General features: G+C 41.3%; 59 protein-coding genes, 4 pseudogenes and 1 riboswitch (1 of these 64 running past the window's edge). Of the genes and pseudogenes, 14 read left to right on the top strand and 49 right to left on the bottom strand.

Annotation, left to right across the window (positions count from 1 at the left end; all coding sequences use genetic code 11):
• From rplC to K4Z77_RS00530, 19 genes and pseudogenes are all read right to left on the bottom strand, one after another.
• A protein-coding gene (gene rplC, locus K4Z77_RS00620) for a 50S ribosomal protein L3 (RefSeq protein WP_000160197.1) crosses the window boundary here: on the bottom strand, nt 1-374 show its 5' portion. Its footprint begins 253 nt before the window's first position; only the first 374 of its 627 coding nucleotides appear in the window; it begins with the start codon at nt 372-374; the stop codon falls past the left edge of the window.
• 81 nt (nt 375-455) lie between these two features.
• Nucleotides 456-764, bottom strand: coding sequence for a 30S ribosomal protein S10 (gene rpsJ / locus K4Z77_RS00615; RefSeq protein WP_001284513.1), 309 nt, complete (start codon nt 762-764; stop codon nt 456-458).
• Between the two features lie 255 nt (nt 765-1,019).
• Complete coding sequence (gene nrdG / locus K4Z77_RS00610; RefSeq protein WP_060805947.1) at nt 1,020-1,610, bottom strand: anaerobic ribonucleoside-triphosphate reductase activating protein; 591 nt, start codon at nt 1,608-1,610, stop codon at nt 1,020-1,022.
• Nucleotides 1,603-2,109: a GNAT family N-acetyltransferase gene (locus tag K4Z77_RS00605; RefSeq protein WP_224218144.1), complete on the bottom strand. Its 507-nt coding sequence runs from the start codon at nt 2,107-2,109 to the stop codon at nt 1,603-1,605. Before K4Z77_RS00605 ends, nrdG begins: the two co-directional genes overlap by 8 nt.
• Nucleotides 2,110-2,152: 43 nt before the next feature.
• Entirely contained in the window at nt 2,153-2,293 is a 141-nt protein-coding gene (locus K4Z77_RS00600) for a hypothetical protein (protein ID WP_000521618.1), read from the bottom strand.
• An 11-nt stretch (nt 2,294-2,304) separates the two neighbouring features.
• Complete coding sequence (nrdD, locus tag K4Z77_RS00595) at nt 2,305-4,512, bottom strand: anaerobic ribonucleoside-triphosphate reductase (RefSeq protein WP_224218143.1); 2,208 nt, start codon at nt 4,510-4,512, stop codon at nt 2,305-2,307.
• A 119-nt stretch (nt 4,513-4,631) separates the two neighbouring features.
• Nucleotides 4,632-6,171 (bottom strand): annotated as a pseudogene (locus K4Z77_RS00590) (damage-inducible protein CinA).
• Nucleotides 6,172-6,426: 255 nt separating this feature from the next.
• Nucleotides 6,427-7,959: a cardiolipin synthase gene (gene cls, locus K4Z77_RS00585; protein ID WP_224218142.1), complete on the bottom strand. Its 1,533-nt coding sequence runs from the start codon at nt 7,957-7,959 to the stop codon at nt 6,427-6,429.
• A gap of 139 nt (nt 7,960-8,098) precedes the next feature.
• Nucleotides 8,099-8,536, bottom strand: a complete 438-nt coding sequence (locus K4Z77_RS00580; RefSeq protein ID WP_224218141.1) for an SP_0198 family lipoprotein — start codon at nt 8,534-8,536, stop codon at nt 8,099-8,101.
• Nucleotides 8,533-9,783, bottom strand: coding sequence for a folylpolyglutamate synthase/dihydrofolate synthase family protein (locus K4Z77_RS00575; RefSeq protein WP_224218140.1), 1,251 nt, complete (start codon nt 9,781-9,783; stop codon nt 8,533-8,535). The genes K4Z77_RS00580 and K4Z77_RS00575 overlap by 4 nt, the downstream gene beginning before the upstream one ends.
• Nucleotides 9,784-10,189: 406 nt before the next feature.
• Complete coding sequence (locus K4Z77_RS00570; RefSeq protein ID WP_000017620.1) at nt 10,190-10,495, bottom strand: DUF1292 domain-containing protein; 306 nt, start codon at nt 10,493-10,495, stop codon at nt 10,190-10,192.
• 15 nt (nt 10,496-10,510) lie between these two features.
• Nucleotides 10,511-10,930, bottom strand: a complete 420-nt coding sequence (gene ruvX / locus K4Z77_RS00565; protein WP_004239076.1) for a Holliday junction resolvase RuvX — start codon at nt 10,928-10,930, stop codon at nt 10,511-10,513.
• A gap of 3 nt (nt 10,931-10,933) precedes the next feature.
• The gene (locus tag K4Z77_RS00560) at nt 10,934-11,200 is read right to left on the bottom strand and encodes an IreB family regulatory phosphoprotein (protein ID WP_000507059.1); all 267 of its coding nucleotides are present in this window, start codon (nt 11,198-11,200) and stop codon (nt 10,934-10,936) included.
• Between the two features lie 86 nt (nt 11,201-11,286).
• Nucleotides 11,287-11,856, bottom strand: coding sequence for an SP0191 family lipoprotein (locus tag K4Z77_RS00555; RefSeq protein ID WP_000725151.1), 570 nt, complete (start codon nt 11,854-11,856; stop codon nt 11,287-11,289).
• A 60-nt stretch (nt 11,857-11,916) separates the two neighbouring features.
• Nucleotides 11,917-12,315, bottom strand: a complete 399-nt coding sequence (spx, locus tag K4Z77_RS00550; protein ID WP_000591165.1) for a transcriptional regulator Spx — start codon at nt 12,313-12,315, stop codon at nt 11,917-11,919.
• Nucleotides 12,316-12,450: 135 nt separating this feature from the next.
• A complete protein-coding gene (gene mgtA / locus K4Z77_RS00545) occupies nt 12,451-15,111 on the bottom strand; it encodes a magnesium-translocating P-type ATPase (protein WP_224218139.1) in 2,661 nt (886 codons plus the stop codon).
• Nucleotides 15,112-15,305: 194 nt separating this feature from the next.
• Nucleotides 15,306-15,456: riboswitch (M-box (ykoK) riboswitch) on the bottom strand.
• A gap of 57 nt (nt 15,457-15,513) precedes the next feature.
• Entirely contained in the window at nt 15,514-16,575 is a 1,062-nt protein-coding gene (locus K4Z77_RS00540) for a M24 family metallopeptidase (protein WP_224218138.1), read from the bottom strand.
• A complete protein-coding gene (uvrA, locus tag K4Z77_RS00535; RefSeq protein WP_224218137.1) occupies nt 16,568-19,399 on the bottom strand; it encodes an excinuclease ABC subunit UvrA in 2,832 nt (943 codons plus the stop codon). The genes K4Z77_RS00540 and uvrA overlap by 8 nt, the downstream gene beginning before the upstream one ends.
• Nucleotides 19,400-19,798: 399 nt before the next feature.
• On the bottom strand, nt 19,799-19,984 hold the full coding sequence (locus K4Z77_RS00530; protein ID WP_142294085.1) for a hypothetical protein: 186 nt from the start codon (nt 19,982-19,984) through the stop codon (nt 19,799-19,801).
• Between the two features lie 434 nt (nt 19,985-20,418).
• Here K4Z77_RS00530 and K4Z77_RS00525 point away from each other — a divergent pair, with 434 nt between their 5' ends.
• The 4 genes from K4Z77_RS00525 (at nt 20,419) to K4Z77_RS00510 (ending at nt 23,598) form a co-directional block, all read left to right on the top strand.
• A complete protein-coding gene (locus K4Z77_RS00525; protein ID WP_000815623.1) occupies nt 20,419-21,363 on the top strand; it encodes a magnesium transporter CorA family protein in 945 nt (314 codons plus the stop codon).
• A gap of 11 nt (nt 21,364-21,374) precedes the next feature.
• Entirely contained in the window at nt 21,375-22,052 is a 678-nt protein-coding gene (locus K4Z77_RS00520) for a DUF1129 domain-containing protein (RefSeq protein ID WP_049539615.1), read from the top strand.
• Between the two features lie 142 nt (nt 22,053-22,194).
• A complete protein-coding gene (locus K4Z77_RS00515; protein ID WP_224218136.1) occupies nt 22,195-23,229 on the top strand; it encodes a S66 family peptidase in 1,035 nt (344 codons plus the stop codon).
• A gap of 105 nt (nt 23,230-23,334) precedes the next feature.
• Nucleotides 23,335-23,598, top strand: coding sequence for a SemiSWEET family transporter (locus K4Z77_RS00510; protein WP_000166114.1), 264 nt, complete (start codon nt 23,335-23,337; stop codon nt 23,596-23,598).
• Between the two features lie 84 nt (nt 23,599-23,682).
• Here K4Z77_RS00510 and K4Z77_RS00505 read toward each other — a convergent pair.
• A pseudogene (locus K4Z77_RS00505) lies at nt 23,683-24,120 on the bottom strand (DNA-3-methyladenine glycosylase I); the annotation flags it as partial.
• A 543-nt stretch (nt 24,121-24,663) separates the two neighbouring features.
• Between K4Z77_RS00505 and K4Z77_RS00500 the strand changes: the two are divergent.
• The 3 genes from K4Z77_RS00500 to msr(D) all read left to right on the top strand — a co-directional run bounded on the left by K4Z77_RS00500 (nt 24,664) and on the right by msr(D) (nt 27,921).
• Nucleotides 24,664-24,834 carry a hypothetical protein gene (locus K4Z77_RS00500; protein WP_000873143.1) on the top strand — a complete coding sequence of 57 codons (171 nt, stop codon included), beginning with the start codon at nt 24,664-24,666 and terminating at the stop codon, nt 24,832-24,834.
• 385 nt (nt 24,835-25,219) lie between these two features.
• Nucleotides 25,220-26,437, top strand: a complete 1,218-nt coding sequence (gene mef(A) / locus K4Z77_RS00495) for a macrolide efflux MFS transporter Mef(A) (protein WP_000417519.1) — start codon at nt 25,220-25,222, stop codon at nt 26,435-26,437.
• A 20-nt stretch (nt 26,438-26,457) separates the two neighbouring features.
• The gene (gene msr(D), locus K4Z77_RS00490; RefSeq protein ID WP_000420313.1) at nt 26,458-27,921 is read left to right on the top strand and encodes an ABC-F type ribosomal protection protein Msr(D); all 1,464 of its coding nucleotides are present in this window, start codon (nt 26,458-26,460) and stop codon (nt 27,919-27,921) included.
• A 117-nt stretch (nt 27,922-28,038) separates the two neighbouring features.
• Here the strand turns inward: msr(D) and K4Z77_RS00485 are convergent, their stop codons facing one another.
• From K4Z77_RS00485 to mutL, 7 genes and pseudogenes are all read right to left on the bottom strand, one after another.
• A complete protein-coding gene (locus K4Z77_RS00485) occupies nt 28,039-28,338 on the bottom strand; it encodes a DUF5960 family protein (RefSeq protein WP_001072467.1) in 300 nt (99 codons plus the stop codon).
• Nucleotides 28,325-28,693, bottom strand: a complete 369-nt coding sequence (locus tag K4Z77_RS00480) for a hypothetical protein (RefSeq protein WP_000567222.1) — start codon at nt 28,691-28,693, stop codon at nt 28,325-28,327. The genes K4Z77_RS00485 and K4Z77_RS00480 overlap by 14 nt, the downstream gene beginning before the upstream one ends.
• A gap of 12 nt (nt 28,694-28,705) precedes the next feature.
• Nucleotides 28,706-29,041: a DinB/UmuC family translesion DNA polymerase gene (locus tag K4Z77_RS00475; protein WP_000806926.1), complete on the bottom strand. Its 336-nt coding sequence runs from the start codon at nt 29,039-29,041 to the stop codon at nt 28,706-28,708.
• On the bottom strand, nt 29,038-29,283 hold the full coding sequence (locus K4Z77_RS00470) for a hypothetical protein (protein WP_001813542.1): 246 nt from the start codon (nt 29,281-29,283) through the stop codon (nt 29,038-29,040). The genes K4Z77_RS00475 and K4Z77_RS00470 overlap by 4 nt, the downstream gene beginning before the upstream one ends.
• A 187-nt stretch (nt 29,284-29,470) precedes the next feature.
• Nucleotides 29,471-29,656 (bottom strand): annotated as a pseudogene (locus K4Z77_RS00465) (DNA-3-methyladenine glycosylase I); the annotation flags it as partial.
• Nucleotides 29,657-29,665: 9 nt separating this feature from the next.
• Entirely contained in the window at nt 29,666-30,259 is a 594-nt protein-coding gene (ruvA, locus tag K4Z77_RS00460; RefSeq protein ID WP_000273402.1) for a Holliday junction branch migration protein RuvA, read from the bottom strand.
• A 15-nt stretch (nt 30,260-30,274) separates the two neighbouring features.
• On the bottom strand, nt 30,275-32,224 hold the full coding sequence (gene mutL, locus K4Z77_RS00455; protein ID WP_224218135.1) for a DNA mismatch repair endonuclease MutL: 1,950 nt from the start codon (nt 32,222-32,224) through the stop codon (nt 30,275-30,277).
• A gap of 205 nt (nt 32,225-32,429) precedes the next feature.
• Here mutL and K4Z77_RS00450 point away from each other — a divergent pair, with 205 nt between their 5' ends.
• Together K4Z77_RS00450 and K4Z77_RS00445 are read left to right on the top strand one after the other, a co-directional pair.
• Nucleotides 32,430-32,870, top strand: coding sequence for a LytTR family DNA-binding domain-containing protein (locus tag K4Z77_RS00450; protein ID WP_224218134.1), 441 nt, complete (start codon nt 32,430-32,432; stop codon nt 32,868-32,870).
• On the top strand, nt 32,867-33,325 hold the full coding sequence (locus K4Z77_RS00445) for a DUF3021 domain-containing protein (protein ID WP_224218133.1): 459 nt from the start codon (nt 32,867-32,869) through the stop codon (nt 33,323-33,325). The genes K4Z77_RS00450 and K4Z77_RS00445 overlap by 4 nt, the downstream gene beginning before the upstream one ends.
• A 36-nt stretch (nt 33,326-33,361) precedes the next feature.
• Here the strand turns inward: K4Z77_RS00445 and nrdI are convergent, their stop codons facing one another.
• The 5 genes from nrdI to K4Z77_RS00420 all read right to left on the bottom strand — a co-directional run bounded on the left by nrdI (nt 33,362) and on the right by K4Z77_RS00420 (nt 38,058).
• Nucleotides 33,362-33,826 carry a class Ib ribonucleoside-diphosphate reductase assembly flavoprotein NrdI gene (nrdI, locus tag K4Z77_RS00440; protein ID WP_061088500.1) on the bottom strand — a complete coding sequence of 155 codons (465 nt, stop codon included), beginning with the start codon at nt 33,824-33,826 and terminating at the stop codon, nt 33,362-33,364.
• A gap of 77 nt (nt 33,827-33,903) precedes the next feature.
• On the bottom strand, nt 33,904-34,437 hold the full coding sequence (locus tag K4Z77_RS00435; protein ID WP_224218132.1) for an ABC transporter permease: 534 nt from the start codon (nt 34,435-34,437) through the stop codon (nt 33,904-33,906).
• 60 nt (nt 34,438-34,497) lie between these two features.
• Nucleotides 34,498-35,784 carry a response regulator transcription factor gene (locus K4Z77_RS00430; RefSeq protein ID WP_224218131.1) on the bottom strand — a complete coding sequence of 429 codons (1,287 nt, stop codon included), beginning with the start codon at nt 35,782-35,784 and terminating at the stop codon, nt 34,498-34,500.
• 11 nt (nt 35,785-35,795) lie between these two features.
• Nucleotides 35,796-37,466 carry a sensor histidine kinase gene (locus K4Z77_RS00425; protein ID WP_343236524.1) on the bottom strand — a complete coding sequence of 557 codons (1,671 nt, stop codon included), beginning with the start codon at nt 37,464-37,466 and terminating at the stop codon, nt 35,796-35,798.
• Entirely contained in the window at nt 37,444-38,058 is a 615-nt protein-coding gene (locus tag K4Z77_RS00420; protein ID WP_224218130.1) for a YesL family protein, read from the bottom strand. The genes K4Z77_RS00425 and K4Z77_RS00420 overlap by 23 nt, the downstream gene beginning before the upstream one ends.
• Nucleotides 38,059-38,192: 134 nt before the next feature.
• Here K4Z77_RS00420 and K4Z77_RS00415 point away from each other — a divergent pair, with 134 nt between their 5' ends.
• Nucleotides 38,193-38,762: an MptD family putative ECF transporter S component gene (locus K4Z77_RS00415; protein WP_173304421.1), complete on the top strand. Its 570-nt coding sequence runs from the start codon at nt 38,193-38,195 to the stop codon at nt 38,760-38,762.
• Between the two features lie 29 nt (nt 38,763-38,791).
• Here the strand turns inward: K4Z77_RS00415 and K4Z77_RS00410 are convergent.
• The 13 genes and pseudogenes from K4Z77_RS00410 to tsaB all read right to left on the bottom strand — a co-directional run.
• Nucleotides 38,792-38,967: pseudogene (locus K4Z77_RS00410) on the bottom strand (ABC transporter permease); the annotation flags it as partial.
• A gap of 6 nt (nt 38,968-38,973) precedes the next feature.
• Complete coding sequence (locus tag K4Z77_RS00405) at nt 38,974-40,218, bottom strand: MFS transporter (protein ID WP_224218129.1); 1,245 nt, start codon at nt 40,216-40,218, stop codon at nt 38,974-38,976.
• Between the two features lie 185 nt (nt 40,219-40,403).
• Nucleotides 40,404-41,273: a helix-turn-helix domain-containing protein gene (locus K4Z77_RS00400; protein ID WP_173303325.1), complete on the bottom strand. Its 870-nt coding sequence runs from the start codon at nt 41,271-41,273 to the stop codon at nt 40,404-40,406.
• Nucleotides 41,274-41,401: 128 nt separating this feature from the next.
• On the bottom strand, nt 41,402-42,094 hold the full coding sequence (locus K4Z77_RS00395) for a methionine ABC transporter permease (RefSeq protein ID WP_000444647.1): 693 nt from the start codon (nt 42,092-42,094) through the stop codon (nt 41,402-41,404).
• 1 nt (nt 42,095) lies between these two features.
• A complete protein-coding gene (locus K4Z77_RS00390; RefSeq protein ID WP_033684438.1) occupies nt 42,096-43,157 on the bottom strand; it encodes a methionine ABC transporter ATP-binding protein in 1,062 nt (353 codons plus the stop codon).
• Entirely contained in the window at nt 43,150-44,523 is a 1,374-nt protein-coding gene (locus K4Z77_RS00385; protein ID WP_224218128.1) for a M20 family metallopeptidase, read from the bottom strand. The genes K4Z77_RS00390 and K4Z77_RS00385 overlap by 8 nt, the downstream gene beginning before the upstream one ends.
• A gap of 96 nt (nt 44,524-44,619) precedes the next feature.
• On the bottom strand, nt 44,620-45,474 hold the full coding sequence (locus tag K4Z77_RS00380; RefSeq protein ID WP_125410839.1) for a MetQ/NlpA family ABC transporter substrate-binding protein: 855 nt from the start codon (nt 45,472-45,474) through the stop codon (nt 44,620-44,622).
• 153 nt (nt 45,475-45,627) lie between these two features.
• Nucleotides 45,628-46,458 (bottom strand): amino acid ABC transporter substrate-binding protein, encoded by an 831-nt coding sequence (locus K4Z77_RS00375; protein ID WP_224218127.1) that lies wholly within the window; start codon nt 46,456-46,458, stop codon nt 45,628-45,630.
• 103 nt (nt 46,459-46,561) lie between these two features.
• Nucleotides 46,562-46,885 carry an AzlD domain-containing protein gene (locus K4Z77_RS00370; protein ID WP_173304424.1) on the bottom strand — a complete coding sequence of 108 codons (324 nt, stop codon included), beginning with the start codon at nt 46,883-46,885 and terminating at the stop codon, nt 46,562-46,564.
• Complete coding sequence (locus K4Z77_RS00365; RefSeq protein ID WP_078135725.1) at nt 46,875-47,570, bottom strand: AzlC family ABC transporter permease; 696 nt, start codon at nt 47,568-47,570, stop codon at nt 46,875-46,877. Before K4Z77_RS00365 ends, K4Z77_RS00370 begins: the two co-directional genes overlap by 11 nt.
• A 119-nt stretch (nt 47,571-47,689) precedes the next feature.
• On the bottom strand, nt 47,690-48,700 hold the full coding sequence (tsaD, locus tag K4Z77_RS00360; RefSeq protein ID WP_224218126.1) for a tRNA (adenosine(37)-N6)-threonylcarbamoyltransferase complex transferase subunit TsaD: 1,011 nt from the start codon (nt 48,698-48,700) through the stop codon (nt 47,690-47,692).
• Nucleotides 48,690-49,127 carry a ribosomal protein S18-alanine N-acetyltransferase gene (gene rimI, locus K4Z77_RS00355; protein ID WP_224218125.1) on the bottom strand — a complete coding sequence of 146 codons (438 nt, stop codon included), beginning with the start codon at nt 49,125-49,127 and terminating at the stop codon, nt 48,690-48,692. Before rimI ends, tsaD begins: the two co-directional genes overlap by 11 nt.
• Nucleotides 49,124-49,807 (bottom strand): tRNA (adenosine(37)-N6)-threonylcarbamoyltransferase complex dimerization subunit type 1 TsaB, encoded by a 684-nt coding sequence (tsaB, locus tag K4Z77_RS00350; RefSeq protein WP_224218124.1) that lies wholly within the window; start codon nt 49,805-49,807, stop codon nt 49,124-49,126. The genes rimI and tsaB overlap by 4 nt, the downstream gene beginning before the upstream one ends.
• 177 nt (nt 49,808-49,984) lie before the next feature.
• On the opposite strand from tsaB, the gene cibA reads away from it, so the two are divergent.
• A complete protein-coding gene (gene cibA / locus K4Z77_RS00345) occupies nt 49,985-50,170 on the top strand; it encodes a fratricide two-peptide bacteriocin subunit CibA (RefSeq protein ID WP_224218123.1) in 186 nt (61 codons plus the stop codon).
• A gap of 1 nt (nt 50,171) precedes the next feature.
• The gene (cibB, locus tag K4Z77_RS00340; RefSeq protein ID WP_224218122.1) at nt 50,172-50,324 is read left to right on the top strand and encodes a fratricide two-peptide bacteriocin subunit CibB; all 153 of its coding nucleotides are present in this window, start codon (nt 50,172-50,174) and stop codon (nt 50,322-50,324) included.
• Between the two features lie 312 nt (nt 50,325-50,636).
• Here cibB and K4Z77_RS00335 read toward each other — a convergent pair whose 3' ends face one another.
• A complete protein-coding gene (locus tag K4Z77_RS00335; protein ID WP_224218121.1) occupies nt 50,637-50,852 on the bottom strand; it encodes a hypothetical protein in 216 nt (71 codons plus the stop codon).
• Nucleotides 50,853-51,130: 278 nt separating this feature from the next.
• Between K4Z77_RS00335 and K4Z77_RS00330 the strand changes: the two genes are divergently transcribed.
• A complete protein-coding gene (locus K4Z77_RS00330; RefSeq protein ID WP_224218120.1) occupies nt 51,131-51,364 on the top strand; it encodes a DNA-dependent RNA polymerase subunit epsilon in 234 nt (77 codons plus the stop codon).
• 1 nt (nt 51,365) lies between these two features.
• Nucleotides 51,366-53,045, top strand: coding sequence for a ribonuclease J1 (rnjA, locus tag K4Z77_RS00325; RefSeq protein ID WP_045612411.1), 1,680 nt, complete (start codon nt 51,366-51,368; stop codon nt 53,043-53,045).
• Nucleotides 53,046-53,083: 38 nt separating this feature from the next.
• Here the strand turns inward: rnjA and mnmG are convergent, their stop codons facing one another.
• The 3 genes from mnmG to mnmA form a co-directional block, all read right to left on the bottom strand.
• Nucleotides 53,084-54,997 carry a tRNA uridine-5-carboxymethylaminomethyl(34) synthesis enzyme MnmG gene (mnmG, locus tag K4Z77_RS00320; protein ID WP_224218119.1) on the bottom strand — a complete coding sequence of 638 codons (1,914 nt, stop codon included), beginning with the start codon at nt 54,995-54,997 and terminating at the stop codon, nt 53,084-53,086.
• 9 nt (nt 54,998-55,006) lie between these two features.
• On the bottom strand, nt 55,007-55,462 hold the full coding sequence (locus K4Z77_RS00315; RefSeq protein ID WP_224218118.1) for an NUDIX hydrolase: 456 nt from the start codon (nt 55,460-55,462) through the stop codon (nt 55,007-55,009).
• 140 nt (nt 55,463-55,602) lie between these two features.
• Nucleotides 55,603-56,724 (bottom strand): tRNA 2-thiouridine(34) synthase MnmA, encoded by a 1,122-nt coding sequence (mnmA, locus tag K4Z77_RS00310; RefSeq protein ID WP_001282946.1) that lies wholly within the window; start codon nt 56,722-56,724, stop codon nt 55,603-55,605.
• Nucleotides 56,725-56,736 lie beyond the last annotated feature (12 nt).

The following is a 56,736-nucleotide window of genomic DNA, read 5'->3' as shown; positions in this document are numbered from 1 at the left end:
CCGTGGCGTTTGATAACACCTTGGAAACCTTTACCTTTAGAAGTACCAGTTACGTCAACAACGTCTCCAGCTGCGAATGTTTCAACTGTGATTTCAGCACCAACTTCCAAGCCTTCAACGTTTTTGAATTCACGAATGAAGCGCTTAGGAGCCGTGTTAGCTTTCGCTACATGTCCTTTAGCAGGTTTGTTGCTCAATACTTCGCGTTTGTCATCGAAACCAACTTGGATAGCGTTATATCCGTCTGTTTCAACAGTTTTAACTTGAAGAACAACGTTTGGAGTTGCTTCAATAACTGTTACAGGGATCAATTCGCCAGCTTCAGTGAAGATTTGAGTCATTCCCACTTTTTTCCCTAAGATTCCTTTTGTCATGAGAAAATAGTTCCTTTTCTATATTTTTATTCAAAAAGTTTTTAACGAGCGTTTTTTATGCTCAAGGTATCAAGCTTTAGATTAAAGTTTGATTTCTACGTTTACACCACTTGGAAGATCCAATTTCATCAACGCATCAACTGTTTTTTGAGTTGGGTTAACGATATCGATCAAACGTTTGTGTGTACGCATTTCAAATTGTTCGCGAGAGTCTTTGTATTTGTGAGTCGCACGAATGATTGTGTAGAGGCTACGTTCAGTTGGAAGTGGGATTGGACCCGCAACTTGTGCACCTGTACGAGTAGCTGACTCTACGATTTTTGCAGCCGCTGTGTCAAGCGTACGGTGTTCGTAAGCTTTCAAACGGATACGGATTTTTTTGTTTGCCATCTTTTTCTCCTTTTCGTCTATTTAAGATAATAGGCTAGCTCCACAAGAAAACCGACGCGGCGTTGCGTGGCAATGCAACCGAGCGTGTCGCAACCTCTTGCATCAAAGCTAAAGCTGTAATTTACAGCACCATAATAGAATAACACAAAGCCCCTGCGATTGCAAGGGATTTGTTGCTATTTTTTCGTTTTTTTACAATGAAACTGTTTTCTTTTTTTATAGGTCATTTATTTAACTATTCTCTATAGAAGAAAGTTATTCTCTCTTCACCTGTTCATAGCTTTCTTTTCCGTCATTGAGCTTGTCCCAAATCACTACTTGCCCACTTTTGAGGGATTTTTGCACATCGATGATGCGTTGATTGGACGAACCTCGAAACTGGAGCATGAGATTTCTCTTAGTTCGGTCATACCGTCCATCTACAAGGATGTCAATTAGCGATAAGAGTTCCAATTTGTCTGGAGTCTCCAGCATCATTTCTTCCCAAGTGTAGCCCGTCCAGGACCAGATGTCTTTTTCTGGCAATTCCTTTCGAATGCGTTTAACGAGAGGCAGGAGAATCCCCGTATTGAGGAAGGGCTCCCCTCCCAGCAAGGTCAAGCCTTGAACATAAGGTTGAGCGAGATCTGCCATGATCTGTTCTTCTAATTCTGCTGTATAGGGAATGCCAGCATTAAAAGACCAAGTCGCAACATTATAACATCCCTCGCAGTGAAACATGCAACCTGATACATAGAGAGAGTTACGCACACCTTCTCCATCTACAAAGTTAAAGGCCTTGTAGTCGATGATACGCCCTTGACTGAGTTCCTCGCTTTTCCATTCTTGTGGTTTTGGATTATTCATTCGCTACCTCTATCCAATAACGCTCGACTCCATTACGAACATCCTCAAGGAGCCCACCATTTGCTAAAATGACTGCTCTGCTAGCAGGATTATTCACGCTACAGGTCACAAGAGCTTTCTTGATGTTCTTTTCCTTAGCAACTTGCAAGCCCTGACGGAGAGTTTCTTTAGCATAACCTTTACCTCTTTCTGATGGACGAATGGAGTAACCAATGTGGCCAGCATAATTCTGCAACCCCTCATTCAGTCTCAATCGCAGATTCAAAAATCCTAGAGCACGACCTACATCATCAAATGATACAAATTGAATAGAAGGAACACGATTTTCAGGCAAGTTTATTCCCATCTCTTTTTGCATATTTGTTTCCAACCACTCTTCATACACAAAGTTCTCTGTATCCCAAAAGCCCCCATCGTGGGCTGATTGGGTCTGCTCAAACTCTGCCATCATATCTAAAACAGCCTTCTTATCTGCTAATCTTGGTCTGCGTAGTTCCATCCTTACCTCCCACTAAGAGAAAAGCGAGAGCTGACTCTCACTTTTATTTTTTCTTGTTCTTGTTTAAAAATTGTTCTCTGAGGTTGAGCAAACGTTCTTTCTTACCAGCTCCACCTTTAGAGTGTTTCTCGTGATAACGGGTCACTTGTGCGCGCCCTTTATCGTCTAATTGGTATTTTCCCATTTCATTTCTTTCTAATTTGTTACTTGGTGGCCAGCCATTTTAATCGTTGAGCCATTCATGTGTTTGACACGCGCTGCGATTTCCTTGTGACGCCCATTGACCATAGGTCTCGCTTGAGGATTACCTAAGTAGCCACAAGTCCGTTTAACAACGTCTACTGTTTTAGGGTCGCTATTGCCACAGTTTGGACAAGCAAATCCTCTCTCAGTTGGTTCAAAATCCCCTTCAAAGTCACACTTATAGCAACGGTCAATTGGAGTATTAGTGCCCAAATAACCCACACGGTCATAAGCATAGTCCCAGACAGCTTCCAAGGCCTTTGGATTTTGCTGGAGGACTGGATACTCACAATAATGGATGAAACCACCTGATGCACCTGCTTCTGGATAGACTTTTTCAAAATCCAATTTTTCAAACGGTGTTGGATTTTTACGAACATCGTAGTGGAAAGAATTGGTGTAGTATTCCTTGTCTGTAATATCAGGAATAGAACCAAACTTCTCTGTATCTAGTCGGCAAAAACGGTCTGTCAAACTTTCAGACGGTGTTGAGTAAATGGAGAAATGGTAGCCATATTGGTCAGACCACTCTTCTACACGGCGTTTCATATCACGAATGATATCCAGCGTGAATTCCTTGGCTTCTGGATTGTGTTCCCAGCTATTTCCAAAGAAGACGGTAGCCACTTCGTACAAACCGATGTAACCCAGCGAAACGGTTGCTCGACGATTCTTAAAGAGCTGGTCAACACTTTCTTCTTTACCTAGACGATGACCAAAAGCACCGTACTGATAAAGGATAGGAGCATTGGCCGGCGTTGCTTCTTTGGTACGTTCGACACGATAAACCAGAGCATCTTCTGCGATATTCATACGCTCGTTGAAGATTTCCCAGAACTTATTCATGTCTCCCTCAGACTCGAGGGCGATGCGAGGCAGGTTAACCGTCACAACACCCAGATTCATCCGACCTGAATTGACTTCTACGCCATTCTCATCCTTCCATCCTTGAAGAAACGAACGGCAGCCCATAGGAACTTTGAAAGAACCTGTCAAATTAACAATCTTATCATAGGACAAAACATCTGGGTACATCCGCTTGGTTGCGCACTCTAGAGCCAACTGCTTGATGTCGTAGTTGGGTGTCCCTTCCTCTAAGTTGAGTCCTCTTTTAAGCGTAAAGATGAGTTTAGGGAAGATAGCTGTGCGGTGTTCTGAACCGAGCCCATTGATACGAATGTTTAAAATTGCCTTTTGAATTTCTCGTTCAAAACGACTAGTTCCTAGACCAAAGCCTAGAGAAGTAAAAGGCGTTTGTCCATTTGAAGTAAAGAGAGTATTGATTTCATACTCGAGTGATTGCATGGCATCGTAGATGTCTTTTTGCGTTTTCTTCCAGGCATAATCTTCCCGCTTTTCAGGCAAGACCCACTCTTTTGCATCTTTGAGGTGTTTTTGGTAATTTTTCTCTGCATAAGGCGCCAAAACTTCATCAATACGGTCAGCTGAACAGCCACCGTACTGGCTAGAAGCAACGTTGGCGATAATTTGGGAAATCTGAGCTGTTGCAGTCTGAATAGACTTGGGACTTTCTACCTCTGCATTTCCAATCTTAAAACCATTTTCCAACATACCTTTAAAATCAATCAAACAGCAGTTGGTCATAGGTGTATAGGGACTGTAGTCCAAATCGTGATAGTGGATATCCCCTTTTTGGTGGGCATTGGCTACGTGCTTAGGAAGCATTTGCAGTCCGATTGACTTTCCAACAATCCCTGCTGTCAAATCGCGCTGGGTGTTAAAGACATCGCTATCTTTATTTGCATTTTCATTGACAACCGCCTGGTCTTTATTGAGAAGCTTATGGATACTAAAGTTGATATCCGTCGCTTTTGAGCGCTCAAAATCCCTCTGCGTCCGATAAGTAATATACTCCTCAGCCAGCGCATATTCTTTGGCTTCAAGCAATTCATGTTCTACGATATTTTGAATTTCGTAAATCTTAACCCCCTGTGGAAAGCGACTATGAATTTCTGTGACAATTCGCTCGGTCAGAGCATTGAGGCGCTTTTCAACCAAGGGTGTCACATCCATAACCTTGTCAGCCGCCTTGTGGAGAGCCTTGTCAATCTTGTCCACATCAAATACAACACGTCTCCCATCTCGTTTCTCGACGAAGAGAGTTGGCAAAATTGTAATTTTTTCTTCTAGTGCAATCATATGCATGCTCTTTTCTAAATTGTTCTTTCTAAAAAGTATTATACCACTCTAAGAAGAAAAATCAATATCTTGTGTTAAAAATCCTAAAATTTTTAAAAATACACAAGATATTGATTTAGTTATTTGATTTTATAGACTTTGAATTCTGAGTAATCTGTCTTTACTGGTTGGTAATTTTCTTTCAAAATTGTTTCCACTTCAGACCAGACTGCTACCTTATCATTCACCACAATCACCTTGGGTTGTTTTTCTTTCAAGTCATTGAGTAGCTTATTCCGATTTTCCTCAGTTGCTGTATAGTGCAACGGGGACAAAATAGCCGATGGCGACAAGCGCTCACTCTTACGATAAAGAGTTGCAGTATCATCCCATGCATAGATAGCATCTTCCGTACTTGTCTCCTCTTTCACCAAATCAGCAAGACGCTCACGTTCTTGATAAGGTACTGGATAAAGGACAAATCTCATCAAAAAAAGGAACAGCCAAAAGATATAACAAAGTTAAAATCGGTAGGTAAAGATTTCCTTTAGTATAGCGATGCCAGAGACTAACAGTCTCTTCTCTGCGTCTTCTTCTAACGCTACGACCACTCTGTTGCCCCTTGATATTGGACACTAAAAGTAGAAGAAAGACCGGAAAAATGAGCATCAAACGGGATGCATGTAGAGGATCCTGTGTAAAGAAAATCACTACCAAACCTAAAATTAGGAACAAACTCGCAGGCACTGAGATGACATATAGTTTAGAGGATTTAGATTGAAAGAGACCTAAAAAGACAAAAACCAAAACTCCTATGCCAAGAGCCAACAACCCATAAAACAAAACATTTTCTAACAATGCCGAAACAGAAGTCAAACGAATGGAATGAATTGGATACAAAATTCCACTAATCGCATCCTCAAAACTTCCTGTTGCAACACTATAGTAGGCAGTTGGATAAAAGACCAGTGAAAAACCTAAAGCCACTGCAAGAAACTGATAAAATCCATGTACAAAGCGTCTATGCCCAAGGTTAAAGACCAACAAGCCTAAACTCACTACAGCAATAAACAGGAGCGATGTCAAGGGAGCAAAGAAAAATCCTCCTGCCAAAGCCAGCCCAATCCGTACAAATCCCTTATCATGGCTTGGATTGCTTAGGTAAGCAGCAACTAAACTAAAGGCCGCGAATAAGAAGGGAAGCGCTAAAAGAGTCGCATATCCTCCACCAAAAGCAAGACCTGTAACTAGCATATAAAAAATAGTCACCAGTTGTCCAGCTTGGTCTCCTTGCTCTGTCAAGGTGTCCGCCGATCGAAAGAGGAAAAATCCTCCTGCTACCAAGGCTAACCACTCAAAGATGGCAAAGAGAAATCCGCCCTGAGTCACGTAAGTCAGCAAATAATAAAGCAAACCTTGACTTCCATAATAGTCGCTGTAAATCTTCCCTGTCTGATGAAGGGCCCAACCTGCATAAAAATCCTGCACTTCCTGCGCACTCATTAAATCGAGTAATAGCGGTACTCCTAGAGTTATCCCCGTTACAAGCGTACTCCATAGTAAAATTTTTACCAAAGGAAGACGACTTGATTCACGATGATGCGATTCTTGTTCGATTTGGTATTCTAGAGGTTCACGATTCTCCTGATGAACTTCTTCTACTCTACCATACACACTCATATCGTTTCTCCTATTCAATTTATCTGTCTTAGTATATCAAAAAGTCCTAGGATTGTCAGCTTACGATGGTTGTTTGAGTGATTTTTTGCATAGTTTCACAAAGGTTTCAATTTCTCGAAATCGGTGTAAATGTGTCTGTTTAAATGTCATGATATAATTCAATTCTTTCTGGGTCAGCATCGTCCCTCCCTATATCTTCTTATTCGTAAAAGACAAGAAAAATAGGACTGGTTTGTGTCCTCAGTCCTAGATTTCTTATAAGATAGGGGCAAATAACTGGGCAATTTCCTTAATCAATTTTTGGTACCAGCTATTTTTTATCGTATGAGCAAAAATTTCTTGCGATACTGAAAAAATCTCCTCAAAATCTTTTTGAATCTCAGTGATTGATTCTGTTTTATATAGCAAGACTGCATTTTCATAGTGGTGAAGCAAACTTCTATAATCTAAGTTAATGGTTCCAACTGCAGCAAAGTCCTTATCCACTAGGATTTGTTTACTGTGGATAAAGCCTGGACTATACTCAAAAATCCTTACTCCTGCTGACAACAAATCCGGATAGGCCCCTCTTGTGATGAGTTGGATTAATTTCTTATCTGGAATGAAAGGAGTCACGATGCGGACATCGACACCCCTCATGGCCGCATTTTTAATACTCTCTGTTAAGTCATAGTCAATAATCAAATAGGGCGTTGTGATATAGACTGAATCAGTGGCCTGATTAATCAAACTTTGATAGACTTTTTTCCCTACCTGGGTACGGAAGATGGGCTTGGGTCCACTACCGTAAGGAATGCAGAGACCTTGGCCAGAACAAGGCTGATTTTCCAAGTGATACTGATCAAAATCACTGATTTCCCCACGATTGATATACCAAGTCATCAAAAAGAGACGGGTGAGAGCCTTGACACCAGGGCCATCTAAGCGAATCCCACTGTCCTTCCAATAGCCAAAGCGTTCTACATGATTGATGTACTCATCGGCTAAGTTAATGCCTCCTGTATAGGCTACCTGACCATCTATGACAAGGATTTTACGATGGTCCCGATTGTTGTAAGCCACCGTCAAGCGAGGAATCACCTTGTTAAATTTATGGGCTTCAATTCCTCGACTACGAAGCTGAATAGTATAATCTCCAGGCAAAGTCGCCATACAGCCGATATCATCATAGAGCATCTTGACCTCTACACCTTGAGCTGCCTTTTGCTCTAGTATGTCTAGTATGCTATTCCACATTAGACCTTCTTCGACAATATAGTACTCTAGAAAGATAAACTTTTCAGCTTTCTTGAGGTCTTCCAACATATATTGCCACATGCTTTCACCCGAAGAAAAGAATTGTGAGTCTGTTCGATTATAGACGTCGGCATTGCTATCCATACTTAGCAAAGATTTGATAACTCCGTAAGCCGCCTTATCATCTTCCTTCAATTTCTGGCGGAGAGCTTTACTGTTATCCTCCCGAAAATGCATAGAACCAAGTTTGTCCAACTGCTTGATTTCTTTTTTGGATAATCGTCTTTCACCAAACATCAGATAGAGCAAAGGACCAATGACAGGAACAAAAGTCACCACTAACCACATCACTTTGCTTTCAGGCGCCATGGAACGATTGACAATCGCTACGATAGTCGCCATACTCATAAAAATTAAGACAATTACCCATAGAATAGGGGCCATCCGCCCTAAATAAAGAAAGAGACCAAAAACAAGACACAGTTCAAGCAGCATAATCGAAAGACTAAAGCCATACTTGGACATTAATAATTGAAATTTTCTATATTTCATATCCCCTCCTTGATATTTTGAATGCTAAAAACAGGTAATTAAAACTAGTATAACTCAGGTATTCGGTAGAAGGCAAGTATTTATAATCATTTTTCTGAGCAAAAGCAAAAGAGACCGAAAATTCCAGTCTCCTCCTAGTCTATTTTGATAAAATGATGCGATCAGACGCTTCTCTATCCATATCGTCGATAATCATCTGATTACCATTGATTGCATAAATCTTGACATCATCACCAATAATCATGCGTTGATTAGCAGCGTCAAAGCTAACCTGCTTGAGTTCTTGTTCCCCGTCAGTTTCTACCTGAGTCCAAGTACCAGTTGTTCCAGTTACCACTAAAGTGATACGGTCTCCTTCGTCCTGACCAGTATAAGTTCCATCAATATTAGCTGGTTGAGCCTCGGGCGCATTTTGTGAAGAACTTGTCGCTGCCTGATTTGTATTTTCTGTAAAAGATGAAGTAGCAGGTTGTAATTGCTGAGTTTGTTGTGTTTGCGGTTGAGCTGCTGGTTGTTGAACCTGTTGAGCTCTCTGTGAACAAGCTACTAAGAGACTAAGACTTGCTAGAGAGGTCAATTTATCTGCTCATGCCCCAGTATGTGGCTCCGTACTTCTGAGATAAAATAGAGAGACCCTGTAATGAATAACAAGTCCTTGGTATCGGCTCTTTCTTCAAAACTGCTGATAAATTCTCGGTAAGAGGGAATTACATGGTAACCTGTTACATCTGTCTCGTCCAGAGAACCTTGATAGTCAAAACCAGTCACCTTGAGTTCTACCTGAGGTAAATTTTCAGTCAGATAACTCAACATTCCTTGATAATCCTTCCGTTTCAAGGCTCCAAAGAGGATTTGAGGACGATAACCTTCCTGCTCTTTTTCTTTGATAAACTCCACCAGGCGAGTCAAGGCAGGAAGGTTATGAGCACCGTCCAAATAAATCTGAGGACGAATACGCTCCAAACGCCCAGCCCAATGGGTCTGCTCCAAAGCCTGTCTTACAGCTTGCTCATCAACAGATTCCCTTCCTTCTCTCATAAATAGAAGAAAAGTTTGCAACGCCAAGGCCGCATTTTCCTGCTGATAAGTTCCTTCTAAACCTATTTTCAACTGTGAAAGGTTAGCCAAAGAGCTTGAAAAATCCCCATTCAGCATTGAAAAATCCTGACCTGCCTGATAAAGGTCAACAGCTAAAGATTCGGCTTTTTTCTGACAGACAAGTCTAGCTTCTGGAGGCAATTTCGCAATCACTGCCTTTTTACCAGCCTTGAAAATACCAGCTTTCTGCTCTGCAATTGCTGCTATACTGTCACCCAGAGTCTCCTGATGGTCAAGCCCGATGGAGGTGATGACAGCAATCTCTCCAATTACCACATTGGTTGTGTCAAGTAAGCCACCAATTCCCACTTCTAGTAGAACCAAATCCACCTCTCGCTCTCTAAAATAAAGAAAAGCAATCAAGGTCAGCAATTCAAAAAAGGACAACTGGTCATGGGTTTGTAGAAGCGTCTTTTCCATCTCCCTGACCTGCTCAGCTAAACGGATAAAGTCTGCATCAGCTATTGGTTGCCCATTAATGCAGATTCGGTCATTGATAGAGACGATATGAGGGGAGGTAAAGGTCGCAACTTTTTTGCCATGCCCCATAAATAACTCCCTCATAAAAGCAATGGTAGATCCTTTCCCATTAGTCCCTGTCACGTGGATAATAGGGTAAGACTGCTCAGGATTTCCTAACAAATCCACCGCTTGCTGCATTCGGTCCAAACCTGATCGAAAATTCAAACCAATCCGACTATGGAGCCATTCTTCTACTTCAAACATACATATCTCCTTGATAAAAGTCTAATCAATTATCTAGCAAAATTCCGTAGATAACAAAAAATGAGGCCAGGATTTTCGTCCCGACCTCTTACCTGGTTAGCTAATCACTAGCAACTATGAATATTAACTTGGGCTAAAAACATCCACTGGATGTTCCAACTCTTCCAATTTCTAGGAGTTGGAGTGATACAGTCTCCCAGACTTACTTACGGTCTTTATTTTTAGCGTCAGGCTAAAAACGTCCACTGGACTTACCAGCTCTTTTTTATTTCAAAGAGCTGGGCTAAAAATATCCCCCGGACTTACCAGTTCTCTCTTATTTTAAGGAACTGGGGTAAAAATGTTCACTGGATATGCCTGCGTTTCTATTTTCTAGCGCAGGGCTAAACACGTCCACTGGACGTGTTTACTCCTCCATAAAACTATTGAAGACTTCTTCAATCATGTTCCATTCGTCTTCTGAGTCTTCTGGGATTGGTTGCAATTCGCCTTCTGTTCCATCTTCGTTTTCGATGAATGAGTAAGCTTGGATTTCAACTTGTCCGTCTTCGTCTTCTTCTGCGTTAACTGGTACTAGAAGAACATAGTTTTTACCAAATTCTTCTTTTCCATCAATCGTCAAAAGGATTTCAAACAAGGTTTCATTTCCTTGTTCATCTACTAGTGTAATTAATTCACGTTCTTCGTGGTCGTGGTTATGATCGTGTGACATAGCCTCTCCTTTATATTAAAATTTTCTATCTAAATAATTTTGTAAAATCAGCTGAGCCGCTAATTTATCAATGACTTTCTTGCGCTTATTGCGGCTAATATCTGCTTGTTCAATCAACATGCGCTCTGCGGCAACTGTTGTCAAGCGTTCATCTTGATAGTCTACTGGTAAACCAAAAAGCTCTTCTAGCTTTGCTCCGTATGCTTGACTAGCTTCCACGCGCGGTCCGCTTGTATTGTTCATATTTTTAGGCAAGCCCACTACAAATCGTTCCACCTTGTAAGTGTCAACCAACTCCTTAACGCGATCAAAACCAAATTGGCCTTGCTCCTCATTAATTTGGATGATTTCAAGTCCTTGAGCTGTAAAACCGAGTGGATCGCTAATCGCTACCCCTACCGTTTTTGAACCGACGTCCAATCCCATAATTCTCATAGGTTATAGATCGACTCCTTGTCCTTTAAGGTAGTAGCGGACCAATTCCTCAACGATTTCATCACGCTCATATTTACGGATTTGATTTCGTGCATTATTATAACGAGGAACGTAGGCAGGGTCTCCACTCAATACGTAACCTACGATTTGGTTAATCGGGTTGTATCCCTTATCGTTCAACGAAGCATAAACATCAGTCAGAGTTTCGCTAATTTCTTTTTTATTGGAATCGTCCAATTTAAAACGTACTGTTTCTTCAGTAAATCCCATTCTAACACCCTCTTTCCTTAGAATAGTACCATTATAGCATAATTCCTTACCTTCTACAATTCAGGCAGTCTATTTATTTGGATTTTCTATTGTTCTGTCGCACCATTTGCCAATCTGTCTGAAATATACTTGCTTGGTTCATTCTTCAAGAGATTTTCTAAACCAATGTTCTTCAAATATTCTAACTGAGAAGCCTTCTTGACATCCAAAACTTGAAAATCAAAACTAGTCGTTGTTTGAAGTTCGGTTGCACTCAATAGTTTAGTTTCAAGCTTAAATCCTGCTAATTTACGAGCTTCTATGATAGCCTCATCCTTCTCCTCTGCCTCCAGAAGAGCTTTTTGAGTTTCTTCCACTCCGTGTTGGTCAATATAGGTCTTCAACTCATCTGAGACTGGACGCTTTTGTTGAATGGTTAAGTTCAAAAAAGTCTTGTCTTTATAAGTAATGGTTTGAGTTTGCTGGCTACCATCATCTGACTTGGGCAAGACCAAAGTCTTGGTCACAACTGTATTCTTCTCGGCATTTTCAATAACTGGCAACGCCGACTGAAGCGTATCCTTTTCTGTTTTTGTAGCTGTTCCAGTTTCTTTTTTCTGTCCGCAACCAACCAGGACAAAAAGGAAAGCTAGGCTAACAAGAACTATTTTTTTCATTTCTTTCTTCTTTCTTTTTGAAATTAAAATAAGACTGGGAGTTGCTCCCAGCCTTGATGTTTATAGAGCTGCACGCAAACGTGCTTCTGCATTTTCTACATTACGGACAGAGCGTGGTAGGAAGGCACGAATATCGTCTTCCTTGTAGCCAACTTGCAGACGTTTTTCATCCACAAGAATTGGGCTCTTTAAAATTCTCGGTGTTTCCATAATCAGATTGAGGACTTCGTTGACACTCAAATCTTCAATATCCACTCCAAGGGCTTTGGCATAGCGATTTTTAGATGAAACGATGCTGGCTATTCCGTTATCTGTTTTGGTTAGAATATCCAGTAATTCTTCTCTCGTAATTCCTTCTTTACCAAGATTTTGTTCTTTATAACTTAACTGGTGGGCATTGAGCCAGGTTTTTGCTTTTTTACAGCTAGTACAACTTGAGACTGTATAAATTTTAATCATGTACCTACCCCTTTCGCTACATGTTACTATCAGTTTAGTCTATTATACCATAAAAAACATCCGACTTGCGACCTATTTTTAAATTTTTTTAACTTTTTTCGTCATTTTCGTACTTTTTTCTTGACAAAATGAAATTTACAGCCATTCTTGATATTTCTTGATATAGATTTTTTTCACAATTGTCACGCTAATCATATACAAAATAATGATGAAAAGCAAAAAGATGAAATAAATCGGTTTTAATGGAGTTAGATGAAGTAGGATTGCGAGTGGACTGTAGGGAAGGAAGGTCACAAAGGCTGCAGCCAATAAGGTTGTCACAAGGACTAGCCAAGCTGGACGACTTTGTAAAAAGGGAATTTTGGCTGAACGCAGCATATGGATAACCATGGTCTGTGACCACATGGACTCGATAAACCAACCTGTCTGAAACAAGACAATAAATCCTACGGCAGACTCCGCTCCATGAACATAGGCTTGACCTGTCGTCATGGGTACAATGATAAAATAGAGCAAAATAAAGGTCAAAATATCAAATGCAGAAGAGATAGGCCCCATCCAAACCATGAAACGTGTGATAGACTTGGCTTCCCAAGTATGCGGATTTCTCAAAAAATCTTTATCCACCTTGTCAAAAGGCAAGGCAATACAAGACAAATCATAGACTAGATTTAGGATAATCAAATGGACTGGTGCCATTGGTAAAAATGGCAAAAAGATTCCAGAGACCAATAGGGATAAGATATTTCCAAAATTAGAACTCACTGTCATTTTGATATATTTAGTCATATTGGCATAGACCTTACGACCTTCAACAAGTCCTTTTTCAAGCACCATGAGATCCTTATCAAGTAGGATAACATCAGCCGTTTCTTTGGCAATATCTACTGCTGTATCAACAGAAATTCCCACATCTGCAACTTTCATAGAAGGAGCATCATTGATCCCATCTCCCATATAGCCGACAGCATGACCATTAGCCTTAAATTGCAAAATAATCCTCGCTTTTTGGTCAGGTGAAAGTTTGGCGAAGACGGTTACCTCCTCTACGGCTTGGGCCAATTCTTGATCACTCATCTGATCAATTTCAGATCCTAACAGCATCTGATTGATATCCAAACCAACCTTTTCACAGACTGCTTGAGTAACTTTTTCGTTGTCTCCCGTCAAAATCTTTGTTTGAACCCCATGCTCTAACAGAGCCTTAATTGCTGGTGCTGCAGATGGTTTAGGAGGATCTAGGAAGGCTAAATAACCAGTTAGAATCATATCCCCTTCGTCATCAACTGTATAGGCATGACCTTCCCTCAAACCTGACTTATAGGCCACTCCCAAGACACGTAAACCTTGTTGATTTAGTTGTCGAACTTCTGCTAAAATTTCTTCTCTAATAGCATCTGTCAAGGGAGTAATCACTCCTTGATATTCCGCATAACTGGAAATCGTCAACATTTCCTCTAGGGCACCCTTGGTTACCAAACTAACAACTTCGTGTTCATCCTTAACGATAACACTCATACGTCTACGTTCAAAATCAAAGGGAAGCTCATCTATTTTTTGAAAAGTTTGAGCCAGATTTTGCAAGAGGGCGTGTTCTTTTGCTTCCTTTTCAGTCCGTTTGATGATGGCTCTGTCCATCAAATTTTTCAAGCCTGTTTGAAAATAAGAATTGAGATAAGCTCGTCTCAAGACGGTCAAATCCAAGCGTCCGTGGATGTCCAAGGGATATTCAAGGACAATTTCGTCTTGGGTTAGAGTTCCTGTCTTATCTGTACACAAAATATCAATCGCCCCTAAGTCCTGTATGGCATTGAGTTTCTTGATAACCACTTTTTCCTTGGCCATAATGATGGAGCCTTTTGCTAGACTGGCCGTGATAATCATAGGAAGCATCTCAGGTGTCAATCCAACACCAACACTCAAAGCAAATACGCCAGCTTCTAACCAATCTCCATCTGTTAAACCATTGGACAAGAAAACGATGGGCACCATGACCAGCATCAAACGAATTAAGAGCCACGAAATACTATTCATCTCCCGTTCAAACGAAGTAGGCTCATCATAGGTGTTCAAAGTCTGCTCAATGGCCCCCATCATGGTATCATCACCAACTGCTAAAACCACGGCCTTGGCACTACCAGACAAGACATTGGTTCCCATAAAGGCGAGCGCTTCTGCTTCTAGCAGACTATCAGATTGTTGAACTGTTGCCTTGGTCAAGGCCAATTTTTCAACCGATTCACTTTCACCTGTCAAGCCCGACTGTTGTACAAAGAAATCGCGCGACTCAAATAAAAGAAGATCTGCTGGAATCATGTCTCCTGCGCTTAATTTAACCACGTCACCCACTACCAAATCATCGATAGGTACTTCTTGAATTTCTCCTTGACGAATGACAGTCGCTGTGTTGACAATCATTTTTGATAGATTAGTCGCAGCCTTATCACTACGGAGTTCTTGGACAAAGCGTATGCCACCAGAAATGAGGACTAGGACAACGATGATAATGGAAGTTGTCGGATCTTCTTGACCTGGTTTTGCCAACCAGACATTGGTCACCAAGGAAATCACGGCGATGACCAGTAAGATAATCGTAAAAGGATTGATAATGGATTCGTAAATCTTTTTGAGGATACTGTCTTCTTGACCCTTTGTGATGGTATTTTCACCATATAGGTCACGATTTTTCTCCACCTGCTCCTCAGTCAAGCCTGTTAGACTTGTCTTATAAAAAGATAGAGTTTCGTTTAAAGCTGTATGAATAGCTGTTGCTAATCTTTCTTTTGTAGTTTTCATTGGTTTCTCCTATCTGTATGAATGATGTGTTTCATACACAGAGACCAATCACTTTATAAGGGCAGAACGACACAAATCAGCGATTGGCTGTGTATGTGCGGTTCCGGATGATCGTCAATTTGCATCGTTTATCTCCTTTCTTTGATTTAAACAGTAGAAAATCCCACCATAAAATGGCAGGATTAAAAAACTAATTATCTGTTTTTCGTTCAAGCTTTAACTCCATAGGGCAATGTAATGAGCTTAGTCTTGGCCTTCGCGACCAGGACTGTTGACCAACGAGTAGTGTCTCCACTGCTTTGCGGTAGTCATCCGTATCCCTATGGTAGCCTCACCTACCGTTTTCGTCTTTCAGTATAAACCTTTAAAATTTAAAAGTCAATCATTTGAGTTGTTTAACTCTTAAATAACTATCAACTCTTTTTGAGCAAGGGTCAACAATTCACAACCGGTCTCTGTAATCAGGATATCATCCTCGATACGAACACCGTATTTGCCTTCGATATAAATACCTGGTTCATCGGTCAAGGCCATACCCGCCTTAATAGTTTCTGTAGAAGTTTGGCTAAAGTAAGGCTCTTCATGGATATCAAGTCCAATACCGTGTCCGATACCGTGAGTAAAGTAGTCGCCATAGCCTGCCTCGATGATGATATCACGAGGGATTTTGTCAAAGTCACGGAAGCCTAAGCCTGCCTTGGCTTGATCGATTAAGGCTTGGTTGGCTTTCAAAACCGTATTGTAAATCTCTGCCTGCTCGTCGCTGACATACCCCAGATATATAGTTCGTGTCATATCGCTGACATAGTGGTCATAGAGGCAGCCGAAATCCATGGTAATAGCTTCTCCTAGCTCCACTGGTTTGTGCATTGGATGAGCATGAGGTTTCGAAGAGTTGATGCCACTTGCTAAAATAGTATCAAATGATAGGCCTGAAGCTCCCAACTCACGCATACGGAAGTCAAGGAAGTTGGCAATCTCAATTTCAGTCTTTCCTGGCTTAATAAAGTCAAGCGCATCGCGGAAAGCTTGGTCTGAGATAGAACAAGCCTTGCGAATAGCTGCAATCTCCGCTTCATCCTTAATCATTCGGAGTCCTTCGACAAATTGAGTTTGTGAAAGCAAGTCCAAACCTGCAAAAGCTGCCTGCATACGGTGATAATAAGAGACTGAAATCTCATCTTCAAAACCGATACGAGACAAGCCCATGTCCTTAACAATTCCTGCAATGACAGCCAATTCATCACGGTCAGCCACAATCTCAAAGCCACTGGTTTCTTGCTTGGCTGCAATGATATAGCGAGAGTCTGTCACCAAGACCTGACGGTCACGACTGATAAAGACTGTCCCGTTTGAGCCCCAAAAACCAGTCAAATAATAGACGTTTTTAAGGTTATTGATGATGATGCCATCTAGTTCTTTTTCTTGCATTTTAGATAGAAATGCTTGTACACGTTTATTCATGATGTAACTTTCCTTTCAAATAATGTCCTGTGTAGCTGGCTTCGTTGGCCGCTACTTCTTCTGGAGTTCCCGTTGCGATGATGGTTCCACCACCGACACCGCCCTCAGGTCCCAAGTCAATAATATGGTCTGCAGTTTTAATAACATCTAGATTGTGCTCAATAACGAGTACTGTATTGCCATCGTCAACAAAGCGAGCTAAAACCTTAAGCAAGCGAGCAATATCCTCTGTATGAAGACCTGTCGTCGGCTCATCCAGAATGTAGAAAGATTTTCCTGTCGATCGTTTGTAAAGTTCACTAGCCAGTTTCATACGCTGAGCTTCTCCCCCAGAAAGGGTGGTAGCAGGTTGCCCCAATGTCACATAACCAAGTCCCACATCCTTGATAGTCTGAAGTTTACGTTGAATCTTTGGAATGTGTTGGAAGAACTCCACCGCATCGTTGACGGTCATGTCCAAGACCTGCGAGATATTTTTTTCCTTGTAATGAACTTCTAGGGTCTCACTGTTGTAGCGGGTTCCGTGGCAGACTTCACAAGCCACATAAACATCTGGCAAGAAGTGCATCTCAATCTTGATGATTCCGTCACCTGAGCAGGCTTCACAGCGACCACCCTTGACGTTGAAACTGAAACGCCCCTTCTTGTAGCCTCGAATCTTGGCTTCATTAGTCTGAGCAAACAGGTCACGTATATCGTCAAAGACTCCTGTATAGGTAGCTGGATTAGACCTCGGCGTTCGTCCGATAGGACTTTGGTCAATATCAATCAAGCGGTCTACATGCTCAATCCCTGTAATAGCCTTAAATTTACCAGGTTTGTCTGAATTGCGGTTGAGCTTCTGGGCAATAGCTTTTTTGAGAATGCTATTGATTAGGGTAGATTTACCTGAACCTGATACCCCTGTCACTGCGATGAATTTTCCTAGTGGGAAGCGAGCTGTGACATTTTGCAGGTTGTTCTCACGCGCTCCTGTAATCTCGATAAAACGACCATTCCCCACACGGCGCTCTGTTGGCACTGGAATGGCACGTTTGCCCGACAAGTACTGGCCTGTGATAGACTTGCTGTTGCGAGCCACTTGTTTGGGCGTACCTGCAGCAACAATCTCCCCACCAAATACTCCCGCACCGGGACCAACGTCAATTAGATAATCAGCCTCACGCATGGTATCTTCGTCATGTTCCACTACTATGAGAGTATTACCCAAATCACGCATCTTTTTGAGACTGGCAATGAGACGGTCATTATCCCTCTGATGAAGACCGATTGACGGCTCGTCTAGGATATAGAGGACGCCTGATAGGTTAGAACCAATCTGGGTCGCCAAGCGAATACGCTGACTCTCTCCACCTGAAAGGGTTCCTGCCGAACGTGACAGGGTCAGATAGTTAAGACCCACGTTATTAAGGAAGGTCAAGCGGTCCTTGATTTCCTTGATAATAGGCCGAGCAATGATAGCTTCATTTTCAGACAAGGTTAACTGGCTCACCAACTCCAAGTGGTCTGCGATAGACAGGTCTGAAATTTCTCCGATATGTGGTCCTTTCTCACCACCAACACGGACAGACAAAGCCTGGTCATTGAGACGATAGCCGTGACAGGTTCCACAGGTCAGCTCATTCATGTAGAGGCGCATCTGGGTGCGAGTGTAATCACTATTAGTCTCATGGTAGCGACGTTTGATATTATTGACAACTCCTTCAAAAGGAATGTCAATATCGCGCACGCCACCAAATTCATTTTCATAATGGAAATGGAATTCCTTACCATCAGATCCATAGAGAATCAAGTTCTTGTCTTCTTCTGACAAGTCCTCAAAAGGCTTATCCATAGCCACTCCAAAGGCTGTCATAGCCTGCTCTAACATGTTTGGATAGTAGTTGGATGAGATAGGATTCCAAGGTGCCAGCGCTCCCTCACGTAAGGTTTTGCTGGCATCTGGCACTACCAAATCAGTATCCACCTCCAGCTTGATGCCCAAGCCATCACACTCACTACAAGAACCAAAAGGAGCATTGAATGAGAAGAGACGTGGCTCTAACTCTGGAACAGTAAAGCCACAAACCGGACAGGCATAATGCTCAGAGAAGAGCAACTCAGAGTCGTCCATAGTGTCGATAATGACATAACCTTCTGCAATACGAAGGGCAGCTTCAATGGAATCAAAGAGACGACTACGTATACCCTCCTTGATAACAATACGGTCAACCACGACATCAATATTGTGTTGCTTGCTCTTGGACAACTCTGGCACTTCGGTCACATCATAGACTTCCCCATCCACACGGACACGAACATAACCATCTTTCTGAACCTTCTCGGTAACACTCTTATGTTGGCCTTTTTTCTTGCGGATGACAGGGGCCAAAATCTGCAAGCGCTGGCGTTCAGGCAATTCTAAAACCTTATCCACGATTTGTTCCACAGAAGAAGCCTTGATAGCCCCATGCCCGTTGATACAGTAAGGCGTCCCCACACGTGCGTAGAGGAGACGCAGATAGTCATTGATTTCAGTCGTTGTTCCAACCGTCGAGCGAGGGTTTTTGCTAGTCGTTTTCTGGTCTATGGAAATAGCTGGGCTGAGGCCATCAATGGCATCTACATCAGGCTTCTCCATATTTCCCAAGAATTGACGAGCATAGGCTGACAAACTCTCTACATAGCGACGTTGTCCCTCAGCATAGAGGGTATCAAAGGCCAGACTGGATTTCCCTGAACCTGACAAGCCAGTCACTACAACCAGCTTATCTCGCGGAATCTCCACATCAATATTTTTTAAATTATGGGCACGCGCCCCATGAATGACAATTTTATCTTGCATCTTTGTTCTTTCTAGTCCATTATTGCTTACCATTATACCAAAAAAAGTGAGATTCTATTACCCAAAAGGCCGATTTTGTAGTATAATCAAAAATTGCTTATTTTATGTTTTCTTAGGGCTTCCTAACCCATATATCACGTGCTTTTTAGCAAAGAATACTAACATTACTTTTTACTATTTGTTCCCCCAAAATACGCAAAAAGGGGAGCAAAAAAAAAGCCCCACAAAAGGGCTAGGATTTGACGAGTTCAGCAGGCAAGAAACTAGCACAGTCCAACATGCTTTTTAAGTTACTAACATACAAAACTTGTCAAACTTTTCTTTTTCGAAATCAAAAGCTAGATGCGATGAACTATCTTTTGAATTACAATTCAAATTTAATAAAAAAGCTGTGACTAATTATTTTCTATTTTTAACTTCGTAGTAAAACGCTAATCCTAGCGCAACAATACCCAAAACCGCAATTATTCCAAAACCTAAAATAGCTATTGGAAGAGTCGCACCTAAAAAAAGCAAAACTAAAGTAGTCAACAGTCCAATTACTAAAATTGCTACTGTAAAATTATTAATATCTTTTAAGTTCATATTGAAAACCTCACATTTTTTTATGAAAGCCATTTTCTAAAACAGTAATTATTCTTATTTAATTTGATTCACATTATTTACTTTTTTATTAAGCAAGTGGTAATTTATAATATTATTTTTTAGCGAGATATTATTCTTAGTACTAATCTGTTTTAAATGATGTATTTATTTCAATCTATGTTTATGTTATTTAATTTTTTTCAATAAATTATTAGATATTAATGTTCATATTTGTTTGATTTACTATTTTAGTCTTCATGACCTCGACCATATTATAACTCAGATTTTTTAAAAATGCAAATTCTTTATCTGATTTTTTTGATTTATTAACAAGTGGTAACAGAATTTTTGTTAGATTTATTTTGAAAAAGGCTGATTTTGTAGTATAATAGTACGGTGTGAAAAAATCTGAAAAATGAGAAAGGATAAGGGATATGAAACAAGTTTTTCTCTCTACAACAACTGAATTTAAAGAGATCGATACGCTTGAACCGGGTACTTGGATCAATCTCGTCAATCCGACTCAAAATGAATCTCTCGAAATCGCCAACGCCTTCGATATCGATATTGCTGACCTTCGTGCACCGCTCGATGCGGAAGAAATGTCTCGTATTACCATTGAAGACGAGTATACCCTGATTATCGTAGACGTTCCAGTCACAGAGGAAAGAAATAACCGCACCTACTACGTAACCATCCCGCTTGGTATTATCATCACCGAGGAAACCATTATCACTACGTGTTTGGAACCATTACCAGTCCTTGATGTCTTTATCAACCGTCGTTTGCGTAATTTCTACACTTTCATGCGTTCGCGTTTTATCTTCCAGATTCTTTATCGCAATGCAGAGCTCTACCTAACAGCCCTTCGTTCAATTGACCGTAAGAGTGAACAAATTGAAAGTCAACTGCATCAATCAACTCGTAATGAAGAATTGATCGAACTCATGGAATTGGAAAAAACCATCGTCTATTTCAAGGCCTCACTCAAAACAAATGAGCGCGTGATTAAGAAATTGACCAGCTCAACTAGCAATATCAAGAAATACCTTGAGGACGAAGACCTGCTTGAAGATACCCTGATTGAAACCCAACAGGCCATCGAGATGGCAGACATTTATGGAAACGTCTTGCATTCTATGACAGAGACCTTTGCCTCTATCATTTCCAACAACCAGAACAACATCATGAAAACCTTGGCCCTTGTGACCATCGTCATGTCCATCCCAACCATGGTCTTCTCTGCCTACGGGATGAACTTTAAGGATAATGAAATCCCCCTAAACGGCGAGCCAAATGCCTTCTGGTTAATCGTCTTTATCGCCTTTGCTATGAGTGTCTCGCTCACTCTCTATCTCATCCATAAAAAATGGTTCTAAGAGGAGTTCCTATGTCTCAGATTGATCTACAAAAATTAACCAAGAAAAACCAAGAGTTTGTCCACATCGCTACCCAACAATTCATCAAAGATGGAAAAACAGACGCTGAAATCAAGGCTATTTTTGAGGAAGTTATTCCCCAAATCCTTGAAGAGCAAGCCAAGGGTACGACTGCTCGTTCCCTCTACGGCGCACCGACCCACTGGGCTCATAGCTTCACTGTCAAGGAGCAATATGAAAAAGAGCATCCAAAAGAAAATGATGATCCAAAACTCATGATTATGGACTCAGCCCTTTTCATCACTAGCCTCTTTGCCCTCGTCAGTGCACTCACAACCTTCTTTGCGGCAGATCAAGCTTTCGGCTATGGATTGATTACCCTCCTCTTAGTTGGACTGGTTGGTGGATTTGCCTTCTACTTGATGTACTACTTTGTTTACCAATACTATGGACCAGATATGGACCGCAGTCAACGTCCACCTTTCTGGAAATCTGTACTAGTTATCCTAGCATCTATGTTCCTTTGGTTGCTTGTCTTCTTTGCAACAAGCTTCCTACCAGCTAGCCTTAACCCAGTACTTGCTCCAGTGCCACTGGCTATTATCGGAGCAGTCCTCCTAGCCCTTCGCTTCTATCTCAAGAAACGCTTGAACATCCGTAGCGCAAGTGCAGGACCAACACGTTATTAAGCAGAATCATAAAAGCAACTGCAGGTGCGGTTGCTTTTTCACGACTCTTTTTTGATTTTAAAGTATTCTTCTGACATCCCACATAGCTTTCTCTTATCTTTTGTGATAAAATAGGCTCAATCTATTTCTAGGAGGATAAGATATGGTTTCTACTATTGGTATTGTTAGTTTATCTAGTGGCATTATCGGAGAGGACTTTGTCAAACACGAAGTGGACTTGGGTGTCCAACGTCTCAAGGACCTGGGACTCAATCCTATCTTTTTGCCCCATTCGCTAAATGGATTAGACTTTATCAAGGACCATCCTGAAGCGCGTGCAGAGGATTTGATTCATGCCTTTTCTGATGATAGCATCGATATGATTCTATGTGCCATCGGTGGAGACGATACCTATCGCTTACTACCTTATCTTTTTGAAAATGACCAACTCCAAAACGTTATCAAACAAAAAATATTTCTTGGTTTCTCGGATACAACCATGAACCATCTCATGTTGCATAAACTAGGAATCAAAACTTTTTATGGTCAATCCTTTTTAGCAGACATTTGTGAACTAGACAAAGAAATGCTAGCCTATAGCCTTCACTACTTTAAAGAATTGATTGAGACAGGAAAAATCTCAGAAATCCGCCCTAGCAATGTTTGGTATGAGGAACGAACTGATTTTAGCTCCAAAGCTCTGGGGGCACCTCGTGTCAGTCATGCAAATACTGGTTTTGACTTGTTACAAGGAAATACCCGGTTCGAGGGAAAAATCCTCGGTGGTTGCCTCGAATCCCTCTACGATATCTTTGACAACTCTCGATATACAGATAGCACAGAGTTCTGCCAAAAATACAAACTTTTCCCTGACTTGTCAGACTGGGAAGGAAAGATCCTCTTGCTAGAGACAAGCGAAGAAAAGCCTGAACCAGAAGACTTCAAAAAGATGTTGCGGACTTTAAAAAACACTGGGATATTCGAGGTCATCAGTGGACTCCTGGTCGGAAAACCTATAGATGAAACTTTCTATGACGACTATAAAGAGGCGCTATTGGATATCATTGACAGCAATATCCCTATTGTCTATAATCTGAATGTTGGCCACGCAACTCCAAGAGCAATTGTACCTTTTGGGGTCCATGCTCATGTAGATGCACAGGAGCAAATCATTCGCTTTGACTATAACAAAAAATAAATAGTTTCTCTATTTTTGTGCTTTTGTATTCGTTTTCGTTACAATTTGTATCTGAATTTATTGCATTTCGCTAATTTCTATGATATCCTTTTGAAGGAGGTGTATATGACAAAACAAAAAATTAATCGAATCGTAGGTTCTATTGGTGCCTTTATTGGAATTATAGTATTTATTGCCTACATACCTCAAATTATCGCTAATTTACAGGGAAATAAAGCTCAACCATTTCAACCTTTATCAGCTGCTATATCTTGCTTAATCTGGGTTATTTATGGATGGACAAAGGAACCTAAGAAGGATTGGATACTAATCATTCCAAATTCAGCTGGTGTTATTTTAGGTGGAATCACTTTTTTGACTTCACTCTAACAAATCTAATAGTATATATAAAAAGCTGGGAAAAATTTCTCAGCTTTTTTCTATATTCTCAGATATGCTAGTTACCTGTACACACTAATTCCTGCTTTTCCATTCACAATCATTCTCGTGGTCATCAACTAGCCCTGCAGCCTGTAGAAAAGACAAGACAGCGACTGGTCCTGTGAACTTGAAGCCTCGTTTTTTGAGATCTTTGGCTAATTTCTCAGACAAAGGTGTTTTAGCTGGGGCTTGGCGGTAATCGGGAACATCGTTAACAATCGTTTTCCCCTCAACAAAAGACCAAAGATAGGCATCAAAAGAGCCATGGTCTTCCTGTAGTCGTAGAAAGGCTTGGGCGTTAGCGCGTGTAGCAAAAATCTTGGCTCTATTTCGGATGATGGCTGGATTATCCAGCAAGTCTTCCAATTCAGTATCGGTCATTTCTGCGACCGCTTGAATTTGATAGCCATAAAATGCTTCTCGGAAAGCTTGACGTTTGTTGAGCACCGTTTCCCAAGACAGACCATGTTGAGGCGGTAAGTTTGCTAGTCAAGGAGTAAAACGACGAAGATTAGCATTTACTTCCGCCCATGCGATAGCTGTCCGTGATTGACAAGTGCTAGCACGCAGACAGAACGGAGATAGCGAACCGCTGAGTGTGTCGCTCTGCTCGTAAAAGCTTAGAAACCTTTGAACGAAAGGGATAATGAAAGCCTTGATTGCAAGGCTTTTTGCTTTATGGTGGGTAAGTATCAGAGTGAGAAAATTTTTGGAATGAGTAGAAGTGATAGCTAGAAATTATCAGTTTCTATTTCCATTTACCCTGTGGGTACGTGTTTGTTTCCATTGACAAGGAGTTTGTGGGAATAGAAATGTACCCACCTTGTTTGAATCAAGTGAAGTGTAGTTGAAGGAAATCTGTTGAAAGCAATACTTCATTTTACCGAATAAGTAATAATTTAGGCAACTTCAAATCGATTAAAAAAAACTATTTTAAAGGTTAAGAGTAGACAAAAATTGTCCACTCTTTTTTGCAAACTCAATTTATCAATAAATGAAATGAGGGAATGTAAAATGAAATATTTTGAGGTTGAGTTAGAAAATCCTGATGAATTTTTAAAACTACAAACAGAAGATTTTGTGAAAGCTAATCGCTTGCTACTAAGGAAGATAATCCAGAGCGTTACAGTCTATGAAGAAAACTTCGTCATATCCTTTAAATCTGGCATCGAATTGGAAGTATGAGTCTCATTCCATAACTTTTATATTGAACATATCATCTTGTTGTGTTATACTATAAATTGATATAAACAAAGATGTAGGAGGAACCGAAACTATGACAGCCTCAATGCGTTTAAGATAAGCTGGCAATAAAAAAAGCAGAATCTATACCCGATGATAGGCTTTTTTGTTGTGCTTATTTATACGATATTGAGCATTCATTAGTTACGGTGAGGATATTGGTTATTTAACTATACCTTTATTTAACTATGTCTTTAATATGAATGTTTCCAAATTGTATGTATGCAGACCAAAAGCCACATTGTGGGGTTTGGCCTGCATTTTTTATTGCCTAGAATGCTATTCAAAATAGAAATTCAAGCAAAATAATATGCAGGAGATAATATAAATGGAAAAATACAACAATTGGAAACGAAAATTTTATGCAATATGGGCAGGGCAAGCAGTATCATTAATCACTAGTGCCATCCTGCAAATGGCGATTATTTTTTACCTTACAGAAAAAACAGGATCTGCGATGGTCTTGTCTATGGCTTCATTAGTAGGTTTTTTACCCTATGCGATTTTGGGACCTGCCATTGGTGTGCTAGTGGATCGTCATGATAGGAAGAAGATAATGATTGGTGCCGATTTAATTATCGCAGCAGCTGGTGCAGTGCTTGCTATTGTTGCATTCTGTATGGAGCTACCTGTCTGGATGATTATGATAGTATTGTTTATCCGTAGCATTGGAACAGCTTTTCATACCCCAGCACTCAATGCGGTTACACCACTTTTAGTACCAGAAGAACAGCTAACGAAATGCGCAGGCTATAGTCAGTCTTTGCAGTCTATAAGCTATATTGTTAGTCCGGCAGTTGCAGCACTCTTATACTCCGTTTGGGATTTAAATGCTATTATTGCCATCGACGTATTGGGTGCTGTGATTGCATCTATTACGGTAGCAATTGTACGTATACCTAAGCTGGGTAATCAAGTGCAAAGTTTAGAACCAAATTTCATAAGGGAGATGAAAGAAGGAGTTGTGGTTCTGAGACAAAACAAAGGATTGTTTGCCTTATTACTCTTAGGAACACTATATACTTTTGTTTATATGCCAATCAATGCACTATTTCCTTTAATAAGCATGGAACACTTTAATGGAACGCCTGTGCATATTTCTATTACGGAAATTTCCTTTGCATTTGGGATGCTAGCAGGAGGCTTATTATTAGGAAGATTAGGGGGCTTCGAAAAGCATGTATTACTAATAACAAGTTCATTTTTTATAATGGGGACCAGTTTAGCCGTTTCGGGAATACTTCCTCCAAATGGATTTGTAATATTCGTAGTTTGCTGTGCAATAATGGGGCTTTCGGTGCCATTTTATAGCGGTGTGCAAACAGCTCTTTTTCAGGAGAAAATTAAGCCTGAATATTTAGGACGTGTATTTTCTTTGATCGGAAGTATCATGTCACTTGCTATGCCAATTGGGTTAATTCTTTCTGGATTCTTTGCTGATAAAATCGGTGTAAATCATTGGTTTTTACTATCAGGTATTTTAATTATTGGCATTGCTATAGTTTGCCAAATGATAACTGAGGTTAGAAAATTAGATTTAAAATAAACAATATTGGAGGAAATGTTATGGAATTAATATTAAAAGCAAAAGACATTCGTGTGGAATTCAAAGGACGCGATGTTTTAGATATAAATGAATTAGAAGTATATGATTATGACCGTATTGGTTTAGTAGGAGCAAATGGTGCTGGAAAAAGCACTTTACTCAGGGTACTTTTAGGAGAATTAACTCCCCCAGGATGTAAAATGAATCGTCTGGGTGAACTTGCCTATATTCCCCAGTTGGACGAAGTAACTCTGCAGGAGGAAAAAGATTTTGCACTTGTAGGCAAGCTAGGTGTTGAGCAATTAAATATACAGACTATGAGCGGTGGTGAAGAAACAAGGCTTAAAATAGCACAGGCCTTATCGGCACAGGTTCATGGTATTTTAGCGGATGAACCTACGAGCCATTTAGACCGTGAAGGAATTGATTTTCTAATAGGACAGCTAAAATATTTTACAGGTGCACTGTTAGTTATTAGCCATGACCGCTATTTTCTTGATGAAATAGTAGATAAAATATGGGAACTGAAAGATGGCAAAATCACTGAGTATTGGGGAAACTATTCTGATTATCTTCGTCAGAAAGAGGAAGAACGTAAGAGCCAAGCTGCAGAATACGAACAATTTATTGCGGAACGTGCCCGATTGGAAAGGGCTGCGGAGGAAAAGCGAAAACAGGCTCGTAAAATAGAACAGAAGGCAAAAGGTTCTTCAAAGAAAAAAAGTACTGAAGACGGAGGGCGTTTAGCTCATCAAAAATCAATAGGAAGTAAGGAAAAAAAGATGTATAATGCTGCTAAAACCCTAGAGCACAGGATTGCGGCCTTAGGAAAAGTAGAAGCTCCGGAAGGCATTCGCAGAATTCGTTTCAGGCAAAGTAAAGCATTGGAGCTCCATAATCCATACCCTATAGTCGGTGCAGAAATTAATAAAGTATTTGGGGATAAGGCTCTGTTTGAAAATGCATCTTTTCAAATTCCGTTAGGAGCAAAAGTGGCGTTAACTGGTGGTAATGGAATCGGAAAAACAACTTTAATCCAAATGATCTTAAACCATGAAGAAGGAATTTCTATTTCGCCTAAGGCAAAAATAGGTTACTTTGCACAGAATGGTTACAAGTACAACAGTAATCAGAATGTTATGGAGTTTATGCAGAAGGATTGTGACTACAATATATCAGAAATTCGTTCAGTGCTAGCATCTATGGGGTTCAAACAGAACGATATTGGAAAAAGTTTATCTGTTTTAAGCGGTGGAGAAATTATAAAATTGTTGCTTGCTAAAATGCTCATGGGTAGATATAACATCCTAATAATGGATGAACCCAGTAACTTCCTTGACATACCAAGTTTAGAGGCTTTGGAAATACTAATGAAGGAGTACACCGGAACTATCGTGTTTATCACCCACGATAAACGATTACTCGAAAATGTAGCAGATGTAGTTTATGAAATTAGAGATAAGAAAATAAATCTGAAACATTAAATTTAAGGTAGTCGCTGGTCAGTATAGTCTGTTCTGGTTGGCGACTCCATTGTTAAAGAGTATAAAGACTTTAGATTTTATGAATATTAAAAATAGGAACAGTCAATTGAACTGCTCCTATTTTTCTGCTAAATATATTGTAGTTTTCTTATATGTATAATGATAGATTAGCGGATTCTCATCTACGGTACTTACTTCAAATATGAAGAAGTGATCGCGGTTATCTCTGGACTTTTCCTTATTGAGGACAAAGTAATTCTTACGTGAAGTCGCCATTGTTTTTAGGATATCATCAGTTAGGAAGGTCAATGGAATATTCATGTTAGAGTAGCGGTAGAAGTCACGTTCAAAATCTTGGTAGCTCTCGCTATAATAGTCCATTTGTAGGTGATTACGCTGAAACTCAAGCTGATTCATAGAGCACCTCCTCGACAAGTTCAATACTAATAATGTCTTTTAATTTCAAATTGATGTGACCTGTTGTAGTTTTTATCAAAATGAAATCTTTGGTCAGACTTGGTATTGTTCCAGTGTAGGAAACACGCTTGTTTTTTTCAATCACTTGAATGCGTGTGCGTAGCTGCCCGGCGTATACTTGACTGAGGAGTAATAATTTCTTCTCTAGTGATAAGTCAGACATGTACGTTACTTTGTTTGTATCATCAGAGAGTGCTGATGCATGTTCAGATAGGAAAAAGCCCATCCATTTTTGCATCTTTGTATCCTGGTACTCTCTTGCTGATTGAAATGGTAAATATGAACGGTCAATCATATCAAATCCTTTCTATGCAGAGGCAAGGGTATTTTTATCAAATTGAATCGTAAAACCTTGAATTCCCCCACCTGTGTAACATTCTTTAAAGCGATTGATTACCTCAGTATAGATTATCACAGATGAGCTTGTTGGCTTAATGCTAAATGTAAATTCCAATGGTAATCGGTTTTCAGATTTAGCATGTACTAGTCGTATCGATATTTCAGTTGTTTTGAGTTTTCTCTGACGAAGTTTTGAAGTTGCTGTTTCAACGATTCCATGTAAAAATCTTTCAAGCATTTCAATATCATTACATCCTTTGCTACGGATTTCTGAAAATTGTACTGTATTTTTTTCTTGTTTCATTTTAATCCCTCCAATCCACCCGCGGAATGACCACCGATAAGTTTACTGCGTTCAATATTTCTGGAACCTTCAGTTAGGACGGTTCCTTTTTGTATGGCTAAAAAACCAAACTGTTCTCTGACAACATCAATAGCTGTCTGAAGTCTATTATCTTTTTCAATTTGTTCTACATCATCAAAGAGTGATAGTAGAGTATAGCTTTCATCTACGAAGCCACTATAAGATACACCAATTTGTCTCACTGCACCAGAGGTGTATTTTTTCGGAATAATACAAGTACATGACTCACCATTGTTTTGGGGAGATTTGCGGGTTCAATTTTATTCTGAGCATTTATAGATTTTTTCATCTCAGTCCTAGAATAGCCAATATGAATAGAAACGACAGTAGTCAATACTAGGGCTACTGTTCCGTTCCACAGTATCATTTAAAAATCATTTTCACACCCTTTCGTCTATTAGTATAGAAGAAAGCTCTCAGCACAGCCTGATAGGTTTCCATACACAACAACTCAAACAATGCTTGGTCATCATGGAGGGGTTGACCCCACTCCTCATCATGATAGGCAATGTAGAGCGGATTGGTCACCTTGACCCACGAACAACGTTTTGTCATGCTCTGCTCCTATTTGACCAACATTTTAAGGGCCGACTTGATATAGTTCTCAGCTGTATCTGTCGTTCCTTCAAAGAATTTCTTGATTTTCTTGAGTTCGGTCGCCTTGTATCCCAGTGCCAACATGGCTTCCATGGCTTCTTCCAATTCTTGGTTTTCAGCGCTTGCTTGCACTGCGACCTTAGCAGGAAGGTCATCTCCAGCAACTACTACCTTGCCTTCCAAGTCCAGCACCATCTGCTGGGCTGTTTTCTTGCCAATTTTAGGGAACTTGGTCAAGTAGGTAATATTCTTGGTTTCGATGGCTTGAACCAAGCCAGCATTGTCATCAGCAGCGATAATAGCAAGAGCTGATACAGGACCAATCCCAGAGACCGAAATCAGACTGAGAAAGAGCTTTTTCTCGTCTTCTGAGCGAAATCCATAAAGCAGATGAGCGTCCTCACGCACGACTTGATGCACATAAATTTGAGTTTCTTGGTTGACCTGTCCTGAGTAAGCATAGGGATTAGCCACATGCAGGATATAACCGATACCATTGATTTCAATAACAATGTATTTGGCAGTGATTTTGGTAATGATTCCTTTTAAATATTCGTACATAGTTTTCCTTTTAGTTTAATATTTCCCCAACTCACGGAGACTGGTGTGATTTTCCTGAATGCGTCGGAACATCTTTTCCATATCCGACTTGGTGAAGTGCACCAAAACAGGACGTCCGTGGGGACAGTTGTAGGGATTGTCACATTGAGAGAGCTGATAGAGGAGTTGTCTAGCTGAATGATCATCAATACGATGGTTGGCCTTAATCGACCGCTTGCAGGACATCATAATAGCCAGCTCTGCTCGGTATTTCTTGATAGAAACTTCCTTGGTCAAGAGTAGCATATCACACATCTCATAGATGCCTGATTCAATCTCTTCTTCTGCCATCCAGATAGGATGTTCACGTAGAATAAATTGATTTTCTCCGTACTCTGCTAGAAAGACGCCCACTTCCTCCAAATGTGTCATTCTTTCCTTGAGACGGAGGGCATCATCCGCTGGAAATTCAAAGATATAGGGTACTAGGAGTTGCTGCTGGCTCTGGTCAACATTCCCAATGCTCTCACGATACTCCTCGTACTTGACCCGTTCCTGCGCCGCGTGCTGGTCTATGATATAGAGCCCATCTCTCCCTTGGGCAAAGAGATAGGTTCCATGCATTTGCCCGAAAAATTCCAATTCTGGGAAGCTGGATGATTCTTCTCGCTCCAGCTTGTCATAAACCTTATCAAGACTCGCAAGGTCCAACTCTGGATGGTCTAGCTGGTCGTAGTTAGCAGGTTTTCTCTCTGCAAAATGCAGTTTTGCTGGCTTGGTCAATTGGTCCAAGGTTTCCTTGGCAAACAGGGTTAAGTCCTGCCCTTCATCAGTCAATTCGACCTGATAATCAGCCACCTCAGCTTGACTAGGTCTTGTCGGCTCAGTATTTTCATAGTAGAGTGTATTTTCTTTGAGTGGGAGAATAGTTTGCTCCACCTTCTCACGATTACGCACGGTCGATTTGGCAAGATTTTCCAAGGCATCAGGAATCAAGGTTTGTTCCTTGAGACTATTGGCAATAGCTTCTGAAACCAGGGTCATCAGTTCTTTTTCCTTGGAAATCCGCACCTCTTGCTTGGTTGGATGTACATTGACATCCGCTAGATAAGGGTCGATATGAATGTGAATGACAGCCAGTGGAAAACGGCCTACCATGAGCTTACTACCATAGCCGTCAAGAATAGCACGATTGAGTAAAAAGTTCTTGATATAACGGCCATTGATGAAGAGGCTGATATAGTTGCGATTAGCTCGAGTCAACTCAGGCAAGGACACAAAACCTGTAATTTCGAAATCAAGGTCAGAATTCTCAATTTCAATCATCTTCTTGGCACTCGCCAAACCGTAAATCCCTGCAATAGCTTGACGCAGTTGACCTGTTCCCGCTGTTCGCGTCATTTCCTTACCATCACTAATCAAGCTAAAAGAAATCTCAGGATGGGCCAAGCCCAGACGGTTGACAATATCAATGATATGAGACAGCTCCGCTTGCTGGCTCTTCATATACTTGAGGCGGGCAGGCGTGTTGAAAAATAGATCCTCCACACAAACCTTGGTTCCCACAGGACTAGTCGCTGGGATGACTTCTTCAACTTCTCCCCCACGCGCGACTAGCTTGGTCCCGTGACTTGCGCCATCCACCGCAGTCAACAGAGTCAAAACACTAACAGACGCTATAGAAGGTAGGGCTTCACCACGAAAACCAAGCGTGCGAATTCGAAAGAGGTCTGCTTGATTTTTTATCTTACTGGTCGCATGACGACGCAAGGCCAATTCCACCTCATCGTGGGTAATTCCATGACCATTATCTGTGATTTGAATCTTCTTGAGACCAGACTCTTCAATCTCAATGATAATCTGACTAGAACCCGCGTCAATAGCATTTTCTACCAACTCTTTGACCACACTGGCAGGACGTTCAATAACCTCTCCAGCCGCGATTTGGTTTGCCAGTACCTCTGGCAATTCAATAATATGAGACATCTTTCAGCCCCTTTCTGTATCTATTTTCCTAGAAATTGATTAGTGCTATTATACCATATTTCAGATAAGACAGAAAAGCTCCGCCACATAGACATCAAATAAGTCCATATAAGCAGAGACTCTTGTCAGGTCTCCTAAAATAGTGTTTAATAAAGATATACAGGAAGTGATCACAACCTTGTATAACTAAAAAGGAGAGAAATTTATGAAAGTAGAACTACAGATTAGTGAAACTTACGAAGAGGAAAAGCTGATTGTTCAAGCACCTCAGCCGACAGATAAAGTCCAGAAAGTCATCGAGTTCGCAGAAAATCTGGATCTAACAGAAAAAATCAAAGGGAAAATCGATAATCAGGTCTATCTCGTTAAGATTGGTAAGATTCAACGCTTCTATATCGAAAATCGGAAGGTTCTAGCAGAAACCGCGAGTCAGACCTACAACATTGATTTGCGACTCTATCAGGTCCTTGAAATTCTGCCAACCAATTTTATCCAAATTTCCCAATCAGAAATCATCAATATCGATTCCATCTCTCATCTCAAGCTCACCCCCAACGGCCTAGTAGAAATTTTCTTGAAAAACGAAAGCTTCACCTACTCTTCACGCCGTTATCTAAAAACCATCAAGGAGAAATTAGAACTATGAAAAAACAAATCTTCCACGACGCAGCTACTGGTGTCCTCATCGGTCTCATCCTCTCTATCATCTTTTCACTCATTTATGCACCAAGTACCTACGCCCCGTTAAGTCCCGACTCTCTCATCGGACAAATGATGACTCAACATCAAGTTCACGGTGCCCTAATCTTGCTCTACTGCACACTTATCTGGGCAGCCATCGGTATTCTCTTCAACTTTGGTAAACGATTATTCAGCCGTGACTGGAGTATGCTTCGTGCGACGCTTTCCCATTTCTTCCTCATGCTGGCTGGCTTTGTCCCACTAGCAACTCTGGCAGGTTGGTTCCCCTTCCACTGGAATTTCTACCTCCAGCTCATTATCGAGTTTGCGATTGTCTACCTCATTATTTGGACTATTTCCTATAAAAGAGCATCAAAAAAAGTAGACCATATCAATCAACTCTTGGAGCATAGAAAATAGGAACTACCTAGGATAAATAAAAAGCCAAGCCGAAGCTCAACTTTCCAACTCATACAAATCCGCAATAATGGCTGCGACACGTTTGATATCTCCCAGCATACCTCGCATTTCAAAGTCAGCCAAGACAGGGAAACCAAAACGTTGACTGTATTGCTTGGCTGTCAGGCAGTATTGATTATTAAAGTTACGATTTCCTGAACCAACCACACCAAAACACTTACTAGCATTATCACCATAGGCGATAAAATCCCCTACTGGTGTCGTCAAAATCTCGACATCTCCGTTATCCACGCCATTTCCACCTTCTAGGTAGGTCGGCAAAAAAGCAACATAAGGATGGTCCATTTCATAGAAATCGTGACCTTCCTTGACCAAATCCTTAATATGAATCTTTTGAACCTCAATTCCCTCGTACTGGGACAAGAGATAGTCTTTCAAGCGCGTCACAAAACTCTCAGTATTGCCACTCAAACTAATATAAACTAAAGAAATTGTCTTCATATTTTCCTCCATGATTTTATTTTTAATCGAAAAAGAACTACCAAGATTGTAACTTGATAGCTCTTTTTTGTCAATACTTAAGCAACTTCTTCTGTTTCCTCTTCTTCTGCCAAGGCTTTTTGTTGACGCCACATCTTATAGAAGACAAGGGCTAGGAAAAGAACATTTATGACGATATAGAAAATGCTAACAGCTTGTGAAATAACACTTATCCCTAAACGCATGGTCTCATCGTGAACTAACTGCACAGCGTCTTGTAAACTAACATAGCCATAAATCGAACCAATAATGGCTAGCAAAACATAGCCGACATAAGTATAGTTTGCATATTGCAAATTTTTACGAATAAGGAACACAATCGCTACTACAACTAAAATAGCAGATAGCACAATCAAGGCTATATTAAAAATAGAATGAGTTGATTCTGCTACTCTATAGGTGTAATTGATGTTGTCTTCTAATTGCTGGGCACTGACCCCTGCAACTTGTTTCTGAGCGGCACGAAGAGCTTCTTTGCTAGGTAAAGGACTCAACATTCCAAACAGAGACATTGCTGAAATAAGAGCAGACAAGATTAGCAAGACCCATAGATAAATCGGTTTCTTTTTCATGATAGAACCTCCTGATATTATTATTGATATTATAGCACCTTTTGTAAAGGAATACAAATCTTATAGTGTAGTTTCTACCTGTTTTCGGTAGGCTTTTGGCGATTTTCCGCACAATTTTCGGAACACTTTATAGAAATATCCAACATTACTGTAACCAACAGCATAGCAAATATCTTCAATACTGTCACTGGTTGAAAGTAAGAGTTGCTGGGCAGCCTTAATGCGTTGTTTGTTTAGTAATTCTGCGAAGGTCGAATTGGTTTCTCGCTTAATCAACTGACCTAGATAGACAGGATTGATAAAAAGATCCTTACTGATATCCTTGAGCGAAAGTTCTTTCTGATAATCACACCCAATAACTTCCAGTACACTGACCACATTTTCATTCATGCGATATTGCCCAAAAAAGCGGGTCAGAGTTTCCTTAATATAAGGAACCAATTCATCAAAGGATTGAATAGCATGAATCGTTTTGACAATATCCGTTAAATCATCAGCTTTTAGATGTTCAAACAAGTGAAAAACATCCATGACAAACTGGATAAAAAGCTGTTTGGTAATCGGAACACGAGGTGTATTTTCAAGAACTACCTTCTCCAAGAGGTTCAACTCTTCTACGATTTGGTTGAGATCCCCCTGAATGATAACCCTATAAATCGGTTCGTAATAGGTAAAGAGACTCTCAGACTGTTTTAAATTTACAGAACCGTAAAAGAGAGCTTTCTCAGCATCCAGCTTCCAGCGTTCAAAGTGTTCTTGATAAGGAGCTTCAAAGAGTGTAACGACTAAACCATCTAGGGGTTGATCAGAAATAAAAATCTGCCAATCTTGTCCTAACACATAATATGGAATAGTGAAAGAACCTTGTTTTTCCTTGGATAGACCTATCCACCAGTTCTCCTTACCTCCTAAATAACTAACAAATCCAGCCTCATCTAAATCTTGACTGAGGGTCTGACTTTTCTTTCCTCTCTCGCTGAGCTGACCTGCAATCTTCTCCAGTAGATTACCCAACTCTACCTTATCTACTGGCTTGACCAAATAGTCCACCACACTAAGGTTCATGGCCTTTTTGACATAGTCAAACTCCTGATAACCTGAAAGCAGGATATAGGCTGCATCTGGTAATATCTCCTTCATTTCCTTGATCATCTCAAGCCCTGTCTTATCTGGCATATTGACATCGGAAATGATAACATCGACAGGATTTTCCTGCACATATTCTAGAGCCTCGTCGGCATGACTGGCTGTTGCGACGACCTCCATATCCCACTTATCAAAGGGAATCAAACGCTTCAGACCTTCTGTCACCATGTACTCATCATCTACTAATAATACTCTATACATTTTCTCCCTTTCTACTCATCTTGAATTGTAATACGATACTGAACACCTGCTTGCTCCGCAGACTCTACACTAATGGCATAGCGGTCCCCAAAATAGAGCACAAAACGCTCATGGACATTGACAATCCCGATAGACTGCCTTTGGGCACTATAGCTGGCTTGGTGTTCAAAATGTCTCTGCCTTAGTTTTTCTCGGAGATTTGCCAGCTTTTCAAACGACATACCACGACCATTATCTACCACTAAAATTTCCACAAAACCATCTCGTTTAAGAGCTTTAATGCTAATCACATTATCTGTCCGTCTGTGGTCAACACCATGCGCGAAATAATTTTCTACTAGCGGTTGCAAGGTAAATTTAGGAATCTTCATATTCTCTAATTCTGCGTCTATCTTGAAACCATAGGCAATAGACTTTGGATAGCGAACCATGCAGAGATAGCTGTATTTACGGCAAAATTCTAATTCCTGTTTGAGAAGGGTTTCTCTTTCGTCGGAAATATTGTTACGCAAGAGACTGCTAAACTCATAAATGATATCTGCCAACTCATCTTGACTCTGCATAACTGCATACATACGCAAGAACTCCAGCGTATTATACATAAAATGAGGATTGATTTGAGCCTGTAAGGCTCGCATATTGGCATCTTTTTGACTAAGCTCTAACTGATAAATATCATGGATATTCTTTTCTAATCGATCCAACATATCATTGGTGGTCTCTGCGATTAGGAGCAATTCCTGGTCCTTTTCAAGTGTGTCAATACGAAGACCTTCCTCTCCTTGAGCAATAGCTTGAATGGAATCTACCAAATCCACTACCTGCTTTTGGTAATTAGCAAAAGTCTGCCTCAAAGTCAGATAGAGAATGACAATAAAGAGAAAACTCAAGCCCACAATCAAGGCAGAGCTGGTTACCGTTCCTTGTAAAACAAAGTTTTTGGGAACTGCCACCTGAACCTGATAGCCATGAGAGGTCACACCAACAAACCAGTTCTCATGCTCCCTATTGACCCTCTCACCAATATGAAAAATCTCCGTATCAAAAGGCGATGTCACAGTCACAGCCATCGGGATATGACCTCGGGTATTGTCTACAGCATGATATAAGATTTCTGGGTCCAAGGAGATGTAAACAACCCCTATGGATTGATCCGTCGCTGGGTCTAAAATAGGAACTCCAAAACTATTGGCCTCCGGTTTAAAGCCTTCCGCAAGTACCGAATGACCACCTCTCTCATTTCTGCTCGAAACATAAACTTCTTTAAAGTCCTGCAAGACGATTGCAACATCCGTTATATAGTCATTCTGGACATAAAGATCATCAATATTTTCATACAGAGAAATAGAAGTTGACGAAGCTGCTTGATGCTCTAACAGCCAATAAAAATATTCAGAAGTTGACAGGCTAAAGTACTTATAAACCCCTTGTATCCGGTCTTGATTGGCTACTAAATCTTGCGCTAGCTGGGCTGACTCGCGATAATAATATTCCACCTCTTCGACTGTTCGAGTAGTTACACGCTGAGCTACTCTCTGAGCTTCCTTTTCCCGTGAATCCCAGTCAGCGTAAGAGAGTAAGATTGCAAAACTCGCAATAATAATCATCATAACTGAACTGTAGGTTCTTAGAAGCGTATGTAGCCAAAACTGCTTCATTCTATTTTGTCGCCAATTTTTCATGGATGCTTTCATAGACAGGTTCCAACATATCACTGATAAAGAAATGCCACATCCCAATTCCTACAAAGAAGAGCAGGGCAGGCATATAGTAACCAATTGCCACAAGTAGCACTGTCCCAAGGAGAACCTTGGACACAGCTGCTAGACTCATAAAGATGCCAATCAAGGATAGTTTGAGACTATTTCGATAGGACAAGTCAAAATAAACTTGTAATTTCAAAGATACTGTATAAGCCAAAAAGATCAGGGCAACTACTAGAACATTCAAAAAGGTCGCAATCAAATGAATGATAGTCTGATGAGGCAATTGAACCAAGAGATACAAACCATAGATTAAAACTAGATCCACCCCTAAAAAGCTATAGAAAACCAGGTTGCTTGAGACAAAATTTTGCTTGTAAAGAGACCAAGCCTCCTTCAAACTGTATTCCCGAAAGCTATAACCATGTTCTGCATATAGGCTCATCAAGGTGGCACTAGCTGGCGCTAGACCAAGAATAATCCCTCCTGCTAAGGTTAATAGCCAAAAGAAGGCTGTCGCAATCATCCCTAAAAAGAAACGATTAAAGACAAAGTCTAAAAATCTACCCATGATATCCCCCTAAAAATAACTATGAAACTATTATATCATATTTCAAGCGTTTTCAAAAAATTCTAGTGCCCATTTACAATCCCATCAAACCGTGGTACAATGAGAATTGTGAAAAAATGATCAGGAGACAATTCATGAAGAAATCTATCTTAACTACACTTCTTTTTGCAGTTCTTTACTTCCTCTGCATGGGGATTGGTGTCCTTTTGGGCAATCTCTTTGACCAAACTGGAAACATGTTTTATGCGCCTGCCTTTACTGCCCTTGTCGGCGGTAGCGTCTATATGATTCTGGTCGCAAAAGTTCCGCGCTTTGGAGCCATTACCACTATCGGCCTTGTCATTGCCCTCTTTTTCTTGGGGAGCAAACACGGTGCCGGTGCCTTCCTTCCTGGAATTATCTGTGGCCTCCTAGCAGATGGAGTAGCTCATTTAGGAAAATACAAGGACCAAACAAAAAACTTCCTTTCTTTCATTATTTTCGCCTTTAGTTCAACTGGTCCAATCTTACTCATGTGGATTGCGCCCCAAACCTATATGGCTACTCTTCTAGCAAGAGGAAAATCCCAAGAATATATCGACCGTATCATGGTTGCGCCAAATCCTGGAACCATCCTTTTATTTATCGCAAGTGTTGTCATCGGAGCCCTAGTTGGTGCCTTGATTGGACAAGCCTTGAGTAAAAAGTTTGCACAAAAAATCTAGTCAATAAAAAAGAGCCAGGCGGCTCTTTTTTATTTATGACTCAAGACTTAGTCAAGAAGTCTCCCAAGAATTGGATTGCAAAGATAATCAAGATGATAATGATGGTTGCCAAAATGGTCACATCGTGATTGTAGCGATTAAATCCATAAGCTATGGCTACGTTACCGATACCACCAGCTCCAACTGCCCCCGCCATAGCTGTTTCCCTAGGCTAAAATTTTTTACCTGAAAAACTTCCTTTTTCTAGTGATAAAATCAACCCTATCACACTCACTACCAAAAACACCCACCAACAAAGCCTGATATCTTGTAAAGCTAAGAAAGAAAATAGGGACATCCCCAAGGGTAATGTTAGGGAAAAAATCATACTCAAGAGATTATTACTTCTAGCTAACACATCCGCACTCAAATTAGACAGTAACAGAGTATCTAATCTAGGCATTGATTTCGACATCAAATACATGACAAAGGCTAAGCAGGCAACACCTACTAGAGGAGAAAAATCTAAAATATTAGCAGTAGCAAGCAAGACAAACAGAATTGCATTGAGCGATAACAAGCTTGAAAAAGACCATTTCCCAAAATAATCATGGGGAGTTAAGCTACCAAGAATAGCTCCTCCCAAGCTAACACATTCAATTAAAAATAGGGCTTGAGCATAGCTGAGATAATAGATAGTATGGTCTAATAAGTAAAAGTGATAAATACCTCCAACAGCTCCTCCCAAAGTATTAATTACCAAAATGACAAGGATCATTTTAAGCAATGATTTACTTTCTCTCTGTCTAAATATGTCATCCATGTCCGTATAGATTGCCTTAACTTGTTGAAGTAAACTAATCGACTTATCCTCTACACTTACAGACAAATGAGTCAATTCTCTTCTATTTTTGAACAAAATGAGAGAAGATAGTAAAAAGAAACCAGCATTCACAATTGCAACAAAAGAAAAATTTTGATGACTGGTTGTGAGTAACCACACTCCTAAGGCTTGACCTCCTAGATTTGATAAATAGGAAACAAACTGAGTAAAGGAATAAGCTTCATAGAGCCTATCTTCCAAAATATTATGCTGGATAATCGGCATACGAAGGCCTGCTGTGTAATCTGATAAAATATCCGAACAGATATTAACCATACAGATAAAAGCAAACGTTACGAAGTTCCGGTCATGAATCACACTAGCAATCAAAAGAAATAGCAGACTTTGCACACAACCAACCCAGATAATTGTCCTTGCTTTATTCCGAGTATGATCAGCCTTCATCCCAACATAAAAAGTAAATAGGAAAGGTAAAATCGTAATCATATTCGCCATAAATACAGCTATATTTTTAAAGGGTAGACTCGCAGCATAAACGATAAATACCAGATTATAAATATAAGCTCCACTTGAGCTCAAAAACCTTGATAAGGTAAGTATTCTAAATAAATGATGTCTTAAGAATAGTTTCATAACAGGCCTTTCTCACATTTCAAAGAGTATTTTATTGAATCCAGTCTAACAAAAAAAGCGGGACTCCCCACTTTTTTGTAATATATTTTTGTCTGCAAATAGAAACTCTAGCGCCTAGAAACTGCTAATTATCAATCCATCTACAAGGCAATTTATTTTTCGTCGGTCGATGTAATGAGAATATATTACAAATCTTCATTTGAAAGCTGATTTGCAAAATAGTTTTCATAATATCTTGCACCATCTACATATTCTAAATCTTGTAAGATTGTAATGCCCCTCTGGATTCTTTCAAGACCCTTATTTTCTACTTTAAAAATAGTATCATAATACCCTTTAGCAATCATATAAATGATTTTAAGATAGGCTTCAGACTCTGGCAATTCTCGTTTGTCAATCTGAAAGATAAAATAGTCTGCTTTTAATTTATCCTTTCCCTCTATCGCTTTAAAGAGTCCATTAATCAAAATGGTATCAATACCGACTTTGTTACTAGGTAAAGAGCCTAATAAATCTGTCTTTTGTAACATCTCCCTAGAATATTTAAAATAAAGGGGCAGAGGGAACAAAGTAGAAATCGTTGAAAATAATTCCAATTCATAATTCCCCCAGATATCAATAGTAAAAAAATAGTCATAGAGAAAAGTCAGTTCTTCATCCGTTGCCCTGATTTCTGAATCAAAAAACACGAGAAGACTTTTGATACGAATCATTTGTAAAAGATAGCTTTTTTTAGCACTTGATCTGTACTTTTGAGTCGTCTCTTCATACAAGGAGTGGAGAGAATCAATCCCTTCTCTGTCATATAGTTCCCAGAGATTTTCCTGAAAAGCCAAAACCTTTTTCTGAGAAAAACCACGTACCAAGTACATAAATTCATTCAAATCAGAGTGGATGTTATCTAAGGCAGTAATCAATTTCATAGATGATAAGTCTGCTTCTCCGCGCTCAAATTTGCTCAGCATGGAATAAGTAAACTCTCCTCCCGTCGCCTCCTGTAGAGATACATTCCGACTCTTTCTCAATTCTTTAAAAACTTCTCCCAGATTTTGCATATTGACTCCCCACAATTCTTAACTCTCTTACTCATGAAAGTAACGGTTGATAGCAGCTAGTACAGAGAATTTTAAGTCTTGACTGTACGACAAATCCTGTGAATGATGTACAGATTGCATTGTACTTTTTATTTATGGCTCAATTTCTTGGTCAAGAAATCTCCCAAGAATTGGATTGCAAAGATAATCAAAATGATAATGATAGTCGCCAAGATGGTCACATCGTGATTGTAGCGGTTAAATCCATAAGCAATGGCCACGTTACCGATACCACCAGCTCCAACCGCACCGGCCATAGCTGTTTCTCCAACAAGTGAAATCAAGGTCACAGTTGTCACGCGGATCAAGTCTGGAAGGCCTTCGGATAGGTAAACACCCACGATATCCCAGAATGTCGCTCCGCTCGCTTGAGCCGCCTCAATAACACCACCATCTAGCTCAGCCAAGACAACCTGCACCTGACGGGCAAAGAAGGCAAAGACTGCAAAAGATAGGGGTACGATAGCCGCATTTGGACCAATGCTTGTTCCTACGATTAGATGAGAGAAGGGTGACAAGACTGCCAAGAGGATGATAAAAGGAACCGCACGGAAAATAGAGGTGATCTTATCCAAAATCCAGAAAACGACTTTGTTCTCCAAGACACCACCTGGCGCTGTCAAGACAAGGAAAAGACCTGCCACTAGCCCCAAGAACCCTCCGATGATGAAGGAAAGAACTGTCATATAAAGAGTTAGATAGATGGCTGTTCCCCAGCCTGCTTGACCAGCCCAGCCCATTTTATAGACATTTGGCAAATAGGTTTGAATCAATGATTCCATCTTACTGTCCTCCCTTCAATACTTTTAGCTGTACGCCTGCTTGACGAATGGCTTCTTGAGCACCTGCTAGCGCTGCTTTTTCACCTGACAAGACCACCACCAATTCTCCAACAGGAGTACCATCGAGAATTTCAATATTCCCATAGAGGATATTAGCCGTCACTTGGTAATGCTTGTACAATTCATTCAAAAGTGGCTCGTCTGTTGAAGCACCAGCGTACTTGAGTTGCACCAAGAGACTGTTTTCAGACAAGTGTTCCACGATTTCTTGCTTCTCGATTTTGACCATGGCTTCGTCAATACCTGTAGCTGTTGAGATAAAGTCTTGGGTCAAGGGTTGTTTAGGGTTTGAGAAGATTTCAAGGACACTTCCCTCTTCAATCAAATGTCCATCCTGCATAACTGCAACACGGTTGGCAATGTCTTTGACAATCTGCATTTCATGCGTAATCAAGACAACAGTCAAGCCTAATTTTTGGTTCAAATCTTGCAACAAGGCCAAAATCTGCTTGGTTGTCTTAGGGTCAAGGGCAGAAGTCGACTCGTCTGAAATCAAGATTTTTGGATCATTTGCTAAGGCACGCGCAATGGCTACACGCTGTTTTTGCCCTCCAGATAATTGTGAAGGGTAGTTTTCAGCACGGTCCGCCAAGCCAACCAAGTCCAACAACTTGGCTACTTTAGCCTTCTTTTCTTCCTTGCTAAGTCCAGAGTGTTTTAGGGCAAAGGCTACATTCTCCTCTGCTGTCTTTTGGCTCATCAGGTTAAAATGCTGGAAAATCATTCCGATATCTTGACGTTTACGACGCAACTGCTCGGCCGTCAAGGTCACCTTGCCATCAAAAATCACATCGTCATCAATGGTAATTTTTCCTGCAGATGGTTTTTGCAAAAGGTTAATCACCCGTACAAGGGTTGATTTTCCTGCTCCAGAATATCCAACGATTCCGTAGATATCCCCTTCTTGGATGTGAATGGTCACATCCTTGACCGCTGTGATGGTTCTCTTCTTTTGATGAAAAGTCACATCGATCTGATCTAACTTGATAATATCTCTACTCATAGCTTCTAATCAGCTCCTCTACTAATTCAATATGGGTATAGTAATCGGCGATTCGCACGTTCTCATCTCCACCGTGGTCTCGACTATTGGCATTTCCTAGACCGAAGGCCACCATTGGTACCTCTAGGGCATCAAAGACCGTATGCATAGGCCCTGTCCCCGCTGTCGTCGGCAAGACTGAGACGCCCTGTGGATAGAATTTCTTGGCCAACTCGATCACATTGAGAATGGCTGGCGCGCTCATATCGCTGCGATAGCTCATCTCTCCCAAGGTATAGTATAATTCTACCTTATCAAAGCCATTTTTGTCTAGCTGTTTCCGAATTTTTTCCAGAACATCATGCGGTTCTAGGCCAGGAACCAAACGAACCTCTAGCTTAGCACTGGCTTCTGCTGGCAAAATCGTTTTGACTCCTTGTCCTTGATAACCTGACTGGATCCCTTCGATATTAAGTGCTGGTTCAAAAAAGAAACGTTTTAGAAAGGCTGCGCGGTCCTCTTGTAAGAGAGGCAATTCCAAACCATAAATCTGGCTGATTTCCTCTGGATTTCGTTGAGCGTAAGTGTCCACCAAGGCCAATTCTCGTTCATTTGGCTCTTGTACTTCTTCGTACAAGCCTTCAACCAAGATACGGCCATCTGCAGCTCGAAGAGACTGTAAGGCTTGAAGGAGGTACCAGGGAGCTGATTCCACAACCCCACCATAACTCGAATGGATATCCACATCAGCACTTTTCACCTTGGCATCAAAAGTCACAATCCCCTTATTTCCACCAGAAATTTCTAGCTGTTCCAAGGCATTTTTGGTCCCTTGTTCCCAGACCAATAAATCCGCACCACGGAGTTTATCCGCATGTTTTTCCAAATACTTATCCAGATCTGTCGAAGCCGATTCCTCCGCACCCTCCATGATAAAACTGATATTGACAGGCAGGTCATCGTGGTGCTTCATATATTTTCTCAAAGCACTCAAACGAGCTGTGATATGACCCTTGTCATCGTCAACCCCACGCCCATACATGAAGCCACTGCGGACTGAAAGCGTAAAGGGATCCTCTGTCCAGACCTGATCCCCATCCGCTGGCACAGTGTCATAGTGGTTATAGAAAATCAAGGTCTTGGCATCTGGACGCGAACTCTTGAAATGTGCCATGACAAAGGGAGCCGTATAAGTCTCATCAATCTCCACTTCAGCCCCCACACGCTTGAAAATCTCACCCAGATAGTTGGCAACTTCTTTGAGACCCACCTGCTGGGCAAAGACTGATTTCTTAGAAATCAAGGTACGCAAAACCTCAAAATAATGCTGGGCTACATGATCCTTTTCAAATTTTTTAATTTGTTCTTGTTCGCTAGGAAAAACCATATTCTCTCTACCTTTCTATGAACTACTCTTCCTGACAATCCATGCTCTATACAAAAGCAAGAGGTGGAATTTTCTCTCCCACCTCCCTATTTCTTATTACCAAACTGGTTGATCCAAACCGTCTGATGTTTCTTCGATAACTTTTTTCACTTCATCTGTATGGTAAGCTGCAACAACTTTCTTGATAGCATCAGCCTTAGGTGATGATTCCCAATCTTTTTTCGCAACAATGATGTTGTACCATTGTTTTGAATTTTCATCAGCTTGTTCTTTGAAGAGTGCTTTCTTGTAGTCCAATTTTGCTTCTGTAACGAAGGTATTGTTTACAACGGCAGCGTCAACTGATGACAATGAACGAGCTGTTTGGCTAGCGTCCAATTCAGTGATTTTCAAGTTCTTTGGATTTTCTTTGATGTTAGCAACTGTTGCAAGGGCAGTTCCAGAAACATCCAATTTAATCAAGCCAGCTGATTGGAGCAAGTAAAGCGCACGGCTTTCGTTTGTAGCGTCATTCGGTACAGAGATTTCTCCGTTTGCTGGGATGTCTTCCACTTTAGTGTACTTGTTGTCACTTCCATTCAAACCTGAGTAAAGACGGATTGGAGAGATATAAGTATCTGCAATCGCTACAAGGTCTTTCCCGTTTTCTTTGTTCCAGTTGTTCAAGAAGTTATAGTGTTGGAAAGCGTTCAAATCTACTTCGCCATCAGCAGTTGCCTTGTTTGGTTGTGAATAGTCTGTGAACTCTGTAAATTCCAAGGTAATGCCGTCTTTTTTAACCAATTCTTGAATTTTGTCCCAACGTTTTTCTTCAGAACCGCTACGGTTAACAGTTGCGATTTTGATAGTTGTTGCATTGTCTGCTTTCTTTTCCGAGTTTCCGCAAGCTGCAAGAGCCAAACCTGCGACTGTAGCAAGGGCTGCTACACCAAGCCATTTTTTGATTTTCATGATTCTTTCTCCTTAAAAATAATACCGTACTAGTATCTCACAATTTGTTTGATTTCACAAATTGTTATTAGATAGTCAGATATATAGTTTAAAACTATATCCCTAAAGACTCAGAAATCACCCATCTGAATCAGAATGGATGACTTCAAATAATTATTTAATATCAGCTTCTGCTGGTAGGTAAGTGTCTCCGAAGAATTGTTTTGACAATTTTTCAAGAGTTCCATCTTTGTAAAGTTCTTTAATGCGTTTGTCTACAAATGTTTTCAACTCATCTTGACCTTTAGCAAGAAGTGGGTAAACGTAAGGTTGTTGGTCACTTGGAAGTTCGATAACTTTCAAGTTGTCCAATCCTTGGTTCTTGATGACTGTTTCAACACCGATTTTATCAAAAATCTTGTAGTCAAACTGGCCATCGCTCAAGCGTCCCATGATTTGTTGGAAGTCAGCTCTAGTATAGTTAAGTACAGTTGGATTATCTGAGTGTTGTTTGTTGTAGTCTTCTAACTGTTTAGCAGATGTTGTCCCTTGAACAACTTCTGTTGATTTTCCACCGATATCATCAAGCGATTTGATGCTAGTGTCGTCCTTCTTCACAACAAGAACGTTAGGGTTTTTAGCAGTTGGCGCTGCGTAGAGGTATTTCTCTGCACGTTCTTTGGTATAACTGAGGTTGTTAACGGCCATTTGGTAACGATCGCTATCAAGTCCTGGGAAAATCCCTGACCACTCTGTCTTTTCAAACTTGACATCATACTTGTCAGAGTCTTTAAAGATAGCGCGAACCACTTCAATCTCGTAACCAGTCAATTCGCCATTTTCTTCATAGTTGAATGGTTTTGGTGTAGCATTAGTTGCAACGATAATTTCTTTCTTGCTAGCTGCTTCTCCTTCTTTCTTAGCACCACCTGAGCAAGCTGCTAAAACACCTGCAGCAACAAGCCCTAGGGCAGCAAGAGATGAGTATTTAACGATTTTTTTCATTTCATTTCCTCCAAAATAGAATACCTTATAATCTTAACAGAAAAAGAGCATTTACGCCATTATATGATATCTATCTCTGTGATAAGTTTTCTTTATGGCTAATTTAAAAGACCAAACGCAAGATGGCAATCAAGACTACTCCGAAGAGAACTGTTCCGACTAGATTACGGTAGCGAAAGGCTACCCAAGCCGTTGGAAAGACTGCTAAGAAGTCTAGCCATTTGATTTGAGGCAGGCTACCAACCTTACCTGTCACTACGCTTGAAAGAATCAAGGCAAAGATAATAGAAACGGGCAAGAACTTCAAAAAACGCTCAATAATCGCAGGCAAACCCTTATACTTGACCAAGATGAAAGGAATCATACGGGGAATCCAAGTCACCAAGCCAGAGAAAATCACTGCTAATAAAAGATACTTACTGACCATCTAAAACCACCCCCATTGTACAACCAAGTAGCGTCGCAAACAGAACAGCTAGTGACTGAGACACCACTGTCAAGAGTAAAAAGAAGGACACCGCAACAACTGCTAGGATAATGAGCAGATTTCGGACAGGAATCCGTCTTTGCATAATCTGGAATTGCGAAGCAAAAATTCCGATAAACATCCCAACCAGGGCAAAATCCAAGCCAAAGATTTCTGGATTTGGCAGCAGGCCACCCAGAGCCGTTCCGACAACTGTTCCCACAAACCAAGCCACATAGCTGTTGAGATTGTTTCCGTGCATCCACATAGGATTGACCTTGTCTGCATGGGCCAATTCGCCCATCAAAACGCCATAAGTCTCATCCGTCAAGATACTAGACATACCGATATTGTGCCAAAGACTGGTATGACGGAAATAGGTCGATGCGTGCAAGCTCAACAAAAAGAGACGCAAATTAATCAAAAAGACCGTCATAGCAATAGCTGCTACAGGTGCCTGCACTGCAATCAGTGCCAACATGGCAAACTGGGCGCTCCCAGCATAAACAAAGAGGCTCATCAAGCCCATCTCAACAGGCGTCACATAGGGCGCACCGATAATTCCACAGGCCAGCCCGATACTGACATAACCAAGGGCCGTTGGCATAGCTGCCTGCGCTCCCTCCCAAAATCCTTTTTCTTTCATCTTTCTCCTCATATTATCTTAATAAATGGGCTGAATCAGTTCCAGCCACAGCATGGACTATTATAACACATTCAGGAAAGAGAAAAAAGTCTGCTGATTATAATCAGACAGACTCCATTTTATTCCATAGTATCAAAAGCGAGACTTGGTCTGGCATTGAGATCCAAGCTTGCAAAGTTTTCTTTGTTCCACTCGCTGACGCTAGCATAGGCAATCATACCTGCATTGTCTCCGCAGAGGCGCAGAGGGGGAATGATGACCTTGACATCTGTGATTTCGGCTGCTAGGCGTTCTCTGAGACCTTTATTGGCTGCCACACCTCCAGCCACAACTAGGGTTTTAACAGGGTATTTCTCCAAAGCCTTCTTGGTTTTAGCCATGAGAATATCCATAACTGCAGCTTGGAAGGAAGCACACAAGTCCTCTGTAGACAAGCTTTCTCCTTTTTGCTCGGCATTGTGATGAAGATTGATAAAGGCAGACTTCAAACCTGAGAATGAAAACTCTAGATTATCTTCCTTAATCATGGCACGAGGGAAGTCATAAACATCCTGGCCTTTATGAGCTAGCTCATCAATCTCACGACCTGCAGGATAGGTCAGGCCCATGACACGGCCGACCTTATCATAGGCCTCACCAACTGCGTCATCTCGCGTTTCCCCAACAATCTTGTAATCACCAGCCTCAGAAACATAGACTAACTCTGTGTGTCCACCGCTGACCAAGAGAGCTAGCAAGGGAAACTCCAAAGACTCCACACTCTGAGCTGCCATGAGGTGGCCAGCCATGTGGTTAACAGGAATCAGCGGAAGTCCATGTGCCCAAGCAAAGGCCTTGGCAGCTGACAAACCAACTAGTAAGGCTCCGACCAAGCCCGGTCCATAGGTAACCGCAACAGCTGTCACATCCTCTTCCGTAATTCCTGCTTCTGCTAGCGCCTCCTCAATACAGGCTGTAATGACCTCGACATGGTGACGACTGGCTACTTCTGGTACTACGCCCCCAAAACGTTTGTGACTCTCAATTTGACTAGCAATGACATTGGACAAGAGCTCATCGTCGCTTTTCAAGACGGCGACACTGGTCTCATCACAGGATGTCTCAAATGCTAAAATATATCTATCCTTCATCTATTTCTCTCTTCATGATGATGGCGTCCTCGACTGGGTCATGGTAGTAGGCCTTTCGCTCAGCGATGACCGCCATCTTTTCTTTCTTGTAAAATGCTTGCGCTCGTCGGTTTGACTTTCTGACTTCGAGGAAAATCTCCTTATCTACCGGCAATTGAGCAAACAAGGCTGACGCAATTCCCTGACCCTGATAAGCTCCTTTGACAGCGATTTGCAAGACTTCTGCTTCAAAAAGATTCTCCTGCACAGCTAGAAATCCAATCACTTCTACCCCATCATAAGCCAGAGCATACCAAGTCTGATCTTGGGACAGGTCTGCTTGGATTTGCTCCAGCGTCCAAGGACTGACTGGGTAAACAGCTACCATAACAGCGTAAATGACTTGAGCCAAGTCAGGCTGCTGTTGGATTCGTTTGATCTCTATCATAGGCGTTTAATGTAAGACTCACCAGACTCGGTGTGGTTCTTGAGCCAGTTTTCCTCTGCCTCAACACGCTTGAGGTAGTTTGGCACAAAATCATGCAAGGAGTCTGCTTCCTTATCCCAAGCCAAAAGAGCTAGATTGGCTGCATTAGGCAAGGTTTCTTTGAAATTAGTCCTTGGTAAATGTTCTTGAATCTGCTCAACAAAGGGGCCAACTTCTCCGACAAAGGTTACCTGACTAGCCCCCTTGATTAACTCAATCACTCGCTCAAAAGGCAGGTGCGCTTCTAGCATGACAGGTTTGGCATTTTCATAAAATCCTGCATAAACATTGTTGCGACGCGCATCCATCAAAGGAACAAACAAGCCTTCTTGTTGATATGGCACCAGAGCCAAGAGACTCGACATACCAACCAACTCAATGTTCAGAGTATGAGCCAAAGTCTTGGCAGTTGCTACCGCAATTCGCAAGCCTGTGTAGCTACCTGGTCCCTCTGCCACCACGATTCGATCCAAGTCCTTGGGTGTCCAATCCAAACTTGTCATCAAAAAATCGATGGCAGGCATGAGGGTAATACTGTGATTTTTCTTGATATTAATCGTCGTCTCGGCAAGAATCTGCTTGTCCTCTAAAATAGCGAGAGAAAGAGCCTTGCTGGACGTATCAAAAGCTAATACTTTCATAACATATTCCTATCTTTTTGTCTGCTTACTATTATACTACAAAAGCTAGCACATGGGAATTTTCTTTATCCCCAAACAGGAATACCCTCACTTAACTAAAAATAATTTAAAAAGATGTTCACTTTTCCTTTTCTTTTCCGAATATAAAAGTGAACAAGAAAAAAGGAGGAAAGTTCAATGACAAATTTTGACGTTCTTGACAATCAATTTTTATCCCTATCTGAAAATGAATTATCAGGTATTGATGGCGGTCTCGCTCCCTTGATTATCTTTGGAGTAGCAGTATCTTGGAAAACTATTGCAGGCGGAACAGCACTTGTAGGTTCTGGTTTGGCAGCTGGTTATTTTTTAGGAGGAGATTAATATGATGAAAGATTTGAACAACTATCGTGAAATTTCTAATAAGGATTTGCAAGAAATCAAGGGTGGTTTTGGTGCAGGTGTTGGTATCGCTTTATTTATGGCAGCTTATACCATTGGGAAAGATCTCCGTAAAAAGTTTGGTAAGTCATGCTAGATAAAAGACACATTTTTAGAAGGATAAATTTTATTGTCTTCATCTCTTACAGTTTGCTCAGCATTCTCAATGATTTAAACATTACTACTATCCCTTTACCAATTGATCTATCTGTTTGTATTGTTTTATTTTTATGCTTCATCTCTATTTTTGAGCAGAAGAGTCATTAACATAATAAGAATAAATTCTTAAAGCAAACATTTATTCCATTGTCATGTCATTTTAGAAAAATGCAAAAACCACCTCATCTTGATAGATGGGGTGGAATTTTCTTTATCCCCAAACAAAAATGCCCCAGCATGAGCAGGGCATCTAAGCATTTAATCCAAAGTAAAATACAAACCAAACGACATAGGTTACGAGGAGGAGAAAAAGCGAGTAGAGAGTCACAAAGGTAATCTTCCACAAGAACTTGCTTTGTCGTTGTTCCAGTTTGGCAAATAGAAGATTCCCCGCATAAACGCAAGCAACAAAAACAATAAAAGCTACCAAGCGAGCTCCGATAGCAAAAGCAAATAAGTTATACATAGAGCAACCTCCTTGACTTAAAAACTATATGGAATTATGACAAGCAATAAATTCCACTCCCGTTCTCAATATAACACATTTTCTTTGTTTTTGCAAGCGCTTACTAAAGAAATCGCCCCATGACTTTCTCGTTTCCGTCTTTTACTAATCTTTCATTTTGTGGTATAATTGAAATAATTGTAACGAATCAAGGTCATCTAGACACAAAATGGAATGAAATCAAGCAAATCTATGCTAAAAGTTTGGAATAAGCTGACCTGTAAATAGAAAGGAACTATATGATTTACAAAGTTTTTTATCAAAAAACAAAAGAACGTAGCCCACGTCGTGAAACTACACGCGCACTTTACCTAGACATCGATGCCAGCTCAGAACTTGAGGGTCGTATCGCTGCTCGCCAACTTGTCGAAGAAAATCGCCCAGAGTACAATATCGAGTATATCGAACTCTTGTCTGACAAATTGCTAGATTACGAAAAAGAAACTGGCGCCTTCGAAATTACGGAGTTCTAATATGGCCTATACTCTTAAACCTGAAGAAGTTGGCGTTTTTGCCATCGGTGGTCTGGGAGAAATCGGGAAAAACACATACGGAATTGAATACCAAGACGAGATTATCATCGTCGATGCTGGGATTAAATTCCCAGAAGATGACTTGCTTGGTATCGACTATGTTATCCCTGACTACTCTTACATAGTAGACAATATCGACCGCGTCAAGGCTGTTTTGATCACACACGGACACGAGGACCACATCGGTGGGATTCCATTCCTGCTCAAGCAAGCAAATGTCCCTATCTATGCTGGACCACTTGCCTTGGCTTTGATCCGTGGGAAACTCGAAGAACACGGTCTCTTGCGCAACGCCAAACTTTACGAAATCAACCACAACACTGAGTTGACCTTTAAAAATCTCAAGGCAACTTTCTTTAGAACGACTCACTCTATTCCAGAGCCTTTGGGGATTGTCATTCATACTCCTCAAGGGAAAATTGTCTGTACGGGTGACTTCAAGTTTGACTTAACACCAGTTGGTGAACCAGCAGATTTGCACCGTATGGCAGCTCTTGGTGAAGAAGGTGTACTCTGTCTCCTGTCTGACTCGACAAATGCAGAAATTCCAACCTTTACCAACTCTGAAAAAGTCGTTGGCCAGTCCATCATGAAGATTATCCAAGGCATAGAGGGACGTATCATCTTTGCATCCTTTGCCTCAAATATCTTCCGTCTCCAGCAAGCAACAGAAGCCGCTGTTAAGACTGGACGTAAGATTGCAGTCTTTGGTCGTTCTATGGAAAAGGCCATTGTCAACGGAATTGAGCTTGGCTACATCAAAGCTCCTAAGGGAACCTTTATCGAGCCAAATGAAATCAAAGACTACCCTGCAGGAGAAATTCTGATCCTCTGTACAGGTAGTCAGGGTGAACCTATGGCAGCCCTCTCTCGTATCGCCAACGGAACCCACCGTCAGGTACAACTCCAACCAGGTGATACCGTTATCTTCTCTTCAAGTCCAATCCCTGGAAATACGACTAGCGTCAACAAGCTGATTAACATCATTTCAGAAGCTGGTGTCGAAGTTATCCACGGTAAGGTTAACAATATCCATACATCTGGACACGGTGGCCAGCAAGAGCAAAAACTTATGCTCCGCTTGATTAAGCCAAAATACTTCATGCCTGTCCACGGTGAATACCGCATGCAAAAAGTTCACGCTGGACTAGCGGTGGATACTGGTGTTGAAAAGGACAATATCTTTATCATGAGCAATGGTGATGTGCTTGCCCTTACTGCTGACTCAGCTCGTATCGCAGGTCATTTCAATGCCCAAGACATCTATGTCGATGGAAATCGTATCGGTGAAATCGGCGCTGCGGTCCTCAAAGATCGTCGCGATCTATCTGAAGACGGTGTCGTTCTGGCAGTCGCAACTGTTGACTTCAAATCGCAGATGATTCTATCTGGTCCAGACATCCTCAGCCGAGGCTTTGTCTACATGAGAGAGTCTGGCGACTTGATTCGCCAAAGCCAGCGTATCCTCTTCAATGCCATTCGTATCGCACTGAAAAACAAGGATGCTAGCGTGCAATCTGTCAACGGTGCCATTGTCAACGCTATTCGCCCCTTCCTCTATGAAAATACAGAACGTGAACCGATTATTATCCCGATGATCCTCACACCAGATGAAGAATAAATCATAAAACAGCCCCGATTTTTCGGAGCTGTTTTTCTCTATGCTTTCTTTTCTTGATTTTTAGAAATACTACGATTTTTACCTTCCAGATACACCATCAAAATAGAAATATCTGCTGGGTTTACTCCCGAAATACGGCTGGCTTGGCCGATGGTTTCTGGATTGATGAGTTTGAACTTCTGACGAGCTTCCGTTGCGATAGAGTCAATGTCATCCCAGTCAATATTGGCTGGAATGCGTTTTTCTTCCATGCGTTTCATCTTGGCTACCTGATCCATGGCTTTGGAAATATAGCCTTCGTACTTGATTTCTGTTTCAATCAATTCGATAATCTTGTCATCCAAGTCCTCTGCAGCTGGTCCGATGAAAGCCACCACATCTTGGTAAGACACTTCTGGACGGCGAAGGAATTCTTTGGCTGTCACCGCATCTGTCAACGGCTTGAAGCCCATCTCCTCAACCTTGGCATTGGTTTCCTTGACTGGCTTGAGTTTGATACTGTCTAGGCGCTTCATCTCATTGACAAATTGATTTTTCTTGATTTCAAAACGAGCCCAGCGTTCATCGTCCACAAGTCCAATCTCGCGTCCCATCTCTGTCAAACGCATATCGGCATTGTCATGACGGAGGATGAGACGGTATTCAGCACGACTGGTCAAGAGACGGTAAGGTTCAATGGTTCCCTTGGTCACCAAGTCGTCAATCATCACCCCGATATAACCGTCACTTCGTTTTAGAATCAACTCAGGTTTACCTTGGATTTTCAGAGCCGCATTGATACCCGCGATAATCCCTTGGCCAGCAGCTTCTTCATAACCTGATGTTCCATTTGTCTGACCAGCAGTGAAAAGTCCGGAGATTTTCTTGGTTTCCAGAGTCGCACGCAACTGATGAGGCAAGACCATATCATACTCAATGGCATAACCTGTCCGCATCATCTCTGCATTTTCCAAACCTTTGATGGAATGAACCAAGTCACGCTGGACATCCTCAGGCAGACTGGTTGAAAGTCCTTGAACATAGACTTCCTCAGTATTGCGCCCTTCTGGCTCTAGGAAGAGTTGGTGGCGTTCCTTGTCCGCAAAGCGCACAATCTTGTCTTCAATCGACGGACAGTAACGAGGTCCCACTCCCTTAACCACACCTGTAAACATAGGTGCACGGTGGAGGTTGTTTTGGATAATCTCATGACTGGTACCATTGGTATAGGTCAACCAGCATGGCACCTGATCCTTGACATAATCCTCATCACGTGAAGTGTATGAGAAATGATTAGGCGCTTCGTCTCCTGGCTGAATTTCTGTCACATCGTAATTGATAGAAGAAGCCTTGACACGTGGAGGGGTTCCTGTCTTGAAACGACCGATTTCGAGGCCCAGTTCCTTGAGATTGTCAGCAAGGTTAATAGAAGCCAAACTGTGGTTAGGACCTGATGAGTACTTGAGGTCACCGATGATAATTTCCCCACGGAGGGCCGTCCCTGTCGTCACGATAACGGCCTTAGCAGCATATTCTTGATGGGTCGCTGTACGAACACCGACAACTTTGCCGTCTTCCACCAAAATCTCATCAATCATGGTTTGACGAAGGGTCAGATTCTCTTGATTTTCAACTGTCTTGCGCATTTCCTTAGAGTAAAGCTCCTTGTCAGCCTGCGCACGAAGGGCACGGACAGCTGGACCCTTCCCTGTGTTGAGCATCTTCATCTGGATGTAAGTCTTGTCAATGGTTTTGGCCATCTCGCCACCGAGGGCATCAACTTCACGCACGACAATCCCTTTGGCAGAACCACCGATAGAGGGGTTACAAGGCATGAAAGCCAGCATTTCAATGTTGATGGTCGCAAGTAAGACCTTACAACCCATACGGCTAGCGGCCAAGGAAGCCTCGACCCCAGCGTGTCCCGCACCGATTACAATAATATCGTATTCTTCAGTAAAATGATAAGTCATATTTCTCTCCTATTCCTCAAAATGAATGTGTCTTAGTTGGCCGCCCCAATCTGGTAGGGCTGTTTTTAGAAAGGCTGGAACTAGATTGATACCCTTAAGCTTGTCTAAGTCAATCCACTCACAGGGCTGCCTTTTCTCATCTTCCTGCATGGTCAATGGGGCATCTTCCAGCAAGTCCACCAGATAATGAAACTCGATATTGTGATAGGAAACACCGTCCTGTTCAAAACGATTTTCAACAACAAAAGCTAGCTGGCCAGCTTGAGCTTTGACACCCAGTTCTTCCCTCACTTCACGGACTACCGCGTCTTCCGTGCTTTCATTGACTTGAATCGCACCACCAATTGTGTAATACTTGCCCTTATCTTTGGTGACTAGAAGCTTGCGATTTTGAAGAATCAAAGCTGTCGCCCGAACACCAAAAACCGTATTGTCTACTTTTGTCCGAAAGTCTTGCTGAGTCATTCTTGTCCTTTCCCTTAAACGACACAAAAACAGTCAAAACTCCAAAGAAGTGCAGGACAAAAAAGCCTGCAACATCCATGAGCTTTGACCATCATTTCTATTGCTGTTATTATTGTAGCAAATTGAGAAAATTTGTCAATCTAAATGTACTGACAAACTTGTCCGTCACGGTAAGCATTGTCAATCAAGCCACCACCTAGACACTCTTCGCCATCGTAAAAGACAACTGCCTGTCCTGGTGTGATGGCGCGTTGCGGTTCTGCAAAGATAACCTCTGCCTTATCTCCTTTGACATGTACTGTCACCTTCGAATCAGGTTGACGGTAGCGGAATTTAGCCGTACATTCGAGCGTAAACTCCTCTGGCATCTCACGAGTAAAGTGGACTTGGCTAGCCTCTAGGCTGGTTGACATGAGCGAATCATGGTAGAAACCTTGGCCTACATAGAGAATATTCTTGCTTAGGTCTTTTCCGACAACGAACCAAGGAGCATTGTCTCCACCGTGTTGACCCCCGATACCGAGACCACCACGCTGACCAATCGTATAGTACATAAGGCCGGCATGCTCGCCCATATCGCGACCATCCACAGTCATCATGCGACCAGGCTGAGCTGGCAGGTAGTTGCTGAGGAAATTTTTAAAGTTCTTTTCTCCGATAAAGCAAATCCCTGTCGAGTCTTTCTTCTTAGCAGTTGCAAGGCCTGCTTCTTCTGCTAGTCTGCGAACTTCAGGCTTTTCCAAATGCCCCAGTGGGAACATGGTTTTTTGAAGTTGTTCTTGCGAAAGTTGGCTGAGGAAATAGGTTTGGTCCTTGCCATTGTCCACGCCACGAAGCATGTGAACGATGCCATCCTCATCACGTGCCACTCGGGCATAATGCCCAGTCGCTACATAGTCTGCCCCCAAGGTCATGGCATAGTCCAAAAAGGCCTTAAACTTGATTTCCTTGTTACACATAACGTCTGGATTTGGCGTGCGTCCTGCACGGTATTCCGCTAGGAAATACTCAAAAACGCGGTCCCAGTACTCTTTTTCAAAATTGACAGAGTAGTAAGGAATGCCAATCTGGTCTGCCACCGCAGCCACATCCTTGTAATCTTCGGTCGCCGTACAGACGCCGTTTTCATCTGTGTCGTCCCAGTTCTTCATGAAGATACCGATCACATCGTAGCCCTGCTCCTTGAGCAAAAGAGCCGTCACCGACGAATCAACACCACCACTCATCCCCACGACAACACGTGTTTTAGAGTTATCACTCATGGTAAGTCTCCC

Origin of the sequence: Streptococcus mitis subsp. hohhotensis (genome assembly GCF_020089495.2) — a bacterium.
GTDB lineage: Bacteria > Bacillota > Bacilli > Lactobacillales > Streptococcaceae > Streptococcus > Streptococcus hohhotensis.
The sequence above is the reverse complement of the archived record's forward strand: the minus strand, read 5'-3'. Positions and strand labels throughout refer to the sequence as shown.

Bases quoted from the DNA above. Each gene is read 5' to 3' on its own strand.
- rpsJ (WP_001284513.1), bottom strand. From the start codon at position 764: ATGGCAAACAAAAAAATCCGTATCCGTTTGAAAGCTTACGAACACCGT.
- nrdG (WP_060805947.1), bottom strand. From the start codon at position 1,610: ATGAATAATCCAAAACCACAAGAATGGAAAAGCGAGGAACTCAGTCAA.
- K4Z77_RS00605 (WP_224218144.1), bottom strand. From the start codon at position 2,109: ATGGAACTACGCAGACCAAGATTAGCAGATAAGAAGGCTGTTTTAGAT.
- K4Z77_RS00600 (WP_000521618.1), bottom strand. From the start codon at position 2,293: ATGGGAAAATACCAATTAGACGATAAAGGGCGCGCACAAGTGACCCGT.
- nrdD (WP_224218143.1), bottom strand. From the start codon at position 4,512: ATGATTGCACTAGAAGAAAAAATTACAATTTTGCCAACTCTCTTCGTC.
- cls (WP_224218142.1), bottom strand. From the start codon at position 7,959: ATGAAATATAGAAAATTTCAATTATTAATGTCCAAGTATGGCTTTAGT.
- K4Z77_RS00575 (WP_224218140.1), bottom strand. From the start codon at position 9,783: ATGTTTGAAGTAGAAGAATGGCTCCATAGTCGGATTGGTTTGAATTTT.
- K4Z77_RS00570 (WP_000017620.1), bottom strand. From the start codon at position 10,495: ATGTCACACGATCATAACCACGACCACGAAGAACGTGAATTAATTACA.
- ruvX (WP_004239076.1), bottom strand. From the start codon at position 10,930: ATGAGAATTATGGGATTGGACGTCGGTTCAAAAACGGTAGGGGTAGCG.
- K4Z77_RS00560 (WP_000507059.1), bottom strand. From the start codon at position 11,200: ATGGGATTTACTGAAGAAACAGTACGTTTTAAATTGGACGATTCCAAT.
- K4Z77_RS00555 (WP_000725151.1), bottom strand. From the start codon at position 11,856: ATGAAAAAAATAGTTCTTGTTAGCCTAGCTTTCCTTTTTGTCCTGGTT.
- spx (WP_000591165.1), bottom strand. From the start codon at position 12,315: ATGATTAAAATTTATACAGTCTCAAGTTGTACTAGCTGTAAAAAAGCA.
- mgtA (WP_224218139.1), bottom strand. From the start codon at position 15,111: ATGAAAACTACAAAAGAAAGATTAGCAACAGCTATTCATACAGCTTTA.
- K4Z77_RS00540 (WP_224218138.1), bottom strand. From the start codon at position 16,575: ATGAATAAACGTGTACAAGCATTTCTATCTAAAATGCAAGAAAAAGAA.
- uvrA (WP_224218137.1), bottom strand. From the start codon at position 19,399: ATGCAAGATAAAATTGTCATTCATGGGGCGCGTGCCCATAATTTAAAA.
- K4Z77_RS00530 (WP_142294085.1), bottom strand. From the start codon at position 19,984: ATGAACTTAAAAGATATTAATAATTTTACAGTAGCAATTTTAGTAATT.
- K4Z77_RS00525 (WP_000815623.1), top strand. From the start codon at position 20,419: ATGAAACAAGTTTTTCTCTCTACAACAACTGAATTTAAAGAGATCGAT.
- K4Z77_RS00520 (WP_049539615.1), top strand. From the start codon at position 21,375: ATGTCTCAGATTGATCTACAAAAATTAACCAAGAAAAACCAAGAGTTT.
- K4Z77_RS00515 (WP_224218136.1), top strand. From the start codon at position 22,195: ATGGTTTCTACTATTGGTATTGTTAGTTTATCTAGTGGCATTATCGGA.
- K4Z77_RS00510 (WP_000166114.1), top strand. From the start codon at position 23,335: ATGACAAAACAAAAAATTAATCGAATCGTAGGTTCTATTGGTGCCTTT.
- K4Z77_RS00500 (WP_000873143.1), top strand. From the start codon at position 24,664: ATGAAATATTTTGAGGTTGAGTTAGAAAATCCTGATGAATTTTTAAAA.
- K4Z77_RS00485 (WP_001072467.1), bottom strand. From the start codon at position 28,338: ATGAATCAGCTTGAGTTTCAGCGTAATCACCTACAAATGGACTATTAT.
- K4Z77_RS00480 (WP_000567222.1), bottom strand. From the start codon at position 28,693: ATGATTGACCGTTCATATTTACCATTTCAATCAGCAAGAGAGTACCAG.
- K4Z77_RS00475 (WP_000806926.1), bottom strand. From the start codon at position 29,041: ATGAAACAAGAAAAAAATACAGTACAATTTTCAGAAATCCGTAGCAAA.
- ruvA (WP_000273402.1), bottom strand. From the start codon at position 30,259: ATGTACGAATATTTAAAAGGAATCATTACCAAAATCACTGCCAAATAC.
- mutL (WP_224218135.1), bottom strand. From the start codon at position 32,224: ATGTCTCATATTATTGAATTGCCAGAGGTACTGGCAAACCAAATCGCG.
- K4Z77_RS00450 (WP_224218134.1), top strand. From the start codon at position 32,430: ATGAAAGTAGAACTACAGATTAGTGAAACTTACGAAGAGGAAAAGCTG.
- K4Z77_RS00445 (WP_224218133.1), top strand. From the start codon at position 32,867: ATGAAAAAACAAATCTTCCACGACGCAGCTACTGGTGTCCTCATCGGT.
- nrdI (WP_061088500.1), bottom strand. From the start codon at position 33,826: ATGAAGACAATTTCTTTAGTTTATATTAGTTTGAGTGGCAATACTGAG.
- K4Z77_RS00435 (WP_224218132.1), bottom strand. From the start codon at position 34,437: ATGAAAAAGAAACCGATTTATCTATGGGTCTTGCTAATCTTGTCTGCT.
- K4Z77_RS00430 (WP_224218131.1), bottom strand. From the start codon at position 35,784: ATGTATAGAGTATTATTAGTAGATGATGAGTACATGGTGACAGAAGGT.
- K4Z77_RS00425 (WP_343236524.1), bottom strand. From the start codon at position 37,466: ATGAAAAATTGGCGACAAAATAGAATGAAGCAGTTTTGGCTACATACG.
- K4Z77_RS00420 (WP_224218130.1), bottom strand. From the start codon at position 38,058: ATGGGTAGATTTTTAGACTTTGTCTTTAATCGTTTCTTTTTAGGGATG.
- K4Z77_RS00415 (WP_173304421.1), top strand. From the start codon at position 38,193: ATGAAGAAATCTATCTTAACTACACTTCTTTTTGCAGTTCTTTACTTC.
- K4Z77_RS00405 (WP_224218129.1), bottom strand. From the start codon at position 40,218: ATGAAACTATTCTTAAGACATCATTTATTTAGAATACTTACCTTATCA.
- K4Z77_RS00400 (WP_173303325.1), bottom strand. From the start codon at position 41,273: ATGCAAAATCTGGGAGAAGTTTTTAAAGAATTGAGAAAGAGTCGGAAT.
- K4Z77_RS00395 (WP_000444647.1), bottom strand. From the start codon at position 42,094: ATGGAATCATTGATTCAAACCTATTTGCCAAATGTCTATAAAATGGGC.
- K4Z77_RS00390 (WP_033684438.1), bottom strand. From the start codon at position 43,157: ATGAGTAGAGATATTATCAAGTTAGATCAGATCGATGTGACTTTTCAT.
- K4Z77_RS00385 (WP_224218128.1), bottom strand. From the start codon at position 44,523: ATGGTTTTTCCTAGCGAACAAGAACAAATTAAAAAATTTGAAAAGGAT.
- K4Z77_RS00380 (WP_125410839.1), bottom strand. From the start codon at position 45,474: ATGAAAATCAAAAAATGGCTTGGTGTAGCAGCCCTTGCTACAGTCGCA.
- K4Z77_RS00375 (WP_224218127.1), bottom strand. From the start codon at position 46,458: ATGAAAAAAATCGTTAAATACTCATCTCTTGCTGCCCTAGGGCTTGTT.
- K4Z77_RS00370 (WP_173304424.1), bottom strand. From the start codon at position 46,885: ATGGTCAGTAAGTATCTTTTATTAGCAGTGATTTTCTCTGGCTTGGTG.
- K4Z77_RS00365 (WP_078135725.1), bottom strand. From the start codon at position 47,570: ATGAAAGAAAAAGGATTTTGGGAGGGAGCGCAGGCAGCTATGCCAACG.
- tsaD (WP_224218126.1), bottom strand. From the start codon at position 48,700: ATGAAGGATAGATATATTTTAGCATTTGAGACATCCTGTGATGAGACC.
- rimI (WP_224218125.1), bottom strand. From the start codon at position 49,127: ATGATAGAGATCAAACGAATCCAACAGCAGCCTGACTTGGCTCAAGTC.
- tsaB (WP_224218124.1), bottom strand. From the start codon at position 49,807: ATGAAAGTATTAGCTTTTGATACGTCCAGCAAGGCTCTTTCTCTCGCT.
- cibA (WP_224218123.1), top strand. From the start codon at position 49,985: ATGACAAATTTTGACGTTCTTGACAATCAATTTTTATCCCTATCTGAA.
- cibB (WP_224218122.1), top strand. From the start codon at position 50,172: ATGATGAAAGATTTGAACAACTATCGTGAAATTTCTAATAAGGATTTG.
- K4Z77_RS00335 (WP_224218121.1), bottom strand. From the start codon at position 50,852: ATGTATAACTTATTTGCTTTTGCTATCGGAGCTCGCTTGGTAGCTTTT.
- K4Z77_RS00330 (WP_224218120.1), top strand. From the start codon at position 51,131: ATGATTTACAAAGTTTTTTATCAAAAAACAAAAGAACGTAGCCCACGT.
- rnjA (WP_045612411.1), top strand. From the start codon at position 51,366: ATGGCCTATACTCTTAAACCTGAAGAAGTTGGCGTTTTTGCCATCGGT.
- mnmG (WP_224218119.1), bottom strand. From the start codon at position 54,997: ATGACTTATCATTTTACTGAAGAATACGATATTATTGTAATCGGTGCG.
- K4Z77_RS00315 (WP_224218118.1), bottom strand. From the start codon at position 55,462: ATGACTCAGCAAGACTTTCGGACAAAAGTAGACAATACGGTTTTTGGT.
- mnmA (WP_001282946.1), bottom strand. From the start codon at position 56,724: ATGAGTGATAACTCTAAAACACGTGTTGTCGTGGGGATGAGTGGTGGT.